The sequence below is a fragment of the Mycoplana dimorpha genome, assembly GCF_003046475.1.
Lineage (GTDB): Bacteria > Pseudomonadota > Alphaproteobacteria > Rhizobiales > Rhizobiaceae > Mycoplana > Mycoplana dimorpha.
This window is the reverse complement of the sequence record NZ_PZZZ01000006.1, coordinates 163,540-221,210: the sequence shown is the minus strand read 5'-3', so window position 1 is coordinate 221,210 and position 57,671 is coordinate 163,540. Positions and strand designations below refer to the sequence as shown.

The following is a 57,671-nucleotide window of genomic DNA, read 5'->3' as shown; positions in this document are numbered from 1 at the left end:
CGCGCTACCGGCGTGCCACGCTGTGGAACCCGCCGGAGCCGGGCACGCCGGTCGAGACGCTCGCCGCCTTCCTGACGACGCTGCCCAAGGCGCCGCACGCCCATGGCGGCCCGTTCTTCTACGCCTCGCCGAACTCCGACCTGCTCGGCGTCATCATCGAGCGCGTCACCGGCCAACGCTTCCCGGATCTGATGAGCGAACTGCTGTGGCAGCCGATGGGGACGCGGAACGACGCCTATGTGACCGTCGATGCGATCGGCACGCCGCGCTGCGCCGGCGGCATATGCATGACGGCGCGTGACCTTGCGCGCGTCGGCGAACTCCTGCGCACCGGCGGGGCGGCGAGCGGCCGGCAGATCGTGCCGGAGGCCTGGATCGCCGACATGACGACGGCGGGCGACCACGGCGCCTGGATCGCCGGCATGAACACCATGCTGCCGAACGGCCGCTATCGCAGCCAGTGGTACCAGTCGGGCGAGGCGGACGGCGCCTATTGCGGCATCGGCATCCACGGCCAGTGGCTCTACGTCGACCCGAGCACGGCGACGGTGATCGTCAAGGTCTCCTCGCAGCCGAACCCGCTGGACGACGAGCTGAAGCAGGACAATTTCGCCTTCTTCCGCAGGATCTGCGCGATGGCGTTCTGATAGTGGCCGGGCCGCGAACGCCTTGCGGCGCCGCGGCCGGAAATATGCGGAATATAAGCGCGGCTCCGCAGATGACCCAGTGCGGAGGCTGGTGCAGATGGATCGAGGGAACACCATGCAGAAAGAAGCAAGCTACATCATCCGCAACGCGCGGATCCTTACCATGGACGAGGCCAATCCGGCGGCCGAGGCGATCGCCATTTCCGGCAATCGCATCCTGGCGGTCGGTTCCGAGGCCCAGGTCGACGCCTTCTCCGGCCCCGACACGCATGTCATCGACGCCAAGGGCGGCACGGTGCTGCCCGGCTTCAACGAGGCGCACATGCACATCTTCGGCGGCTCGGTCGGGCTGACGCAGCTGTCGCTGTTCGGCCTGAAGGGCTTCGATGCGCTGCAGGAGAAGGTGCGGGCCTATGCGGCGGCCAATCCCGACCTGCCGCTGCTCGAGGCACAGTATGCCGACTACACGATCCTCTCCGATCACGAGCGCGTCACCCGCCACCATCTCGACCGGATCATCGCCGATCGCCCCTTCATGATGGTGGCGCCGGACCACCACACCGCCTGGGCGAACACGATCGCGCTGGAAAGGGCCGGCATCCTCAAGGGCGGCGAGGTCGGCGTCGGCAACGAGATCGTCATGGGTGAGGACGGTCTCGCCAATGGCGAGCTGCGCGAATCGGACGCGATGCGCCCGGTCGCCGCACTGAGCGAGACAGGCGGGCGAGAAATGCTGGGCGTCGGCACCGGCGGCGATCCGGAGCACGTCACGGCCGAGGATCGGGCCAAGGACATCGCCGTGATCAAGCGCGGCCTTGCCTATTGCGCGTCGCTCGGCATCACCTCGCTGCAGAACATGGACGGCAGCCTCTACCAACTGGAGATGCTTGACGAGATCGAGAAGACCGACGGGCTGCCGGTGCGGGTGCGCATGCCCTTCCACATGAAGAACTTCATGCCGCTCAGCGATCTTTCGGACAAGGCGGCCGCCTGGCGCGACCGCTTCAACACCGACAAGCTGCGCTGCGACTTCGTGAAGCTATTCATGGACGGCGTCACCGAGTCCGGAACCGCAGTGTTCATCGACGACTACAAGCACCAGCCAGGCTGGAAGGGCGAGCCGCTCTTCAGCCAGGAACAGTTCGACAACATCGCGACTGCGGCCGACAAGCTCGGGCTCCAGGTCGCCGTGCACGCGATCGGCGACGGAGCCGTGCGGATGGTGCTGAACGGTTACGAGGCGGCGATCAAGGCGAACGGCAAGCGCGACGGCCGCAACCGCATTGAGCACATCGAGGTCGTCCATCCCGCCGACATCAGACGTTTCGCCGAGACCGGCACGGTCGCCTCGATGCAGCCGACCCATCCGCCCGGCAATGCCGGCCTGCCGATGGAGCCGTACCTGTCCTATATCGGCGAGGAGCGCTGGCCCTATGCATTTGCCTGGCGCACGCTGGTCGACGCCGGGGCGAAGATCGTCTTTGCAACCGACTGGCCGGTGTCGCCGCTCGATCCGATGAGCTGCATCCACGACGCGATGACGCGCAAGACCTGGAAGGAGGGCCTGCCCGACCAGCGCCTGACGCTGACGGAAACGCTCGCCGCCTATACGCGGACCGGTGCCTGGGTGGAGTTCATGGAGGACCGCAAGGGCATGCTGAAGGAAGGCTACCTCGCTGACCTCGTCGTGCTTTCGGGCGACGTCGAGCGCACGGCCTACGAAGACCTCGCCTCGGTGCGTCCGCTGGTGACGATCTGCGACGGACGGATCACCCATCAGGCTTGAATGATCGGGAGCTTCGGGCACCGGACGGCACCTTCTCCCCGCAAATGGGGAGAAGGACGACGCCGCCGATCGGCGGGTGATAGTTTCAGCATCGTTCCCTCGCCCTCATGAAGAGCACCCCCTTACAGTTGAAAGGACAAGAAGCATGCGGGAAGTGACCGTGGCGGCCACCCAGATGGCCTGCAGTTGGGACACTGATGAAAACATCGCCACGGCCGACCGGCTCGTGCGAGAAGCGGCGGCCAGCGGCGCGAACATCATCCTGATCCAGGAACTGTTCGAGACCCCGTACTTCTGCCAGGACCAGGATTCCGGCTTCCATGCGCTTGCAAGGCCGCTGGAAGGCCACCCGCTGGTGGCGCATTTTGCCAGGCTCGCCAAGGACCTCGGCGTCGTGCTGCCGGTCAGCTATTTCGAGAAGGCCGGCCGGGCGCACTTCAACTCCGTGGCGATCGTCGACGCCGACGGCACGGTGCTCGGCAACTACCGCAAGAGCCATATTCCGGACGGCCCCGGCTACACGGAAAAATTCTATTTCTCGCCGGGAGACACGGGCTTCAAGGTGTGGAAGACCCGTTTCGGCACGATCGGCTGCGGCATCTGCTGGGACCAGTGGTTTCCGGAGGCGGCACGCAGCATGGTGATGATGGGGGCGGAGATCCTGCTCTATCCGACCGCGATCGGCACCGAACCGCAGGATCCGACGCTCGACACCGCCGCCCATTGGCAGCGCGTCATGCAGGGCCATGCCGGCGCCAACATGGTGCCCGTCGTTGCCTCCAACCGCATCGGCACCGAGGAGGGTCGCAACAACACCTCGCTGACCTTCTACGGCTCCTCCTTCATCGCCGACCAGACCGGCGCCAAGATCGTCGAGGCCGACCGGGAGAGCGAGACGGTGCTGATCGCGACCTTCGACCTCGATGCGATCGAGCGCCAGCGCTCGGCGTGGGGGCTGTTTCGCGATCGTCGGCCGGAGCTTTATGGCCGGATCGGCACGCTCGACGGCCAGCTTTGAGCGAAGCCCTAAAAGCGCCAAGTCGGAAGGCAAAGCGCTGGGCCGCCCCTAGGGCCTTTGCGAGCGGCAACCGTCGTGAAAAATTTGGCCGCACTATTTCACGTCGCCGGCATCCGGTCGAATTTCGGCAATGCCGGATCGAGGTGATCCCAGGCATGTCCGGCGGCGGTCCAGGACACCAGTTGCGGCTTGTAGCGGCTTGGATCGTCGAGGCTTGCCGGCGTGACGATGAACACATCCGGCATGTCGGGAAATGTCAGGTAGACGGACGAACCGCATGTCGGGCAGAAGGCGCGCCGTTTTACGGTTCCACCATCGCCCAAGGTCTGCCAATGCGATGCGTCTCCCTCGACCTTCACCTCAGCCGCGACGAAAGTCAGGTGCGATTGGTGTCCGGTGCCGCTGTCGCGCTGACACTGCCGGCACTGACAGTCAAGCATGACGGCCGGTTCGCCTGATATCTCGTAGCGGATCGCGCCACAGGCGCAGCCACCGGTATAGGACTTGTTCATGTCGCTCTCCCATCGCTCAATGCAGCGTTTGCGAAGACGCCTCTTCGGCGACCACAGAGTCGAGCCTCTTGACCACCTTTTTCCAGCCTTCGCTCATGTTGCGGTAGGCGGTATCGTTCTTCGGAAGCACGAAGCCGAAATGGACCAGGCGCAGGCGCGTGCCCGTCTCGGCCTTGGAAAGGGTGAAGGTGACCACCGTCTCCAGTTTTGAGCCATAGCCCTCATTGCCCTCATGCCCGCCCTTCCACCCATAGGACAGCCGCTCGTTCGGAACGACCTCGAGCACCTCGCAATGAATGGTGCCGTCCCATTCGCCTGCCGGCGTCGTCTGAAAGGTGAAACGGCTGCCAGCCACAGGCTCGAACCCCTTCGGCGCCATCAGCCAGCGGCCGATCAGTTCGCCGCTGGTCAAGGCTTTCCAGATGACTGCCGGCGCGTGCGGGAAGACTTCGTCGACCACAATGGCCTGCGTGTCCGGATTGACGGCTTGGTTCATGGGTCGATTTCCTTCAGCAGGGTTCTCAACTCGGCGAAGCGTTCGCGCCAGAAGGTGCCATAGTGGCTCATCCAGTCGGCCAGCGGCTTCAGGCCGCCTGGCTGGGCGCGATAATAGACGTTGCGACCTTCGGGGCGCTCGCAAACGAGGCCGGCCTGTTTCAAGGACTTGAGATGTTGGGAGATGGCGCCCTGCGTGACGGTGCTGCCGCGGGTCAACTCAACGACAGTGATCTCGTCGGAATTGACGATGCGCTCGAAGACGGCCCGCCGCGTGGGATCGGCAAGCGCGCGCATGACGGCAGTTATGGTTGCAGCCTCGGTCATGGACAAACAAATAGCAGGCACTAATCAATTAGTCAATGCTATTCAATCTGTGCGCCAATGCATGAAAGCGACCTCGCCGCTCTGGGTCGTGCCTGTGGAACGGCGATCAGCTCGCCGCTCGGAAGCTCGAGGCGAGTGGCGCGCTCTTGCATGACACCTGCACGACCCCATCAAAACTCGTGACTTTTCCATCAATTCCTTCCGTGGCATAGGCGGGCAACCCTACGCTTGCAGTGCCCCTGATGTTCCTCGCCGAATTCTTCGCCATTTCCGCCGCCGCCTGCACGGCCCTGAGCGCCATTCTGATCGGTGAACTGAAGGGGCGCGTGCCGCTGCTCGTGCTGACCCGCTGGCAGATGTTCGCCGGCTTTGCCATTACCGCCGCCGCATCGGCTGTGACCGGCGGCTGGCGCGCGGTCGAGCCGTGGCAGGCGGGGGCACTGGCGCTTTCCGGCCTGTTCGGCATCATCATCGCCAGCAGCGCCTATTTCGCGGCGATCTACATCGCCGGCGCGCGGACGACCTCGCTCCTCTATTCGCTGACCGCCCCCTTCGCCGTGCTGTTCGGCTATCTGGGGCTGGGCGAAACGATAACGGCGCAGCAGGGTATCGGCATCGGGCTCGTCGTCGCAGGCGTGATCCTGGCGATCGGCGGACCGAGGGAGGTCGGCGCTCCGTCCGGCTCCGCGAGGATCGGACGCGTCGCCGCCCTTGGCATCGTGCTTGGCCTGATCACGGCAATCGGCCAGGCGATCGGCACGCTGGCGGCGCGGCCGGCGATGGCTGCGGGTGCGGAGCCCTTCACGGCCATGGCGATCCGCTCGGGCGTTGCCGCCCTTTTCTATCTTGCGCTGTCGCTGCTGCCGATCGCCGCCGCGAAGGGCACGGCCCGCTTCTCTCCGCGCATCCGCCTGACCGCCTTCGGCGCGGCGTTTGTCGGAACCGGCGTGGGCATGTCGCTGTTCATGGCGGCACTGGCACACGGCAATGTCGGCATCGTCGCCACGCTGTCGTCGCTGACGCCGGTGCTCATCCTGCCGATGGTCTGGATGCGGACCCGGAAGCGGCCCGACGCCTCGGCCTGGGCCGGGGCGGCCCTCGCGGTCGCCGGCATCGGGCTGATCAGCCTTTAGCATCCTCGAGGCTGCACCTTACGGCACAGGAAGGGATTGAAGCGGCGCCCGCCCGCAAACAGTGCCTGCCGGGCCATTGATCACAACCGCTTCGGCATGACGGCACAGCGGTTGGGTTCTGAACCAAGATCGGGCCGGGCCCGACAGAAATCTGGGGAAGGACTGCATTTCGGTCGCAGTAGGGCGCGGCTTTCCTGCCTTTCGCGTCTTTCCACGCCGGCCTCTCTGCTCTATGGGCTGTCGCAATTCTGTCATGAATGGGAAAAAACGATCGTGCTGAGTTGGTTTCGTGCACTGATGCCCCGGGAAGACCGGTTCTTCGACCTGTTCGACGCGCATGCGCTCACCGTGGTTGAAGCGGCGGACGCGCTGGAGAAGGTTCTGGCCGGTGGGCCGGACATCGAGCGGTACTGCGACCGGATCGTCCAACTCGAGGACAAGGCCGACCACATCACCGCCGAGGTGCTTCATGCGGTCCGCAAGAGCTTCATCACGCCGTTCGACCGTGGCGACATCAAGGACCTGATCCAGTCGCTCGACGACGCCATCGACATGATGCACAAGACCGTCAAGACGATCCGGCTGTTCGAGCAGACGAGCTTCGACCCGGGCATGCAGGAGATGGGGACGATCATCGTCAAGGCCGCCCACCTCGTCGCCGAAGCCGTTCCGCTGCTGCGCAAGATCGGCGCCAACATCACCCGCCTCAACGCGATCGCCGAGGAGGTGATGCGCATCGAGGGCCGGGCGGACGAACTGCATGAGGCGGGGCTGAAGGACCTGTTCCGCCGTCACGGCGCCTCCAATCCGATGGCCTACATGATCGGCAGCGAACTCTACGGCCAGCTCGAGAAGGTCGTCGACCGCTTCGAGGACGTGGCGAACGAGATCAGCGGCATCGTGATCGAGAACGTCTGATGGAGGCCACCCTCGCCTTTCCGTTGCTGGTGGCGCTCATCGGCATCGCTCTGCTGTTCGATTTCCTGAACGGCCTCCACGACGCGGCCAACTCGATCGCGACCATCGTCTCGACGCGGGTGCTGCGGCCGCAATACGCGGTGATGTGGGCGGCCTTCTTCAACTTCATCGCCTTCCTCTTCTTCGGCCTGCACGTGGCCGAGACGATCGGACGGGGCATCATCGATCCGGCGATCGTCACGCCGGCGGTGATCTTCTCCGCCCTGGTCGGTGCGATCGTCTGGAACGTTGTCACCTGGCTGTTCGGCATCCCCTCCAGCTCGTCGCATGCGCTGATCGGCGGGCTGGTGGGCGCGGGTCTCGCCCGCAGCGGTGGCGATGCGATCGTGCTCTGGGGCGTGGCGAAGACGGTCGGCGCCATCTTCCTGTCGCCGGCGATCGGCTTCTTCCTCGCGCTCATGCTGGTGCTGATCGTCGCCTGGCTCTGCGTCAGGCGGACGCCGTTCGCGGTCGACAAGTCCTTCCGCGGCCTGCAGTTCATCTCCGCCTCGCTCTACTCGCTCGGCCACGGCGGCAACGACGCCCAGAAGACCATGGGCATCATCGCCGTGCTGCTGTTCTCGCAGGGGTATCTCGGCTCCGAGTTCCATGTGCCGTTCTGGGTGGTCATCACCTGCCAGGCGGCGATCGCGCTCGGCACGCTGTTCGGCGGCTGGCGCATCGTGCACACGATGGGCTCGAAGATCACCCGGCTCAATCCCATGCAGGGCTTCTGCGCAGAGACAGGCGGAGCGATCACGCTGTTCGGCGCCACCTGGCTCGGCATTCCGGTCTCCACCACCCACACGATCACCGGCGCCATCATCGGCGTCGGGGCGGCTCGCCGCGTCTCGGCGGTCCGTTGGGGGATCGCCAGCAACATCGTCGTCGCCTGGTTCGTGACGCTGCCGGCCGCAGCACTGGTCTCGGCCTTGACCTTCTGGGTGGTCGGAGTGATCGGCGGTCATTGACGGCCAAGCCTGTGCGCCGCGTCCGTTGCCCCAGCATGGTTACTGGCGCCGGGTCGACGTCGGCATCGTCGACCGGGCCGTTGCACCTCAGAGCCTGAGCCTTTCGCCTGACGCTGTGGCCGGTGTCGACGAACGACGATCAAATGCAGAGGGCTCTTCCTCCCGCCACCCGTGCATACGGGTGTAGCTACATGTATCTACGGCAACACCGCTATCCTTCCCGGCCGCATTGGAGGATACTGGTGGCAGGTTCAACCATGCCGTGATGCCGGGGCGTTTTTTCGTTCCACGCGGCTTGCGCATGCCTTGACGGCTAGCCGGCAAATCAACGCGCGTTGAAACGTTGAGCATTCTCCGGACGGAAGCTGATTGACCGGTATGCGCCGGATGGAGGTTTCGAGGTCATGGATCTTGCGAGGTTTTCAAGCTGGCTGCACTCGGGCGTAGCCATTGGGTTCCTGCTGGCGACCGCGAGCATTCCCTGGTCCGGATCAGCTTCGGCACAGCAGCAGCAGCAACAGAAGCAGCAACCGCAGCAACAGCAACAACAGCAGCAAAACCAACAGCAGGAGGCTGCGGCCCCCAGTTCAGGAACGGCCACGGCCGAACAGCCCGACCGACTGAGCGAGGACGAACTCGAGGTGCTCGTCGCGCGGATCGCGCTTTATCCCGACGAACTCGTTGCGCTGGTCTCGTCAGCCTCGCTGTTTCCGCTGCAGATCGTGCAGGCCGAGCGCTTCCTGGAAAAGAAGAAGACCAACAAGGATCTGACGCCGGACAAGGACTGGGACGACAGCGTTATCTCGCTGCTCAACTATCCGGAGATCGTCAAGATGATGAGCGATGACCTCGACTGGACCGAGGCGCTCGGCAGCGCGCTGGCCTATCAGCAAAAGGACGTGCTGATGGCGATCCAGACCCTGCGCGACAAGGCGGTGGCCGAGGGCATGATCAAGTCGGATGACAAGATCAAGGTGGAGGCCGAGGGAGACAACGTCATCATCCAGTCCGCCAATCCGGAGGTGATCTACGTTCCGCAATACGAGCCGCAAATGCTCTACGAGCCCGGCTACGCACCGGCGCCCATAAGCTATTACGACCAGGGCTACCCGAATTACTACTATCCCACGGCGCCCTATTTCGCGGCCGCGATAACCGGTGCCGCCATCTGGGCGGCCACGGTCGATTGGGACGACTGGGGCGTCTGGGGAGGCAATTGGGGCGGCGACGTCGACATCGATTGCGACAAGTGCTTCAACAACGTCAACATCGATCGCGGCAAGTTCAAGATGAACGAGGTCGACTGGAGGAACGTCGACCGGTCGAAGATCAATTTCGACCGCAACCAGTTCGCCAATCTCGACCGGACCGAGTTCAAGCGAGACTTCACCGGCAGCCGTGACAACAACCTTGCCAACCGCGCCAAGGAGGTGCGCCGCAACGGCGGCGACACGGTCGCAAACCGGGCGGGGAAGGTGTCGGTTGAAGATGTCCGCAAGAGCAAGGTCGAGGCCGACCGGGTACGGCAGCAGGCCGGGAATTCCGCTGCCCGCGCCGGCCAGGGGGCGGCGGCGCGCAGGGAGGGCGGCGCGGCCGTCAATCGTCCGGGGGGTGCCAGCGGCGCCGGCAAGGTCGCAAACAATCGGCCGGCGAATGTCGATCGCAAGGTCAGCAAGCCGAAGCCCGGCAGCCAGGTGCAGCGCTCCGGCAATCGCCCCTCGGCGATAGGCAATGTCAGCAGCAAGCGCCAAACGCAGGTTGCCTCCAACCGCGGGCGCCAGTCGATGAGCGGCGCCTCTCGTAGCCGGCCGAGCGTCAGCAGCGGCGGCCGCCGCGGTGGCGGTGGCGGCGCTCGGCCGCGCGGCGGCGGCGGTGGGCGCGGTGGTGGCGGCCGTCGTTGAGCAGCAGGCGATCAGGAGGCAGTGATGTTGGGAATTGCTCGTGACAGGATCGCCGTTTTGCTTGCAGGCGCGATCGCTCTGGGTGTCATCCAGTTTGCACCGGCCCCAGCCGCGGCGCAGGCGGCCAGCCCTTTGGAGGACTACGTCGCAGGGAAAGCGCCGCCGGAGTTCGATACGCCCGAACAGGCGGTGGATGCCTTCAAGGCGGCGGTGAACAACAGCGACTTCGACAAGACGGCGGAACTTCTCGGGCTCGACGTTGAGAAGGCCAGGGCCAGTCCCGGGACGATGGACACCTTCGCCGACATCCAGGCCGGCGTGAAGGAGAAGGTGGACGTCGTGGACCAGGACGGCCACAAGGTGCTGGAGATCGGCAAGATCCAGTGGCCGCTGCCCTTTCCCCTGGTGAAGGACGACAACAACAAATGGGCCTTCGACACCCATGCCGGGCTCGCGGAGATCGCCGACCGCAATGTCGGGCAGAACGAACTTTCAACGATCGATACGCTGAAAGCTTATGTCGACGCGCAGGAGGAGTACGCCTCGAAGGACCGGGACGGCGATGGTGTGCTCGAATATGCGCAGAAGATTGTCAGCAGCCCCGGCAAGCAGGACGGCCTCTACTGGCCGGCCGAGGAGTTCGGCGGCGAGGAGAGCCCGGCCGGGGCCGCGCTCGCCGACGGCGACGCCATGGAAAAAGCCAAGGCGGGTCAAGGCTACAACGGCTATCGCTACCGCATTCTCACCGGCCAGGGCGACAACATCGCCGGTGGCAAATACAGCTACATCATCAACGGCAACATGATCGCCGGCCATGCCGCGATCGCCTGGCCGGTCACTTACGGTCTTACCGGCGTCAAGACGTTTCTCGTCAGCAAGAACGGCATCATCTACCAGGCCGATCTCGGCGAGAACACGGCGGAGATCGCAGCGAAGATGCGCGTGTTCAACCCAAGCGACGAGTGGGAGATCGTGCAGGACTGAGCGGTCGGAAGCGCTTCGGCTCCTGACCCGGCTGCCGCACCCCTCTCGCCGTCGGTGTGAGAGGGCAAGAGCTTCGGCGCCGTGCTCGCTTTCGATGTGGCCAGAAGCTGCCACTCCCCGAAAATCCCCATCCCCAAACGGTTGAGAGGCGCGGGAAAGAGCGCTCGCCGCCGCTTCCTGCCAGGGGAGAACGCGCGACCCCCATCGTCCTGTGACCGCTGAGGCGGGATCGTCAGGTCCGCGGTGCGAGATCGGCGAGATAGGTGTTCTCGGCCCGCGAGGTCGCATAGGCGGCCGGGTCGATGTCGGCGAAGACGAGCGCCTCGCCTTCCGCCGGAGCTGACGCCAGCAGGCTGCCGTCCGGCGCGGCGATGCGGGACAGGCCGGCATAGGCGAAGCGTCCGTCCGTGCCGCAGTGGTTGACATAAGCGACGAAGAGCTGGTTCTCGAAGGCGCGGACCTGGATCATCCGGTCGGCGATGAAGGCGCCGGAGGCGCCCTGCGGCAGCGCCGTCGGCACGACGACGAGATCGGCACCCGCCAGCGCCAGCCGCCGCACGTTCTCCGGGAACTCGACGTCGTAGCAGATCAGCATGCCGAGGGTCAGCCCGCCGAGCTTGACGATCACCGACGAGGGCGTCTCCGGCCGGAACCACTGCCGCTCGTATCCGCCATAGAGGTGCGACTTGCGGTAGACGGCGTTGGTGCCGATGCCGTCGGTGAAGAGCGCGCTGTTGTAGGTGACCTCTCCGCTCGCCTCGGCAAAACCGGCAACGATGGCGATGCCGTTGTCGCGGGCGATCGTTGCCAGGCGCTCGACCAGTTCGCCTTCCGCCGGCGCCGCGAGATCCCGAAACGCCTCCCCTGCCCCATAGCCGGTGATGGCGAGTTCCGGCGCGATGAGCAGCTTCGCGCCCTCGCCGGCGGCTTGCTTGGCGGCCGTAGCGATGCGGGCGAGGTTGGCGTCGGTGTCGCCGTTGACGGCCTGCATCTGCAGGGCTGCGATTTTCATCTTGTTTCCTCCGGGATCATATCAGGCGCCGAACCGGCCGCATCACTTCTCGCTGTTCGCCATCGCGCCGAGCAGCTTCGGCAGGTCGCCGAAGCGGGCGACGAGGCTGAAGATCACCGCGGCCAGCGCCACGAACAGGATCGTCACCGAGGCCATGGTCGGCGTGTAGCCGTAGCGCAGCGCGTTGAAGATCTTGATCGGCAGCGTCTCCATGGTGAAGCCGACGGTCATGTAGGCGACGATGTACTCGTTCAGCGACAGCACGAAGGCAAACGCATAGCCGGAGACGAGATAGGGCAGGATCAGCGGCAGCACGATGGTGCGGAAGACCGTGCGGTCGTCGGCGCCCATGGTCGCGGCCGCTTCCACCAGCGACCGGTCGATCGAGGAGAAGCCCAGCGACAGCGTCACCAGCGGCAGGGTGACGAAGAAGATCGCGTGGCTGATCGCCGCCGTCCACGGCTGACCGTAGAAGCCGGTCGTTGCCCAGAAGGTCAGCATGCCGAGGGCGGTGATGACCGGCGGCAGCGTGAAGGGGGCGATGCCGAGCAACTGGAAGATGTTGGCCCAGGGCGCATGGCGCCGCCACAGGAACCAAGTGAGCGGTAGGGCGATCAGAAGCGCCAGCGCCGCCGAGACGGTGGCGAGCGTCACCGAGGCCAAAAGCGCGTTGCGCCATTCGCTGTTGGTGAAGATCTGGCCGTACCAGGCGAGCGAAAAACCCTGCGGCGGAAAGGCGAGCGTCTGCTTCTCGTTGACCGAGACGCCGGCGACGACGATCAGCGGCAGCGACAGGAACAGCCCGACGAGGCCGAGATAGAGGCGGGGGAGAAACGTACTCATGCGGCTTCTCCCTTGCGGCCGGCATAGACGGTGAGGCCGACGAGGCCGAGCGTGACGAGCACCAGGAACACGGCCATGGCGGCGGCAAACGGCATGTTCGACTGGTAGATCGCCTGGTCGGTGATCAGCACCGACAGTGTCCAGTGCTGCGGCCGGCCGAGGATCTGCGGCAGCAGGTAGGAGCCGAGAGCGAAGATGAAGACCATGATCAGCGTGGCGACGATGGTGTTGCGCAAGGCCGGTATCACCACGGTGAAGAAGGATTTCAGCGGCGAGGCGCCCAGCGTGCGGGCTGCTTCCGTCAGCGTCGGATCGAGGCGCACCAGCGCCGGATAGAGCACGAGCACGGTGTAGGGCAGCGCCTGATAGACCATTGCCGTCAGCACCGCGCCGAAGCTTGGGTTCAGCGCGACCGCCTCGCTCATCAGCCCGATCGAGACGAAGAGGTTGGTGATGCCGGCGGTGCGCGAGAACAGCGTCGACCAGGCAAAGCCGATGATGACCTCCGACAGCGACAGCACCGACAGCAATGCCACCAGCCAGACCACCTGCGTGCGGCGCGGGGCGCGCGACAGCAGGTAGGTGAACGGCACGGCGATCAAGACGCAGCAAATGGCGACGGCAATTGCAAGGAACAGCGAGAAGCCGAGCACCTTGCCGAAGAACAGGCTGAGGAAGCGGGCGTAGTTGTCGAAGACGAAGGCGGTCGAATAGAAGCCGGCCGGATCGCGCTTGAAGAAGGAGACGGCGATCATCGTGGCGAACGGGATCACGAAGAACACCGTCAGCATCGCCGCCGGGAAGAACAGCGGGCCGTAGTCGGCGAATTTCTGCGGCGCTTCGCGTCTCATGACTTCAGCACCACGCAGGCGTCCGGCGAAAGCCGGATACCGACCTCCTGGCCGACCGAGACGTCGGGGCGGGCGTTCGGCATCGAGACGGCGACGACCTGCTTGCCGCCGGCCTCCAGGAAGGTTTCGATCGTGCCGCCGAGATCGCGCACGAAGGTGACCTTGCCTGTGATGGCGCCGTGGCCTGGCGCGGTCAGGTGGACGTCCTCGGGGCGCACCGACAGGACGCCCTGGCCCAGCCCCTCCGGGATGGCCAGACCCTCGACGCTCGTGCCGAGCACGCTGGCGCGGCCCGCGCCCTCGGCGGCGAAGTCGATCAGGTTGGTCATGCCGATGAAGTCGGCGACGAAGGTGTCGGCCGGGCGGCGGTAGATCTCGACCGGCGGCGCCGCCTGGCGGATCTCGCCGCTGTTCATCACCACGACCGTATCGGCCATGGTCATGGCTTCGCGCTGGTCGTGGGTGACGACGATCGTGGTGATGCCGAGGCGCTGCTGCAGCTGGCGCAGCTCGACCTGCATCGCTTCGCGCAGCTTGGCGTCGAGGGCCGACAGCGGCTCGTCGAGCAGGAACAGTTTCGGCGAGATGGCGAGTGCCCGGGCAATCGCGACGCGCTGGCGCTGGCCGCCGGAGAGTTTCGATACTGGCCGGTCGGCGTAGCCGGACAGATGGATCATCGCCAGCAGTTCGTTGACGCGCTTGACCTGGTCCTCCTTGGCCACGCCGCGGATGCGCAGCGAATAGGCGATGTTCTCGCCGACCGTCAGGTGCGGGAACAGCGCCAGCGACTGGAACACCATGCCGAGATCGCGCTTGTGTGTCGGTACGCGGGTGATGTCGGCTCCGTCGAGGCGGATCGCCCCGCCGGTCGGAAGGTCGAGGCCGGCGATCATGCGCATCAGGGTGGTCTTGCCGCAGCCCGACGGGCCGAGCAGGCAGACGAAGGTACCGTGCGGGACGGCAAGATCGACATTCTTCACGGCGGTGAAGCTGCCGAATTCCTTGGTGACGTTTTGAAGTGCCAGTCCCGACATTGGGTCTCCGAGCTCATGCAGTTTTCCGGGGGGAAACCCGTCTGCCCTGCTAAGGCAGAAATTTCATGCGAATGCTAGTCAGGCTCTGGGCTTGCCAGTGCCTTTGATGGCAATGATGACGCCTTGCGCCTTGTGCTTCCTCTTCTCCCCGCCGGAAGGAAGAACCTGGCCCGGCCAGGCGATAAGGGGAGCCAAGCAGGCAAGTCGCTGCAAAAGCCTCTTTGGGCCACCTTCTCCCCGAGGGGAAGAAGAGGCCGCGCCGGGGCGCGGCCGTTGTAGCCCCTTAGCCGACGATCAGCTCCGTCCACTTCTGGTTCAGCCAGTCGGACTTGGTCTGGTAGAGATCGTACCGCGGGATGATCGGCTCGATGTCGGACGAGACGGCGGCGAATTCCTTCTCGTTCAGGTCGAGCAGTTCGCGCTTGACGGTCGGCGCCGTTCCGACCTTGCGCGACAGCGTCGCCTGGATGGCCGGCTGGCACATGTAGTCGATGAAGACGTGGGCCTCTTCGACCTTCTTGGAGGCGCGCGACAGGGCCCAGCAACCGGAATCCTGGATGCCGCCTTCCTTCGGGAAGGTCGAGCGGACATGATGGCCATCGGCGGCGGCAAGGCCGGTGACGTCGTGGTAGTACTGGCCCATCGGAATCTCGCCCGACTTCAGCGCCTGTTCGAACTGTGCCTCGTCGCGATACCAGAGCGCCACGTTCGGCTTGACCTCGGCGAGCTTGTCGAAGGCCTTGAGGATGCCCTCCTCGGTGTCGAGCGCATTGGTGCCGCCCATGAAGGTCTTGGCCGTCACTTCCAACAGGAAGGAGTTGGAGACGAGCGCCAGCAGGCCGAGCTTGTTGGCGTTGGCCGGATCCCAGAACGCCTGCCACGAGGTCGGCGGCTCCTTGTAGACGTCGGTGTTGGTGACGAGCGTGATGTACCACGCCACCGCCCCGATGCCGGCAATCCGGCCGTCCGGATACTTGTTGACGAAGCGGTCGAGCAGGTTGCCGGCGTTCTTGATCTTGGCCGTGTCGAGCGGTGCCCAGAGCTCGGTCGCCTGGCCCTTCAGCATCGCCACCTGCGACATCATCGAGACGTCGGCCGGGGCCTGGCCGGCCTTGGCGGCCTGCTCGAGTTGTACGAGCCAGGCCTCGCCGGTCGGCTCGGCAACGGATTCGACCGCGATGCCGGTGGCCTTGGTGAATTCCGGGAAGATGTTCTTGTCGAAGGAATCCTTGAAGTAGCCGCCGTAGACGCCGACCTTCAGGGACTTTTCCTGGGCGCGCAGGATCGAGGGCATCGCCAAGAGCGATGCACCGGCCACGCCGGCGCCGAGCACACCGCGGCGGCTCACATTTGCGTTGAGGATGTCACGCATCGTCTTTCTCCAGTTTGCGCCGGCCGGTTGCATGCCGGCCCGGCTTGTTCCCACTTTATATTGTATGTCAGGCCGTTGCCGTGACGGAAGGGCTGAATACCATCAGGCTGAGTATTTCGAACAGCACCTGCGCGCCGGCATGCGCAGTGTTCGTGGTGGCGTCGTATTGCGGGGCGACCTCGACGACGTCGCCGCCGACCAGGTTGACGCCCTTCAGGCCGCGCAGCAGTTCCAGCACCTCGCGGGTGGTCAGGCCGCCGATCTCCGGCGTGCCGGTGCCGGGCGCGAAGCTCGGATCGAGGCTGTCGATGTCGAAGGAGAGATAGGTCGGGCCGTCGCCGACGACCTGCTTCGCCTTCTCGATGATCGCCGCAATGCCCATGCCGGTGACCTCCTCGGCGTGGATGACGGTCATGCCGGATTCGTAGGAGAACTCCCACAGATATTCGGAGGAGCCGCGGATGCCGATCTGGATCGTGCGGGTCGGGTCGAGCACGCCGTCGAGCACGGCGTTGCGGAACGGTCCGCCGTGGTGGAACTTGGTGCCGTCGAAGGCGCCGCCGGTGTCGCAATGGGCGTCGATGTGGATCATGCCGACCGGCTGCTTCTTGCCGACCGCCTTCATGATCGGGTGGGTGATCGAGTGGTCGCCGCCGACGGCGAGCGGGATGACGCCGGCGTCGACGATCTGGTTGAAGCGCTTCTCGATGTCCTCGTGGCTCATCTCCAGCCGGTAGCGGCTGCGGAACGGCACGTCGCCGATGTCGGCGACTCGCAGGTCGTGAACCGGCGCGCAGTCGAGCACGTGGTTATAGGGGCCGATGCGCTCGATCGTGCGCATCGCCCGCGGCCCGAAGCGCGAGCCGTTGCGGTTGGTGACGCCGAGGTCCATCGGCACGCCGGTGATGGCGACCTGGAGGTTGCCGAAGTCCGGATTCTCGGCGTCGACCGGCATGTGCGGTGCCGCCAGGAAGGTCGGCACGCCGGCATAGGGGGCGAGACGGGTGCCGCTCTTGGAGAAGATCTTGTCGGCGACGCGCCGGAAGGCCGGGTCGAAGATGTCGCCGCCGTGCCCCTCACCGAACTTGTCCCGCAGTGCCTGGAGCTTGCTATCGTCGAATGCCATTTTCCGCCTCGCTTTCCGAAATGCCGGGCGCACGGGGGGCTTCAAGTCAATCAGCGCTGCTCCCCCGGGCTTTTGCCCTTGTTGTCATCATTACGTAACAAAACGCCTGGAAAATCAATTGACATTGTTATAGCGTTTTCTGTGAGAAAAACTCACATGGAAAAGCGCTCCGCTCATGCCCAGCCGCCTGCCGCCCCTGAACCCGCTGCGCGCCTTCGAGGCGGCTGCGCGGCGCGGGTCGGTCTCGGCGGCGGCGCGCGAGCTCAACGTCACCCATGGCGCCATCAGCCACCAGATCCGCGCACTGGAAGAGGCCCTGGGCGTGACGCTGTTCGAGCGCAGCGGCAAGCGGCTGAAGCTGAGCTCGCAAGGCGCGCTGCTGCTGCCGGCCGTCAGCGAGGCGTTCGGCGGCATTGCCGCGGCGACGGCGCTGATGAGGCAGCCGGCGACCAGCGGTTCGCTGGCGGTCGGATGCGTGCCGGCGCTGCTTTCCTTCTGGCTCATTCCGCGGGTGAACCGCTTTACCGAGCAATATCCGGGCATCCGGCTGAGCCTGGTGGCCTCGAACGACCCGGCGCAGGTGCTGTCGCGCGAGGTCGATGTCGCCATTCTCTATGGGGACGGCAATTGGCCGGACTGCTGGACGCGGCTGTGGAGCCATCTGCGGCTGTTTCCGGTGGCGAGCCCGACGCTGCTCAACAGCAGGCCGCTGCGCTCGGTGCGCGACCTTGCCGACCATATGCTGCTGCACGGCGACCGGGACGGGCGGGAGTGGAACACCTGGTTTGCCGCCGCCGACGCCATCGACCTGCCGCGCGGGCCCCAGTTGTTCACCAGCGACGCACGACTGTCGACGGAAGCCGCCCTGCATGGCCAGGGTGTCGCGCTAGGTGACACCATCACCGCGGCGCAGCTGATCGCCCGCGGCGAACTTGTCGTTCCCTTCGATCTGACGGTTCCGGCCAACGACGCCTTCTATGTTGCCTGCCGGCACGAGGTGCGCGCCGCCCCGATCGCCCGGGTGTTCATCGACTGGCTGTTCACCTCGCTGGAGGAAGACAGCCGGCCCGAGCCGCAGACCTCGGCGCGGATGCTGTTGCGCGGTCGAAGCGCGCGTGCAATGGACGATGTCCAGCCGGTGTCCGCCTCCAGCGGGAAGGGCACGGCCATCTCACAGAAACGAAAAGCCCGCGGTTGACGCGGCCGCCCTCCAGAAGAGAACACCATGCCGAAATTCAATCCGTCCGTCGCAGATCTTGCCGCCCCACCGGTCCCGACCGTCTTTGCCTGGGGCCGAGCCTATGACGGCCGCCGCGGTCCGATGATCGACCTTTCGCAGGCGGTGCCCGGCTATCCGGCCCACCCCGATATGCTGCGACTGCTGAGCGAATATGCCGGCGCGAAAGCCTATACCGGCTACGGGCCGATCGAAGGCGAGGACGCGCTGCGCCGGGCCTATGGGGCGCACCTGGCGGCGGTCTACGGTGCGACGCTCGGGGCCGCGAACGTCCACATCACGTCCGGTTGCAACCAGGCCTTCGTCTGCGCGGCAATGGCCGTTGCCGGCGCCGGCGACACCGTGCTGATGACGGATCCGTACTATTTCAACCAGGAAACCACCCTGGCCATGCTGGGCGTGAAGGTGCGGCTGGCCGCCTGCGATCCCGAAAACGGCTTCCTGCCGGACCTCGCCGGGCTTGCGGCCGCGATCACGCCGGAGGTGCGGGCGCTGGCGCTCGTCTCGCCCAACAACCCGACCGGCGCCGTCTACCCGCCCGAGCTGCTTGCCAAGGTGTTCGACCTCTGCCGGGCGCGCGGCATCTGGCTGGTCCTCGACGAGACCTACCGCGATTTCCTGCCCGACGGCGGCGTGCGCCCGCACGGACTGTTCGACAAGCCGGACTGGCAGGAGGTGCTGATCAGTCTCTACAGCTTCTCCAAGTCGTTCTGCATTCCCGGCCACCGGCTCGGCGCCATCGCCGCCGGACCGGCGGTTGTAGAGCAGGTGGCGAAGATCATGGACAACATCCAGATCTGCCCGCCGCGCTCCGCCCAGGCTGCCGTCGCAGAGGCGCTGCCGCTGCTGGCTGGATGGCGGGAGGAGAACCGGCTGGAGATCGCGGCGCGCGCCACGACACTCAAGGAGACGATGGCGGGCCTGAACGGCTGGTCGATCGGCGCGGTCGGCGCTTATTTCGCCTTTGTCCGCCATCCCTTCGCCGGCACGCCCTCGGCGGCGGTCGCCGAACGGCTGGCCAAGGAAGCGGGGGTGCTGTGCCTGCCCGGCAGCTACTTCGGCCCGGGCCAGGAATCCTACCTGCGCTTTGCCTTCGCCAATGCCGACCGGGCGACGATCAGTCGTCTGCGTGAGCGGCTGCAAGGCTTTGGCACGATTGGCTGAGGTGTTCTGCCGTGAGCCGGACTCGCGGTATGGTTGCTGACGAAAAGGCGGAGGCACGTCCTCCATCGGGCATATAAAAATAATACTATTTGCCCCCTCTGCTGCCCCCGGTTGCCCGGCTTTTGCATATTGCCAAACTGTGCAATTCGGGGGAGCCTCGCTGGGATAACGGCGAACTGGGGCGCCATGATGAATTTTGCGGGGACGCTGGAGCCGGTACATCGGCAATCACTCGACGCTTCGTCGATCGACGGCAGTGTCATCTTCCAGATCCGGCGGACGCAGTCGCTGCTGGCGCGTCGCTTCAACTCCCGCTTTTCGAGCTTCGAGCTGCGGCCCGGCGAGTACGGCATCCTGCTTCTGATCGCAACCAATCCGGGCCGCAAGCAGACCGAAATCGCCGAGGCGCTCGGCGTGCAGCGGGCCAACTTCGTGCCGCTGATCAACGCGCTCGAGCGCCGGCAGTTGACCGAGCGGCGGCCCTCCTCGCAGGATAGGCGTTCCAACGCCCTTTACCTGACGCCTTTCGGGGAAGATTTCGTCGAGGAGATCTATCGCGCCGCGTCGAGTTTCGAGGCGGAATGCACCGCCCGGCTGGGTGGGAAAAAGGCGCGCGAGGCGTTTCTGGCGCTTCTGGCTCGGCTGGCGATATGAGCCTGCCGGCCCTCCGCCGCCGGCTGCGGCCGCGGTAAGTTGCGGAAATGATTCTGTTTCCAACCATCCTGTTAAGCTTCCGTGAACCACAAACGCCTTGACGCCGATCGGGAATCGTCCCACCGTCCCTAACGGAAAATGACGACCGATCCGGTTTTTGCCGTTACCCGGTAAATTTCCTGTTAGATCGGACGGACGACGTAGGCGCGTAAAAAATTTGCCGCGCGTCGTCCCCGCCTCCTGCCGGCGCGGTAAACTGGCTGTTCGAGCGTGGCCCGATCGGGCGAGGAAGGATACGGATGGCGATGGCGCCGGAGAGAACAGAACGGGCTGAACCGGCCGCCGACGAGGCGATCGCGGCGGACGCCCGCGTTCTGTCGGCGCAGCTAAAGGCGATGCGCGAGCGCTTCTTCCCGCCGGCGGCGAAGAAGGCGTTGCGCAGCTTCACCTCAGGCGAAGCGGCACGGCTGATCGGGGTTTCCGACGGCTACCTGCGGCAGCTTTCGCTGGCCGGAGAGGGTCCGCAGCCGCAAACCGGACCGGGCGGCCGGCGTTTTTATTCGCTGACCGACATCAATGCGCTCCGGGCCCATCTCGCCGACCAGGCGCTTGCCAAGGGCAATCTCGCCAAGGCGCGCGGCTACCGCAAATGGCGCGACCGCGCCCGCGGCGAGCACCTGCAGGTCATCGCCGTCACCAACTTCAAGGGCGGCTCCGGCAAGACGACATCGGCGGCCCACCTGGCGCAGTACCTGGCGCTCGCCGGCTATCGGGTGCTGGCCGTCGACCTCGACCCGCAGGCCTCGCTGTCGGCGCTGTTCGGCTACCAGCCCGAGCTCGACCTCGACGGCAACGATACGCTCTACGGCGCGATCCGCTACGACGCGGAGGCGCGGCCGCTTCGGGAGATCATCCGCAAGACCTATTTCGACGGGCTCGATCTCGTCCCCGGCAACCTCGAGCTCCAGGAATTCGAGCATGTCACGCCACGGGCGCTGGCCAACCGCCAGGCCGGTGCGCCGGGGCAGCCGCTGTTTTTCGCCCGCGTGCACGCGGCACTGCGCACAGTCGAGGACGACTATGACGTCGTCGTGCTCGATTGCCCGCCGCAGCTCGGCTATCTCACCCTCTCGGCGCTCTGCGCCTCGACCTCGGTGATCGTCACCGTCCATCCGCAGATGCTCGACGTCGCGTCGATGAACCAGTTCCTGTTCATGACCTCGGACCTGCTGTCGGTGGTGCGCGAGGCAGGCGGGCGGCTGAATTTCGATTTCCTGCGCTACCTCGTGACCCGCTTCGAGCCGAATGACGGGCCGCAGGCGCAGATCGTCGGGCTGATGCGATCGCTGTTCGCCGACCGGGTGCTGACCGCCCCGATGGTGAAGTCGACCGCTGTCGCGGACGCAGGCCTCACGAAGGAGACGCTCTACGAGGTCGGCCGCGAGAATTTTACCCGCGCCACCTACGACCGGGCGATGGAGAGCATGAACGCCGTCAACGCCGAGATCGAGGCCCTGGTGCTCCAGGCCTGGGGGCGCAGCGGCTGACACAGAATTCCGGCCGGGCCGAACGCCTTGCCGGGGACGATGGAAACGAAACGGGAAAGGATCGAAGCAAGAAAAAAGGCCTCCAAAACGTCGCCATTCCGGAAGCCCTCTTCAATGTAGCAGTTCGAGAGAATCACTTCCGACATTCAAAGTCAAGAGTCCGCGTCGGTTTTGCCGTTCGCGGAACGGGAACCTTTTGTCTGCCGTTTTGAGCGGCGCGACGAAGAACGCTCCAATTTCAAGGAGTTGGAGCCTACCCGTGCGTTCGGTGTGAACGCGCGACGACTTTGTCATGACGTCGAGGTCCGGCCTCTTGCCTCCTTGAGGGGACGACCATGATGGAGAGACTGGCAACGACGCCTTTCGGCGGCGGCAGGATGACTGCGCGCGTCTTCGCGATGCAGAAGCAGGTTGCGCAGGCCCAGGCGAAGCTTGCGGCCGATGCGGGCGGCAACGACACCGGCACGGCGGACAAATGGCAGCTCATCCGGGCGCTGACCGAGGCGCGTGCGGCCTATGGGCTGTCTGACCGCACCATTGCGGTGCTCGAGGCGCTGCTGACCTTCCACCCGGACAAGGTCCTCGACGGTCGCGCGCCGATCATCGTCTTTCCGTCGAACGCTGAGCTGTCGGTGCGCTCGCGCGGCATGGCACCGGCCACGCTGCGGCGGCATCTGGCGCAGCTGATGGACGCCGGCCTGCTGTTTCGCCGCGACAGCCCCAACGGCAAGCGCTACTGCCGGCGCGACGAGCGTGGCGTCGTCGAGGAGGCGTTCGGCTTCGACCTGGCACCACTGGCGCTGATGGCGAGCGCGATCCACGAGAAGGCGGAGGCGGCCCGGGCCGAGGCCAGGCGTCAGCAGGCCCTGCGGGCCGAGGTGACGCTGCACCTTCGCGACGTCGCCAAGATCGTCGAGGCGGCGATCTCGGAAGGGCGCTCCGGCCCGTGGGCGGATCACCAGCTCTCGCTGGCAGGCCTGTCCGGACGGCTGGGCCGGTCGGCCTCTGCCGAGGTGTTGGAAACGCGCAGGGTCGGGCTGCTGGCACTGCGCCGAAAGGTGGAGGACGACTACCTGAAGTCGCTCTCAGACGAAGAAATGAGCGCCAATGACGTCCAAAACGAGCGCCATATTCAGAATTCAAATGCAGAGCCCACTTTTGAATTAAACGGCCATGACACCAACCAGGCGGAGCCGCCGGCGGAAGGAGCCGCACCGGAGCGGAAGGCGTTGGCGATCAGCCTGAAGCGGGTGCTGGCCGCCTGCCCTGAAATCCGCAGCTACGCCAAGGACGGGATTGGCACCTGGGCGGAGCTGGTCAAGACCGCCGCGCTGGTCCGCTCGATGCTCGGCATTTCGCCGGATGCCTACCAGAAGGCCCGCGCGGCGATGGGCGACGGCACGGCAGCTGTGGTGATCGCCGCCATTCTCGAACGATCCGACCAGATCCGCTCGCCGGGAGGCTACCTGCGGGAGCTGACCCGCAAGGCCGAGGCCGGCAAATTCTCGGTTCTGCCGATGATCAAGGCGCTGGAGTAGGAGTGGCCGGCGCGTTTCTGCCGTCGGTCGCCGGCCACAGGCGCGCCTTGGCGGGCGCCGAGGTTGCGAACGACCCAATGCGGGAGCCGGGCGGGAATAATTCCTTAAGCTGGAACTGATTTGGTGAGAGAATGGTTGGCAGATCGGGGAGTACAGCGGCGGGTCTTTGCGCCGCGGTTTTCCTGTGGGCGTCCGGCGGGACGCACCGTGCTCGCGGATCGCAACCTGAGACCAGGAAGGACGAGCGGCATGTCGGCGACGGACGTCGATGATCTGGAGCAGCGCTTGCGGCGCAGGCCCAAGCAGGAACGCAGTCGCGAGCGGGTCGAGGAGATCCTGCGGGTCGCAAAGACCCTGATCGGCGAGAAGGGCATCGACGGCATGACGATGCGCGAGGTGGCGCTGCTGACCGGCGGCCCGATCGCCTCAGTCTACCAGTATTTCCCGAACAAGTCGGCAATCATCGCCATGCTCTACGAGCAGCATGCCGCCAACACTCGCGGCGGCATCGAGGCGAGCCTCGCCGGCGTCCGTGACCTGGCCGGGGTGCGCGATGCGGCCGATGCGATCCTCGACGGCTATTACCTGCAGGTCGCCGGCGATCCGGCCATCCAGGACCTCCTGAACGCCATCCAGGCCGACAAGGAACTGCAGAACATGGACATTGCCGAGACGCGGCGGCAGGCGGAGATGTTCGGCGCGATGGCGTCACATCTCGTGGCCGAAGCCGACCGCGAACGCTTCGGCCGGCTGGTCTTCCTGCTCTTCCACCTCGCCAGCGGCATGGTGCGGCTGGCAATCACCCTGCCCGCCGCGGAAGCCGAGATGATGCTGGTCGATTTCAAGCAGATCATCCATGGGCAGCTGGCGAGCTTCCGGGCCGCCGACACATCGGCCGGCAACGGCAAGAGCCCGTGAGCTTTTCCCCCCGGCTGTCGCTCTGCCGGCGGCCGATCGCATCCCGATGCGCGCAGCCTTCGCCGTGGACAAGCAACGGTTACACCATTGACGCTCCCGAAGCGAACGGGGCAATCCTAGGCGCCAAGGGAACGGACCATCAGGCGACTGCCGGGAGTACATGACATGCTGCAAGAGAGCGCGATCGGGCGCGCAGAGCTGCCGAGGCCGAACGTGTCCGTCGCGGACGCACAGGCGATTTTCCGCGATCACTACGGCCTTGTCGGCGATATTGTCGAGCTGGGCAGCCAGCAGGACCGAAATTTTCGCATCCGTGCGGGCGGCAAGCGTCATGTCCTGAAGATCTGTCACGCCGAATACCGGCGCATCGAACTCGAGGCGCAGAATGCCGCGATGAAGCACCTGGCCGGATTGGCCTCCATGCCCCTGGTGCCGAGGGCGATCGCGGCAGGCTCCGGCGAGACCATCCTGTCGATCGACATCAACGGCCAACCCTGTCATGCGCGCCTGCTCGATTATCTCGATGGCGAACCGCTGACCCGTCGCAAGTTCCTGCCGGAAATCACCGTGGCGGCACTCGGCCAGGTTTGCGGCCGGGTGGCGAAGGGACTGGACAGCTTCGATCACGGAGGACTCGACCGACAGATCCAGTGGGACCTCCGGCAGGCACGGCCGGTCGCCACGGCGCTGCTCTCCGCCTTGCCGGACGAACGGGCGGCGGCGCGCATTGCCGCTGCGCTGGATGAGGCGGAACGCCATATCGCTCCGCTCCGTGCCGGGCTGCGCGTCCAGGCGATCCATCACGACATCACAGACGACAATGTCGTTGCCACGCCGGATGCCGACGGCAATCCGATCCCGCGCGGCGTCATCGATTTCGGCGACCTGACGCGCGGCTGGCTGGTGGCGGACCTTGCCGTTTGCTGTTCGGCCTTGCTGCACCACGCCGCAGATCCGTTCGTTGCCCTGCCGGCGATACGGGCCTTCCATGCCGAGCATCCGCTCAACGAGGCTGAACTCAAGGCGCTCTGGTCGCTCGTCGTGCAGCGGGCCTGCGTGCTCGTCGCCAGCGGTGAAAATCAGCTGGCGCTCGAGCCGGACAACGCATATGCGGCCGGCAATATCGCGCATGAACGGGCGATTTTCGAGGTGGCGACCAGCCTGCCGATTTCCGTCATGCAGGCGGCGGTCCTGGAAGCGGTCGGCAAGGCCGACGACCGGCCACTGCCGGCGATGGAGCCTCTTCTGCCGGATGTCGCGCCTAAGTCGTTCCGTCCGGTGCGACTGGACGCGCTGAGCCCGCTGTTCGAAGGCGGCAACTGGTCCGACGAGGGCATCGAGGTGAGATTGCTGCGGGAGGCGGCGGCCGAAACCGGCGCCGCAATCAGCCGCTATGGCGAATACCGCCTGTCGCGCACCCGGCACCATTCGGCGACGGCACCCGAGACCTTTGCCCTTTGCATCGAGGCGCAGGTTCCGGCCGGTTCCCGCGTGGTCGCACCGTTCGCCGGAATCGTCTCGATGGAAGACGGCGGGATGCGCATCGACGGCGAACACGTCTGCCTGCTGATCGACGGCATGGAGCGGACGCATGGCGAAGAGCGCACCGGCGCCGGCGAGACGATCGGCCGGGTTGCCGCTTCCGGCCGGTTGCGGGTGCAGTTCTGCCGCGAAAAGGGCCTGACGCCGCCGCCGTTCGTCATGCCGCATCAGGCCGGCGCCTGGTCGGTCGTCTGCCCGTCGCCGTCGGGGCTGTTCGGCGGCGATTTCGACGCGCCTGAACCGGCGGGCGAAGCGCTTCTGGAAATCCGGCAGGCGCATTTCGCCAGACCGCAGAAGAATTATTACCAGCGGCCGCCGCAGATCGAGCGCGGCTATCGCGAGCAGATGTATGGGATGGACGGCCGAAGCTATCTCGACATGGTCAACAATGTCGCGATCCTCGGCCATGGCCACGAAAAACTTGCCGCCGCGGTCGGTCGGCAGTGGTCGCTGCTGAACACCAATTCGCGTTTCCATTACGCCGGCGTTGCGGAGTTCTCCAGGCGCCTCGCCGATCTCGCGCCCGACGGGCTAGACACGGTGTTTCTGGTCAATTCCGGCTCCGAGGCGAACGACCTGGCGCTGCGGCTCGCCTGGGCCCATTCCGGCGCCCGCAACATCATCAGCCTCCTCGAGGCCTATCATGGCTGGACCGTGGCGAGCGATGCCGTCTCCACCTCGATCGCCGACAATCCGCAGGCGCTGACGACGCGGCCGGCCTGGGTGCATGCCGTCACCGCGCCCAACACCTATCGGGGGCCGCATCGCGGCCCGGATTCGGCGGCCGGCTACATTGCCGATGTCGAGGCGGCGCTGGCCAGGATCGAGGCCAGCGGCGAACGGCTCGGCGGCTTCATCGCCGAAAGCGTCTACGGCAATGCCGGCGGCATCCCGCTGCCAAGAGGGTATCTTCAGGAAGTGTACCGGCTTGTGCGGGAACGCGGCGGCGTGACGATCGCCGACGAGGTTCAGGTCGGCTATGGCCGGCTCGGCCACTATTTCTGGGGTTTTGAGGAACAGGGCGTGGTGCCGGACATCATCACCATCGCCAAGGGCATGGGCAACGGCCATCCGCTCGGCGCCGTGATCACCTCGCGGGCGATCGCCGATTCACTGGAGAAGGAGGGTTATTTCTTCTCCTCCGCCGGCGGCAGCCCGGTGTCCTGCACGGTCGGCATGGCTGTGCTCGATGCGATGCGTGACGAGAAGCTGCAGGAAAACGCCCGCATCGTCGGCGATCACCTCAGGCGCCGGCTCGAGGCGCTCGGCGAGCGCTTCCCAATCGTCGGCGCGGTGCATGGCATGGGCCTCTATCTCGGCCTCGAGTTCGTTCGTGACCGCGACACGCTGGAACCGGCCACGCAGGAGACGGCGGCCATTTGCAACCGGCTTCTCGACCTCGGCGTCATCATGCAGCCGACCGGCGATCACCTCAACGTGCTGAAGATCAAGCCGCCGCTTTGCCTCTCGCCGCAGAGTGCGGATTTCTTTGCGGACATGCTGGAACGGGTCCTGGAAGAAGGCTGGTAGGGGCGTCGGGGCCGGAAGACTTCGGCCCGGCGCGGCCCGCCGAGTGACCGGGGTCGGGTTGGCAAAGCCGCCGTGCAGGACATTTCCTGCTGGCGGCAGCCAATCCCTTTTACCTGTCCTTCTGACGGCTTGCGGGAGGATTGTCGCCCCCCAGCCTGACGGGCTCGATGGCGCCGCAAAGCTCAGTTCAGTGGTTTCGGCTGACGAAGGGCGCCGCGCCGCTTCATCAGGCTCAAGGCCGCCGTCGCGACGCCGACGGTGGCGAGCAGTACGCCCAGCACCGACAGGTGCGGGAGGCTCTGGGGGAGGTTGCCATCGCGGAGCAAACGGTAGACCTCGATGCCCAGCAGCGTGATCAGCGCGGCCGAGACGGTGGAATAGTCCTTGCGGACGACGCGGCGCACATTGAAGACGAGGCCTTCCGTCGAATGGCGGAAATTGGAGAACCGCAGCACCCAGCGCGGTACGTCGCGGCAATAGGCGCGATAGGCGTCCGCGAACTTCTTCTCGAGGAAATTCTCCTCGGCCAGCACGATGCACTGGTAGATGAAGGCGAAGAGGCCGATACCGAGCACCACCACCAGCGGGTTGCCATGGAACAGGAAGAAACCGGAATAGAGCAGCATGTTGCCGACATAGAGCGGGTTGCGGCAGACGCCGAACATGCCTTCCGTGACGAGGTCCTTGGCATAGACGCGCTTGTTCAGCCCGCCGCGCTGGATGTAGGCATAGCCGATGACGGTGGCCCGGAGCGCCAGGCCGGCGAGCACCAGCAGCACGGCGGCAATGTCCTTGGCGTGTTCGAACCCGGCGCTGCGCGACAGGGGCGCGGAGGGCGGCGCCAAAAGCATCATCGCCACGACGATGACGGGAAAGGCCTTGTTCCGGTACTTGAAGAAGAAATTGCCGATGCCGACCATGGCTGCGGTCATGATTTACCTGCTTATTTGACGGCGATGATGCCGCAGAAGTTATACCAGCGGAAGAAGATCTCGACGGTGCGGAAACCGGCTTCCTTCAGAAGCTGGATGTTTTCTTCCAGCCGGTAGGGGATCAGCACGTTTTCCAGCGCCTCGCGCTTCTTGGAGATCTCGATCTCGGAATAACCGTTGCGCCGCTTGAAGTCGTAATAGTGCTCGATGAACAGGCGGTTGAACGTGGTGTCCTCGCTCGTCAGCTTCTCGATCAGCAGAAGGCAGCCCTGGTCGGTCAGGCCGCCATAAATCGCCTTCATCACCCGCTCGCGATAGAGGGGGCGAACGAACTGCAGCGTCAGAAGCATGGTCGCGACGCTGGCGTTCTCCATCTGGAAGCCGCGGTTGAGGTCGGCCACCTTGAGTTCGATCGGCCGGTTCGTGTTGGCGGCCCGGATCTTCTGCGCGGCCTTTTCCAGCATATCCGGAGCGTTGTCGATGCCGATGAAATGGACGTCCGGGTGGATAGCTCCGTCGAGCGCCAGAAGCGTCGTTGCGGTCGAGCAGCCGATGTCAACGAGATTGGTCTGGGGCTGGGCGAAATCGGCGGCCAGCTCGCAGACCATCCGCTGCATCTCTTCGTAATAGGGAACGGAGCGGCTGACCATGTCGTCAAAGACGCTGGCCACGTTGGCGTTGAAGGCGAAGTCGCCGACCGGAAGATCCTCGCGGGCGAAGACCTGGTCCTTGCGCTCGATGCGCAGCGGCAGTGGTGTTGCTATGTCGGCCATTTGCTTTTCTCCCGGGTCGGCAGGCAAGGCAAGAGGCATCCGATTCGCCCCCTCGCAACTCGGCCGGAAACCAACACGGGATGCTGACAGCCACCTGAACGCCGGCGCACCGGGGGGAACCTGACTCTAACGCAACTTATTGGTTTGCGCAGCAAATATTAGCGAGGCGGCTATTAGCGAGGCGGCCGATGGTGACGTTCGCAGGCGCCGCACTGGGCCAGGGTCTCGATCACCTTGCAATCGGCGATGGTGCCGTGGCTGCAGCTCGAAAGGGTGCGCTCGAGCTCGGCCTCGAGCAGCTTCAGCCGGGCGATCCGCTGGCGCACATCGTCGAGCTGGCGCCTGGCGATGGCGTCGGCTTCCACGCAGGGTTGTTCTGGATGGGCGGAAAGCTCGATCAGCTGGCGCACCGCCTCGATCGACAGGCCGAGATCGCGGGCGTGCAGGATGAACACCAGCCTGTCATAGTGACGGGCGGTGTAGCGGCGCTGGTTGCCCGCGTTGCGCTCCGGTTCCGGCAGCAGCCCAATCGATTCGTAGTAGCGGATCGTCTCGACCTTCGAACCGCTAGCCTCGGCGAGCTTGCCGATCGAAAAGACGCGTTCCATGGACATTCCTGCTTGAAGCTATAGTTACTAGAGGAATTATAGGTGGTGCAAATCGGGAGATTTGCAATGGACGAACACCTTCACGCACACGCGCCGGACGGCGCGACGGGCAAGCAGGCCGGACGCTGCGAGGCCGATCCGGATGGCCGCGCCCACGCCCACGCCCACGGCCATGACCATGCGCGCGGGGCCGCCTGTGCAACGGCGGACGGTGCGGCCGGAGAGCATGCGGCCCCGGAACCCGGCGACGGCTATCGCCACTTCCGCGTCTCTGGGATGGACTGCGCCAGCTGCGCCAACACCATCCGCACCGCCGTCGGCGGCATGGCCGGCGTCTCGGACGTCCGGGTGTCGATCGGGCGCGAGAGGATGTTCGTGGCGTTCGCCGATGGCAGGACCTCGCCGGAGGCGGTGCGCGAGCGGGTGCAAGGCCTCGGTTACGGTGTCGAACTGCTCAAGGACGACGCCCCTGCCTCACGCCCGGCCCGCCTTGCCTGGTGGCGGACACGCAAGGGCCTGCATGCGATCATCGGCGGGCTTGCCACGGCCGGCGCCTTTGCCGCGGGCCGGCTGTCGCCGGAGCTCGGCCATTACCTGTTCGTCGCCGCAGCGATCCTGCTCGCCCTGCCGATTGCGCGCCGCGCCCTTGCTGCTGCGGCAGCCGGCGCGCCCTTCACCATCGAGATGCTGATGACCGTCGCCGTCATCGGTGCGGTGATCATCGGCGAGCCGGCCGAAGCGACGGTAGTCGTCTTCCTGTTTGCAACCGGCGAGGTGCTGGAGGGCTACGCGGCCGGCCGGGCCCGTGCCGGCATCGAGGCGCTTGCTTCGCTCGTCCCCAACCGCGCCTTGGTCGAGGAGAACGGCACGTTGCGCGAAATTCCCGCTTCCGCGATCCGGCCACGCCAGATCGTCGTGGCGCGGCCCGGCGACCATGTCGCAGCCGACGGGACCGTGGTCGAGGGCCGTGCCCATCTCGACCAGTCGGCGATCACCGGCGAGAGCGTTCCGGTCTCGCGTGGTCCGGGCGAAACCGTCTTTGCCGGTTCCGTCGCCATCGACGCGGCGCTGAAGATCCGCGCCGAGCGGACCGCCGCCGACAACACGATCGCCCGCATCGTGGCGCTGGTGGAAGAGGCGCAGGACGCCAAGGCGCCGGCCGAACGCTTCATCGACGCCTTTTCGCGCGTCTACACGCCGCTTGTCGCCGCGCTTGCGGTTCTCGTCGCCACAATCCCGCCGCTCGTCTTCGACGGCGCCTGGGAAACCTGGATCTATCGCGGGCTGGCGCTGCTTCTGATCGGCTGCCCCTGCGCGCTGGTCATCTCCGTGCCGGCGGCGATCGCCTCGGCGCTCTCGTCCGCGGCGCGCGCCGGCATCCTCGTCAAGGGCGGCATCGTGCTGGAGACGCTGGCGAAAGCCGATCTCGTCGCCTTCGACAAGACCGGCACGCTCACCAGGGGCCGCCCGGCGGTGACGGCCATCCATGCGGTCGAAGGCAGCGAGGACCGGCTGCTGGCGCTTGCCGCGGCGGTCGAGACCGGCTCGAGCCATCCGCTTGCCGAGGCCGTGCTGGCCGAGGCGCGCCGGCGCGATCTCGCTCCGGTGCTGGCGACCGGGGTCAAGGCGATTGCCGGCCGCGGCGTGACCGGTCGGGCGGAGGGTCGAAAGATCTTCATCGGCGCGCCGCGCTTTGCCGCCGAGGAAGGCACGATCGGGCCGGAGCTGGCCGCGCGGATCGATGACTTCGAGCAAGCCGGCAACACGGTCGCCGTCGTGGTCGCCGATGGCGCGGGCATCGGCGCGATCGCGCTGCGCGACGAGCCGCGCGAGGATGCCCGGCAGGGCATCGCGGCGCTGAAGGCGCTCGGCGTCGAGACGATGATGCTCTCCGGCGACAATCCGGTGACCGCCGCGGCGATCGGCCGGACGCTTGCGATCGACGACGCCCGTGGCGGGCTGCTGCCGGCGGAGAAGGTCGAGGCGCTGCGGGGGCTGTCGCAGGAGCGGCGCACGGTGATGGTCGGTGACGGCATCAACGACGCCGCGGCGCTGGCTGCGGCCAGCGTCGGCATGGCGATGGGCTCGGGCACCGGGCTGGCGCGCGAGACCGCCGGCGTGGCGCTGATGGGCAACCGCGTGCTGGACGTCGCCCGCGCCATCGCGCTCGGCCGGGCGACGATGGCGAACATCCGCCAGAACGTCACGATCGCCATCGGCCTGAAGGCGGTCTTCCTCGTCACCACCGTTCTCGGCGCGACCGGCCTGTGGATCGCCGTCTTCGCCGATACTGGCGCCACCGTGCTGGTGACGCTGAACGCCATGCGGCTGCTGCTGCCGTCGGCGGGAGCGGCCGGCGGGCGCGCCTAGCCTCGATCGCCGATAGTGGCCAACCGGGTAACGGTCGGATCAGGCCCGCCGGCGCGCGCTGCGGTCGAAGAACGCAGGGTTGCGCGCCATCGACTCTCCTGCAGCTCGCAGGAGCCCGCCCTCGCCGGCTGCGTCGGCATCAAGCCGGGCGGCGGCGCGGGCAAGCGCCGGCGGAACTCGCTCCGGCCGGTCGGCAAGGTGTCGTATCCGCCTGAGCGCCAGTTGCAGGGCCCGGTGCGTGCCGGCCGATAGCGCCGGGTCGCTTGCCCGCTCATGCAGGAGGAGCGTCGCTCGGCCGAGCACGTAGACCGCCAGGCCACCCTCAGTTGGCGAAAACCGGCGCTCGCCCGCGGCCTGCGCAAGTCGGACCAGCCGCAGCAGCCGGTGTTGCAGCCGGGCGCGCAAGACTCCCCGGTGCCTCGTGCTGTCCGGGCTTGCCGCCGCGTCCTGCAGGTCGCGCACCATCATGGTGATCAGCGTTTCGAGGCGGCGGCGGGCATCGGTCGGAAACACCAGCCCGTAGGCGAGCAACGCGATCGCCGGGCCGGCGACCACGGCCGCCGCGATCGCAAGGGAGCCGAGGAAGCTGCCGGAAAGCGGATAGGCGGGTTGCGACAGCAGCAGCAGCACCATCACGTAATCCGTGCCGCCGAGCATGGTGCGCCGGTGGGACATCGGCACCACGCCGCTGATGATGAAGGGCATCACCGACAGCACCAGCCCGAGTTCGGAGGTGGCGAACGGCCAGACCAGCCACCGGCAGGCCAGCGCCGCGCAGGCGCCGAAGAACTGGCCGGCCAGCACCTGGCGCATCACGGCCGCCGGGTTCTCGAAGGTGGAGAACAGGGAGATCATCACCGAGGTACCAAGCAGTACATAGGGGCCGGCGGCCCACCCGGTCACGACCCAGGCAAGGCCGACCAGCAGCATGACGCCGCCGGCGCGAAGGGCGGCATGGCGGGCGCCGATCCAGTCCCGGTGCAGGACGACCGCCGGCAGCACCGGCTCGCCGCGCGCAGCGGCGGCCGAGCCGGCCACGGCGGCTTCGTCGGTCTCGGCCCACTCCCGTAGCGCCGCCGCCTGCCCCTGCAGCACCTCGAGCAGCGCCGGGTGGCGGCCGGCCAGGCGGGCCGCCTCCTCGAGAGCTGCGACGGTCTGCGAAACGGCGCCCGGGTGCTCGAGACTGCGCGCCGCACGTTCAAGGGCATCGGCGAGCGCCGGCTCGTGCGGGGCGGATCGCTCGGTCTTCAGCCACAGCAGCGCGGTGACCTGCGCGGCAAGGACGACGCGCAGCCGTCGAGCCGAGCGTCGCGAGGCCAGCGAGCCGGCGCCGTGCGGATCCAGACCTTCGTCAAGCAGCGCCATCTCGGCCAGGCGGTCATGCCAGTCGTCGGTGGACGGCGGCGGTGCGCCCCGGAGAAAGGCGGCCATGTCGGCAAGGATGCGCGCCGCAAGCCGCCGCGTATTGGCGGCGATCTCGCTCTCGGACGCCTTCTGGGTAAAGAGCAGGCCGACGACCAGACCGGTGGCGACGCCGGTCAAAACCGTGAGCGCACGGTCCGTGCCGAGCGCCAGCAGGTGGCCGGGATGGGCGGTCTCCAGCAGCGCCACCATCGACGCCGAATAGCCCGCGAGGATCGTTCCATAGGCGACGAAGCCGCGCAGCACGTTGCCGAGACCGGCGCAGGCGCCGATCCACACCGCGAGGCCCGCAACGAGCAGCGCTGGCCGATCTTCCGCGGCCGCCACCAGCAGCATGCCGACGAGCGTGCCGGCGATGGTGCCGACGAGGCGGAAGAAGCTCTTCTCCACCAGCAGGTTGCGGACCGGCTGGGCGGCCGAGAACACCGTCATCGCGGCCCATTGCGGATGCTCCAGCCCGAGCAGCCAGGCAACCAGCAGCGCCAGACAGCCGGCAAGCGCGGTGCGCAAGGTGAAGGTGAGGCGCTCCGGCACGAACCCCCATGCGGCGATCCGGTCACGCGGGCTCATGCCCGTGGCTCCTGTTCCTGCTCGAGGCGCTCGCCGATCCTCGCCAGCACGCCGAGGACGACCGCGATCTCGTCGTCGCCGATCCCCTGCAGGAGCTCGGCCTCGGCGGCGTTCAGCTGCGCCCGGATACGTCCAACCGCGTCGCGCCCGGCCCGGGTCAGGTAAAGCCGCTTGGCGCGGCGATCCGCCTCGTCGGCACGCCGTTCGATCAGGCCCTTGTCGGAGAGAATGTCGAGCAGCCGGACCAGCGTCGAGCCGTCGATGCCGACGAGGGCGGCAAGCTGCTTCTGGGTGATGCCGCCGCCGGTGGCGGACAGATGGACCAGCGGCGCCCAGGTCGCATCGGTCAGACCGGCCTGCTCCAGGCGTGCTTCCACGGCCCGGCGCCATCGACGCGCCAGAAGCGAAAACTGGTGGCCGAAGCGAAAGCGGGGCGGATTGTGATCGATCGTCATGCCGCCGGTTTACGGCAAAACGATTTGTAGTTCAAATTATTTCAAGCTGCATCTAAATTTTCGATGTCGACGCGCAGCACAGCGCGGTGCGTGCCGCCATTTTGCCATCTCTTGGTTGAAATGTGGTGCGGTGATTCCACGGTCCCTGGTTCGCGGCCGCCGACAGCCTGAAAGCCAGCAAAACGAGAATATGCGCGCAGGACGGGAACCAACGGCAGTGCAATGCACTTTCCCGATCAGCAAGACCAAGAAGGAGACCAGCATGAACACGATGGCGATGGCAATTCTCGCAGCCGGACTGGCGACGGCCTCCGGCGCCGTGGCGGCAGATGTCGTGGCAGTGCGGCACGCGCCGGTCCATGTGGAGCCCGACACCCGCGATGGGGTGAAGATCGGCATGCTCAGCTGCGATGTCGGCGGTGGCGCCGGTTATCTGCTGGGATCGGCCAAGACGGTTGACTGCGTGTTCAACTCCACGCGCGGCACGCAGGAGCGCTACACCGGTGTGATCCGCAAGATGGGCGTCGATCTCGGCTTCACCACCCGCGGGCGGCTCGCCTGGGCGGTCTTCGCCCCGACGGCGGGCTATCATCGCGGGGCGCTGGCCGGCGTCTACAGCGGCGCCACCGCAGAGGCGACGGTTGGCGCCGGCGTCGGCACCAATATCCTGTTCGGCGGGACCGCCAATGCAATCCAGCTGCAGACGATCAGCGTCACCGGACAGCTCGGATTGAACCTGGCCGCGACCGGAACTTCCGTCACGCTGACCCCGCAGGGCTGATCCTCCGCGATCAGCCAGGCAATTCCGCGATGGTGGCGCACCTCCCCCGCCGCCACGCCCCGACGGCCCGCGAAAGCGGGCCGTCGGCTCCTCTTCACATTTCGTTGAGGATAAGATGCAAATCGGCGCCCGCGCGGTAGCGGGCGGGCGAGCGGCGCACTAGGCTCCTGTGCATCGTCAGCCATGCCCGGAGGGAACGATGCCCGCGAGACTTTTATCGGCCGTGATCGCCCTCGTGGCCTTGGCAGGCTGCACCACCACCGCCGGCGACAACATCAACTACGCCCGCCCGCCCGAACCGAGCGGTTTGCGCATTCCCTACAACTGACGGGTAACCGGAGAGCTCGCCGCCGCGTATCATCGCAATCCGGCGGCTGGGAAGTTCCGCGTCTCGCAGCGCGCGGAGTGCGCCTGCCATGGCGTGATGCCTCGGACGTCGAACCTGGTCTAGACCATTCGCCTCTTTTCAGCGGTCGTCGTCACGCGCGATGATGATGACCGTATGCACGTGCTCCGGCCCGGCGATTTCCTCGGCAATGCGGCGCGCCGTGGCGGCGCCAAGGGCGCTGCGGCAGGTGCCCCGTAGCACGATGTCGTTTCCCTGCGCCTCGACTTCGATGCCGGCAAGCTCGATATCCGGCGACATCGCCAGCGCACAGCGTACGGACTCCACCAGCCCGAGGTGATCGACGCCGCGATCGGGAGACATGTCAGCGTTCATCATCGGCCTTGCCCTTGCGTTCGCGTCGACGGCGCTGGCGGCGCCGCAGTCGAGGGGCAAATGGTGGTTCGCCGCGATTTGTTCCGGAGCGGCCTGAGGGCTCCCGCTGGTGCCTTGCGTCCGAACGGTGCCAGGCGGCGTCTGGGGTTCTCCAGAACCAGCGCGAGCTTCTGATGTCTGCTGGCGTTACTGTATAGCCAAGTAAATGATACCGCTATTTATTGCATGACCTACAGTACGGCGCAGCTTCCAAAGAATTTATGCGAAGTTCTCTTTGGGTCAGAGAAATCGAAAAAGTTGAAGGTGTTGCAAAAAATTCACAATGGCTTATATGTATGACAATGAAATATTTACCCAGGCCTTTTCGAGCCGCGATCTCGACATTGCGAATGCCGCGAATTGAGCCGCGTAAATTTGCCGTTCCCCCCTGACCACGGATGTACTGGCAGGGCGTGGAACGGCCGGAAAAGGTCGGGGTTCAAGCCCGACCTTTTTGCGTCTGGTTCTTCACGTCTGGAATTTCGCACCTCCGGGCCGAGCCCGCGGCCGCCCGCGGATCTGCGGCCCGGGGGCATTGCGCAGCAGCAAGGAGCAGAACAATGAGCAACACAATCTACACCGCTGGCGACACCGTTGTCGTCAGGCCCGGCATCGCAGGCGCCCAGCCCGATGACCGGACGTGCAGGATCATCCAGGCCCTGCCCGCCGAAGGCGGCGAAGTGCAATACCGCGTCCGCTTCGGCAACGAGGTTTTCGACCGGCGGATTACCGCAACCGACATCGAGGCTCTCGGCGAAGCCTCGGACGGCGGCGACACGCCGGCGGCAGTGCCGATCGGCCGCCCCTGGCTGGCGCCCGTCCGCGTTCGCGCCCGCTGAGGGCGCCAATACCACGCCGACCACCGCGGCCTTGCGCCGAAAACAGAAAGGATTGAAATTGCAGGTACTCGTCAGAGACAATAACGTCGACCAGGCGCTCCGGGCGCTGAAACGGAAATTGCAGCGCGAAGGCGTCTTCCGCGAAATGAGGGCGCGAAAGGCTTACGAGAAACCGTCCGAAAGACGCATTCGCGAAAGGGCGGAGGCGGTTCGTAGGCAGCGGAAGCTGGCCCGCAAGAAGATGCAGCGCGAAGGCCTGCTGCCGACGCGCGGCAAGACGGCTCGCAGCCGATAGCGGGTGATGGCGAGGCTCGCCGGATCGCGGCGAGCTTCGAAACGGACCGGAAGACGCTCCGGGCCGGAAGGCGGCAGGTGAACGCCGGCGCGTGGCGCGCCGCGACGAAGCCTCCCGCCGCCCTGCCCGCCACCATCGGCGCCGCAAGGCGTGTGCTAAGGAGCTGAGCCATGACCACGGGTACCGGGAAATCCGTCAGGCCCACACGACGACCGGCCGGCGACCAGGCGGCGGCCACCGATACGTCGGTGTGGGGCATCATCGCCAAGGAAAAGGCCGCCCGCCTGAAGAAGACGGCGGCCCTGCGGGCCCAGCGTCTCGAACGATCCGCCCGCGAGGCGAGCGAGGCCGCCGCGTCCGAACCGGACACGGCGCAGATCCGCCCGCCACGCAAGCCCGGCCGCGGCAAGGGCGGTTAATCCATGCGATCGCAAGCAACGACAGGTTTAGGCGCCGTGACATGCAATGCCAAGAGCTTGAACCGCGACGGCCGGCTCTGAAGATCGCGACGCGTGACACCCGCTTGTGCCGGGCGCATCCAGGCGGCCAGACCCCGTGAGGCCGACAGGCGCTCGGCTGCTTGTCCCTACACCGCCAGCAATCCGATACCCCCTGCCCCGGTCCGAAATGGCAAGACCGCGATCCGGCCGCCGAGCGGTGGATCATCAGAACGTCGGCGGCGTATTGATCCAGACGAGCACGGTCTCGCCGTCGTGGCGGTTGCGCCAGGAATGATGGCGGCGACTGTCGAAGTAGATGGAGTCTCCGGGGCCGAGATCGTGGAACTCGTCGCCGTCCAGCACCATCTCGAAGCGGCCGGAAAGCACGTGGATGAACTCCTCGCCCTCGTGGCGGTAGGCGCCGTCGCTGCAGGCGCCCGGTGACAGCACGAAGCGGTGGCAGTCCATCATGTTGCGGCCGTCGGCCAGCACCTGCACCGTCACGCCCGGCGAGGTCTCCGGCCAGAATTTCCACTCCCCTGCCCGCACGATGCTGCGGCGCTCGGCCTCGTCCTCGCCGGAAAGTTTCGAGACGGTCGTGCCGTAATAGCTGGCAAGATCGTGCATGACCCGGAAGGTGACGCCCTGCGAGGTGCGCTCGAAGGTGGAGAGCACCGAGGTGGCGATGCCGATGTCGCCCGCCACCTGCTCCAGCGTCTTGCCGGCGGCGTGGCGCAGCGCGCGGAACTTGCGGCCGACGCCCTGCGGCGCCTCGCCCTCCCCGCCTGCGGCGTGCCCGTCGGCGGCGCCGTTCTCCGCCTCGAGCGCCTCGCGGATCGCCGCCGGGTTCAGGCCGCGCTCGGCGCGGTACCAGGCGATCTTCTTGAGTCGCGCCACGTCCTCGGCGCTGTACTGGCGGTGGCCGGCCTCCGAGCGCCCGGGAACGACGAGGCCCTGGCTTTCCCACAGGCGCAACGTCGAGGCCGAGACGCCGGCGAGCCGTGCTGCTTCCGCCACCTTGTAGTGCACCGTCTCCGGGCCGCTCGCACCCATGCCAATGAATCCCGTTTCTTGTGTTATGCTGCTTTTACAGCAGTTTGCGGTCCAGCCGACCGGCCGGCCGCTCCGTGGCGCTCTGCGGCATGCGGCCGCCGAAAATAGCCGTTGCATTCTTGCAGAATAAATGTAGGACTTCTACCATATCTTACAGAAAAAATGTAGGATATAATCCGTGTTCCAGAGCCAGGAATTTCGCACCATGACCGCCACATCCCTCACCGACCGCAAGAACGCCGCCATTTCCCGCGGCGTCGGCATGACCACGCAGATCTATGCCGATCGCGCCGAAAACGCTGAAATCTGGGACAAGGAAGGCAATCGCTACATCGATTTTGCCGCCGGCATCGCCGTCGTCAACACCGGCCACCGCCATCCGCGCGTCATCGAGGCGGTGAAGAAGCAGCTCGATCGCTTCACCCACACCTGCCACCAGGTCGTTCCCTACGAGAACTACGTCGAACTCGCCGAGCGCCTGAACCAGCTCGTTCCCGGCAACTTCGAGAAGAAGACGATCTTCGTCACCACCGGCGCCGAGGCCGTCGAGAATGCCGTCAAGATCGCCCGTGCCGCGACCGGCCGCCAGGCCGTCATCGCGTTTGGCGGCGGCTTCCACGGCCGCACCTTCATGGGCATGGCGCTGACCGGCAAGGTCGTGCCCTACAAGGTCGGCTTCGGCGCCATGCCGGGCGACGTGTTCCACATCCCCTTCCCGGTCGAACTGCACGGCCAGACGGCCGAACAGTCGCTCGCGGCGCTGAAGAAGCTGTTTGCCGCCGACGTCGACCCGAACCGCGTCGCCGCGATCATCATCGAGCCGGTGCAGGGCGAAGGCGGCTTCTATCCGGCCACCACCGCGTTCCTGAAGCAACTCCGCGAGATCTGCGACCAGCACGGCATCCTGCTGATCGCCGATGAGGTCCAGACCGGCTTTGCCCGGACCGGCAAGCTGTTCGCCATGGAGCATCACGGCGTCGTCGCCGACCTGACGACGATGGCCAAGGGCCTTGGCGGCGGCTTCCCGATCGCCGCAGTGACCGGCCGCGCCGAGATCATGGACGCGCCCGGCCCTGGCGGCCTCGGCGGCACCTATGCCGGCAACCCGCTCGGCATCGCCGCTGCGCACGCCGTCATCGACGTCATCAAGGACGAGGACCTCTGCAACCGCGCCACCAGCCTCGGCAACCGCCTCAAACAGCGCCTGGAATCGCTGCGCGAGAAGGTTCCGGAAATCGTCGACGTGCGCGGCCCCGGCTTCATGAACGCGGTCGAGTTCAACGACGCGACAACGAAGCAGCCGAGCGCCGACTTCGCCAACAAGGTGCGGCTGAAGGCGCTGGAAAAGGGCCTGATCCTGCTGACCTGCGGCGTGCACGGCAACGTCATCCGCTTCCTCGCTCCGCTGACGGTGCAGGACGAGGTGTTCGCCGAGGCGCTCGACATCCTCGAAGCCGCCATGCTCGAGGCCCGCTCCGCCTGACGCAGCAAACCCGGCTGCTGCGCGATCCCTGAACCGCAAACGGTGCAGGCGCATGCGCGCAGCGGGCTGGACGGTGCTTGCCCTCCCTCCCCCCTGCCCTCTCCGGAGCAGGGGGGAACCGGCAAGCCTTGTTCCACATCCGACTTCTCCCCGTGGCGGGGAGAAGTGAGCGGCAGGTGATGCCGGCGAAAACGACCTCCGCAAGCGGCTCCGTCCGCAGCCGCTTTACAGTTCAAATGCAAGGCAGCGCCCGGACGTCGGCGTCCGGGAGACCCCTTTTCACGCCCGAAGGAATGATGAAATGGCCTTCCACGACGCATTGACCAAGCACCTGAAGTCCACCGACTTCCTGCGCGATTCCGGCTATGTCGACGGCAACTGGATCGGCGGCAAGAGCGCCGCGACCTTCGACGTCTTCAACCCGGCGACCGGTGAGAAGCTGGCGACGCTGCCGGAAATGGGCGCCGCCGAGACGGCCGCGGCGATCGACGCCGCCTACCGCGCGCAAGGCCCCTGGGCGGCGCGACCGGCCAAGGAGCGCAGTGCGCTGTTGCGCAAGTGGCACGACCTGATGATCGCCAATGCCGACGAACTGGCGGCGATCCTGACCGCCGAGATGGGCAAGCCGCTGGCCGACGCCAAGGGCGAGATCCTCTATGCCGCCTCCTATGTCGAATGGTATGCGGAAGAGGCCAAGCGCATCAACGGCGAGACCATCCCCTCCCCGTCCGCCGACAAGCGCATGCTCGTCATCAAGCAGCCGGTCGGGGTCGTCGGCACGATCACGCCGTGGAACTTCCCCTCCGCGATGATCGCCCGCAAGGTCGCCCCGGCGCTCGCCGTCGGCTGCACGGTCGTGTCGAAGCCGGCCGAGCAGACGCCGCTTTCGGCGATCGCGCTGGCCGTGCTTGCCGAAAAGGCCGGCATTCCGGCCGGCGTCTTCAACGTGGTGATCGGAACCGACGGGCCGGCGATTGGCAAGGAGCTCTGCTTCAACCCGAAGGTGCGCAAGATTTCGTTCACCGGCTCGACCGAGGTCGGCCGGATCCTGATGCGGCAGTGCGCCGACCAGATCAAGAAGGTCAGCCTCGAGCTCGGCGGCAATGCGCCGTTCATCGTCTTCGACGACGCCGACATCGACGCCGCCGTCGAGGGCGCGCTCATCTCGAAATACCGCAATGCCGGCCAGACCTGCGTCTGCGCCAACCGCATCTACGTGCAGTCGAACGTCTATGACGCCTTCGCCGAGAAGCTTGCCGCCAAGGTCAAGCAGCTCTCGGTCGGCAACGGCTTCGACAGCGGCGTCAATCTTGGCCCGCTGATCGAGGAAGCGGCGATCGCCAAGGTCGAGACGCACATCGCCGACGCCGTCGCCAAGGGCGCGAAGGTCGTTGCCGGCGGCAAGCGCTTTGCCGGCGAAGGCACCTTCTTCCAGCCGACGATTTTGACCGGCGTTGACCGGACGATGAAGGTGGCGCGCGAGGAGACCTTCGGCCCGCTGGCGCCGCTGTTCCGCTTCGACACCGTCGACGACGTGATCGCCCAGGCGAACGACACCGAATTCGGCCTCGCGGCCTATTTCTTCGCCAGCGACCTGAAGTACGTCTGGAAGGTCGCCGAGGCGCTGGAATACGGCATGGTCGGCATCAACACCGGCCTGATCTCGTCGGAGGCCGCCCCGTTCGGCGGCATCAAGCAGTCCGGCCTCGGCCGCGAGGGCTCGCGTCACGGTGCCGACGACTATCTGGAGATGAAGTATCTCTGCATGGGCAACCTGGCCTAGCGATCCTCCAACCGGCCTCTCCACGGGAGGCCGGTCCCCTCCGCTTCAGGCCGGTTCGATATCGGTCTTGGCGAAATCATCGCCCTTGTAGAGCAGCGGCATGCCGTACTGGCGCGCGCAGGCATAGGCGAAGCAATCACCGAAGTTCAGCGCGGCGGGATGCCGGCCCTTGCCGAAGTGGCTGAAGGCTGCGATGGCGAGCGCGGCCGTTTCGGGGGCGACCGCGCGTACCTCAACGCCGAGAATGCCGAGGAGTCGCTCGACCGCCACCAGTGCATCGCCGGGATCAATCTTGCGCTTGCGGGCAACCGCCACAGCGGTCTCCCATACCGCAAGCGGCGAGGTGATCTTCGCACCTGGCGTCTCCAGCCGCGCGACCAATGCCGGATAGTCGGCTTCCTTGGCAAGAATGGCCACCAAAGCCGATGCATCGACGAACATCAATCGTCCTCGTAGAGGCTGTCGATGAATGCCTTGTCGATCGGTGGCCCCTTCGCGGGATGCCCGGCATCCAGTTCGCGCAATAAATCCTCCACCGCATCGATAAGTCGAGGTGCAGCCCCTGCCCGCTCAAGCTCGTGCTCCAGCGCCTGCCGCACCGCCTCCGTCTTGCTGATGTTGCGGGCGCTGGCGAGCCGGTCGGCTAGCCGGCCGACCTCGGGATCCTTGACGTAAAGGGCCATGGTATATCCCATCCTCGTGAATGGGATATCTATCACCCGCCGGGCTGCTTTTCAAGGATGAAGGGCGATCAATGAGGCTGGTCGCTGCCCTCCGGCGGCTCGGACTTCAGCATCGCCAGATCGTCCAGCAGATCCAGCAGGTGCTCGACCCGCATCTTGCCGTAGCGCGCCTCGATGTGTTCGTAGATCGCAAGGCTGTCGGGCGTCACGGTCCGGAGAATGTCGAGGCCGGCCGGTGCCAGCTTGAGCAACACGCGCCGCCCGTCGCCGACATCCTTGTGCCGGGTGATGTAGCCGCGCTCCTCCAGCGACTTGATCATCCGCGTCAGGCTGGGGGCGAGAATGAAGGCCTTCTCCGCCACCTCCGAGGCATCGAGCGTTCCGGCTTCGGCCAGCACGCGGATCACCCGCCACTGTGGCTCCGTCACGTCGTGACTGGCAAGCATCGGGCGGAAATGGCTCATGATGGCTTCGCGCGCCCGCAAGAGCGCGATCGGCAGGGAGCGACGGGTGTCGGGTGGCATCAGCCGGTCGTGCGGAATGGGGTCGGGCGGACCGGGAGAAACGATCTGGCTCGGTTCCATCATCTTCGTGTATCCGCTGTCTTGCGCCGACGGTCGATCTTGGACTGGGCCTTCGCCGCCCCGGCGTCACTCGTTGCTCAGGTACCTCCACGGGTGGAGGAAGAGATTGCCGCGTCGGCAGGCCGAGTCCCGTTCTGCTCCACTCTCGCAGTGACGGCCCCGGTGACCGGTTTATTCAAGCATGCCGACGGTCATTATCGAGAGCCTGTGGGCAGGCCATAACGGCCTTCTCGCGCATCTGTTCCGAAGCCAGGCCGGTCGGCGCTTTCGCCCTGCTCCGACGGGGACTGGCCTGTTGGCATTAACCTTGCGTTAACGATAAAGGATTTGACCAATTTCGCAAATCAGTTGAAAAACGGTCGCGACGGAATTTTCCCGCCTTTCCCTCAATAACCGTCGGACATCATGGACAATACGCTCAGACGCCCCCAGGACCTCCCCTCCTCCGCCGACCGGATCATGCGCCACTCGCAGCTGCTTTCGGCCCAACTCCAGAACCTGCGCCGCCAGATGTATCCGCCGGAGGCGATGAAATCGCTGAAGACTTTTTCGTCGAAGGACGCCGCCGCGCTGCTCGGCGTCGCCGAATCGACGCTGCGGCAGATGTCGCTCGACGGCGAGGCGGTGATCCCGGACCGGCAGGACAACGGCCGCCGCGTCTACACGCTGCCGCAGCTCAATGAGCTGCGCGCCTATCTCGCCAGGCGTCGCCCCTCCGAGGCGCTCGACTTCCTGCCGCGCCGCCGTCCCGGCGACAAGCTGCAGGTGCTGGCGATTGCCAACTTCAAGGGTGGCTCGGCGAAGACGACGACGACAGTGCACCTGGCGCACTATCTGGCCTTGCAGGGGCTGCGCGTGCTGGCGATCGACCTCGACCCGCAGGCATCGCTGTCGACCATGTTCGGCTACCAGCCGGAGTTCGACGTCGACGCCAACCAGACCCTCTATGCGGCGATCCGCTATGACGAGAACGAGCGGGTCCCCCTCTCCGCGGTGATCCGTCAGACCTATTTCGACGGCGTCGACATCGTGCCGGGCAATCTCGAGCTGATGGAATACGAACACGAGACGCCGCAGGCGATCGCCAGGGGGCAGTCGCGCGGCGACGGCATGTTCTTCCGCCGGTTGAAGACGGTTCTGGCCGAGGTCGAGGACGACTACGACGTGGTGCTGATCGACGCCCCGCCGCAGCTCGGCTACCTGACGCTCGGGGCGCTTTATGCCGCCACCGGCCTGCTGATCACCGTGCATCCGGCTATGCTTGACGTCGCCTCGATGAACCAGTTCCTGGCGATGACCAGCGACCTGCTCGGCGTCATCGAGGATGCCGGCGGCGCCCTCGAGCACGACTTCATCCGCTACGTGCTGACCCGCCATAATCCGCACGACGTGCCGCAGGTCAACGTGGTGGCGCTGCTGCGCTCGCTGTTCGGCGAGGACGTGCTGGCCGCCTCGGTCGTCGACACCACCGCAATCGCCAGCGCGGGGCTGGAGAAGAAGAGCCTCTACGAGATGAGCCGCGGCAGTGTCGGCCGCGACACGCTGAACCGCGCCCTCGAATCCGTCGACGCGGTCAACGCCGAGATCTTCCGTCACATCAAGACTGTCTGGGGACGCAAATGACCAATGCAAGCGACCGCTCCAAGCGAATGAAGGCCATGTTCGGCGGCATCAATCCGGAGGAACTGGCCGCCGCCGTGGCGCCCTCGCCGCTGTCGCAGGCCAACCGCCGCGTCGCCTCAGGCGCCGTGCGCTCGATGCAGGATTCCTTTTCGGCAATCGAGGACGAGAACGCGAAGCTGCGCGAAAAGCTCGCCGGGTCCGAGGCCATCGTCGAAATCGCCCCCGGCGAGCTCGATCCCTCCTTCGTGCGCGACCGCATGGACGGCCAGGCCGACCCCGGACTGGACGAGCTGGTGCGCAGCATGCGTGAGCACGGCCAGCAGGTGCCGATCCTGGTGCGCCCGCATCCGGACGCCGCCGGCCGCTACCAGATCGCCTATGGGCATCGCCGCTGGCAGGCGGCCAAGGCACTGAACCTGCCCCTCAAGGCAATCGTGCGGGCGCTGACCGACGACGCGCTGGTAATCGCCCAGGGCAAGGAAAACAGCGAGCGCAAGGACCTGTCCTTCATCGAGCAGGCGCTGTTTGCCCAGGAGCTGAAGGAGCGCGGCTTCGACCGGCAGACGATCGCCGCCGCCCTCGGCCGCAGCGAGGACAAGGGGCTCGCCTATATCTCGATCCTCACCTCGCTGGCCGCAGCGCTGTCGCCGGAGGTCGTCCGCAAGATCGGTCCGGCGCCGAAGACCGGCCGGCCGAAATGGGAAAAGCTCGCGGGGTATTTTTCCGACCGCAAGCTGCCGGCGGCCCGTTCGTCGGCGGCCAACGGGCTGATGGCCTCCGACAAGTGGTTCGCCGCCGACAGTGACGCACGCTTCGCCATGCTGCTGTCGTTGCTGGAGGCGAAGGAAAAGCCGCGGACGGCGAAGAGCACGATCCGCGGCGGAGGCGGGCAGGACGCCGTGACGATCGAGCGGGCCGGGCCGGTGACGCGCTTCGCCGTCGACGAGCGGCAGGTGCCCGGCCTGGCCGAGTGGCTGGCCCGCGAGCTGCCGGGACTGGTGGCGCGTTTCGAGCAGGAACGCTCGTAGGCGAAACGCGGGTGAGGGGCGATGCTCGCCCCTCACCCGATCGGCTCGCGCGTGCAGGCGAGGGGATCGTGGCTTAGGCCAGCCCCATCCGCCGGAAGCGAGCGGTCCGAAGGCCGGATGCCGCATCGCGGGCGGCCCCCGCATCCGTTGGACCAACGGGTCGGATGCGCGGCGTTCCAGTGCGGGCTGACCGCCCGAAATGCCCCGAGCCCGCTGAATTAACAGTGTATTTTTCTGCCGCGTTTCAACTGTAACACCCGCCGGGCCCCAAGGCGATCAGGTGGCGCCAAGCGCGACGTCATGGCGGCGTCCAATCTGCCGAAAGGGGGCGGCCGGCAGGCCGGATGCGCATCGCGCAACGGGCGTCGGGGCAACCGACCGGATGCGCGGCGTTACACGGGGGCTGACCACCAAATGCGCGCCTAGCCTCCTGAAATAAAAGCAAAATTTTCTGCTGCGTTTCAATTGTAACACCCGACCGAGCCCTCAAGGCGATCAGGCGGTACCAAGCGCGGGGTGGTGGCGGCGTCCGGCGTCCGCGCCGCGGTGGCCAAAGGTCCCCGCCTGCAGCCTGTGAATAGCAAAGCGTTGAAATCTCTTGCTAATCGATTTGAACTTGTTTCAATCGATTTGGGGTGCTCCCACCGGCGGCGGGGCTGTTGCCAGGCTCGCCGCTTGTATGGTTAGTGCCGGGCACAGGTGTTTGCTCGAAAAGGAGAAACGGAATGGCGTTGATTACCATGCGGCAGTTGCTCGATCACGCGGCGGAGAACGACTACGCGCTGCCGGCGTTCAACGTGAACAATCTCGAATACATCCAGGCGGTGATGCGCGCCGCCGATGCCACCGATTCGCCGGTGATCCTGCAGGCAAGCCGCGGCGCCCGGGCCTATGCCGGCGACGCCTTCCTGCGCCACCTGATCCTCGGAGCTGCCGAGGAATACCCGCACATTCCGATCTGCCTGCATCTCGACCATGGCGATCAGCCCTCCACCTGCATCTCGGCGATCACCAACGGCTTCACCTCGGTGATGATGGACGGCTCGCTGCTCGCCGACGGCAAGACCGTCGCCAGCTATGACTACAACGTCGACGTCACCGCCGAAGTGGTGAAGATCGCGCACGCGGCCGGCGTTTCGGTCGAGGGCGAGCTCGGCTGTCTCGGCAATCTCGAGACCGGCGCCGGCGACAAGGAGGACGGCCACGGCTTCGAGGGCAAGCTGTCGCGCGAGGAACTGCTGACCGATCCGGACCAGGCGCTCGACTTCGTTTCGCGGACCGGCGTCGACGCGCTGGCCGTCGCCATCGGCACCAGCCACGGCGCCTACAAGTTCACCCGCGAGCCGGATGGCGAGATCCTGTCGATCGAGACGATCGCCAAGATCAACAAGAAGCTGCCGAACACCCACCTCGTCATGCACGGCTCCTCGTCGGTGCCGAAGGACCTGCAGGACCTGTTCAACGCCTATGGTGGCAAGATGAAGCCGACCTGGGGCGTGCCGGTGTCCGAGATCCAGAAGGCGATCCCGCTCGGCGTGCGCAAGGTCAACATCGACACCGACCTGCGACTGGCGATGACCGGCACGATCCGCAAGAACTTTACCGAGAACCCGGAAAACTTCGACCCGCGCAACTACCTGAAGCCGGCAACCGCGCTGATGACGGAGGTCTGCAAGGAGCGCTTCGAAGCCTTCCGCACCGCCGGCAAGGCCTCGAAGATCCGCACCAAGCGGCTGCCGGAGATGGCGAAGTTCTACGCCTCGGCGAATTGATTTTCGGCCACGCGATGGTTGGCCGGAAAACGTTGACCGAGTGACAGTTCGACAGGGGCGGGGAGGGACTTCCCGCCCCTGATCGTTTTTTAGGCCGCGGTACGTCCGGAGCGCCGTGATTGCTTTCAGGATCGATAAGTGGCGGACGGGCGGGCAACATTGACCGTCGTCGCCGGTCCGGCGCGCCGGACGCTTGGCTGAACCGGTGCCTGCCCGTTCGCCTCGATCGCATTCGGCGACCCGCTCTGCCCGCGCGCGCGCCGAGGACGCCGGCCTGCTGACTATGGTGGATCGTGGGGGATTGCAAAGGCGGGGCGGGCGCCGGCTGGTTAATTAACATGGTTAACAACCAGTGACGAAAGCAAAGCCCTTGTTTGCTTTCGTTATGGAGAAATGACCTCGTCCAATCAAGGTGTTGCGGCTGCCCGGCTTTGGGTCCCCACAGGCTCCAACCCCGGCCGCGTTGCCCGTGGCAGGTCCTGCCCGACAGAGACGGGCACTGCTAAGGGCGAGCTTGGAGTCCAGGCCGCGTAACGGCATCAGTGCCGTCGCCTGCAAAAGTATGAGGAGTGTTTTCGGGGTTCGCGGGCCGAAGCCGCGTAACGCAGCGAGCATATTTCAAGAGACGGCCTGCTCGGTCTCGGGGCGGCATTGGCGCTCCCCGGCAAGGGACGGTTCTGGAGCTCAGGCTGCGTATCGGCAAAAGTGCGGTCGCCGGCAGAAGTATTGGGAGCGTTTCCGGCGTTCGCAGGCCAAGGCTGCGGAGTGCGCCGAGCATATGCAACATACGGACGGCTCGGTTACTTGCGGCATTGGCCTCCCGGCAAGGGACAATTCTGGGGCGAGGCCCCCGTATCGGCAACAGTGCCATCGCCAGCGGGAGTGGGACGGAGAGGGGTGCACGGGAAGACGGGGTCGGTCCCGGCCGGCTCTTGCGCTACGCGTCAAGGGGGCGAGCACGGGCGACTTTGCTGCGGCGCGGCGATAGACCGCAGCTATCAAACTTTCAGGAACTATCTATTTCCTTTATGGATGCTGCCTGTCTATGTTGCGGCGCGAAAGCGATCTTCGCTTCGCAGCAATTTTCTACAGGAGTACCCATGTCCCTTATCAATACCCCCATCAAGCCGTTCAAGGCGCAGGCCTTCAAGCAGGGCAAGTTCATCGAAGTGACCGAAGCCGACATCAAGGGCAAGTGGGCGATCTTCTTCTTCTATCCGGCCGACTTCACCTTCGTCTGCCCGACCGAGCTCGGCGACCTGGCCGATCACTATGCCGAGCTGCAGCGCCTCGGCGTCGAGGTGTTTTCGGTCTCCACCGACACGCACTTCAGCCACAAGGGCTGGCATGACGCTTCGGAGACGATCGGCAAGATTGAGTACGCGATGATCGGCGACCCGACCGGCACGATCACCCGCAACTTCGAGGTCATGCGCGAAGGCGAGGGTCTTGCCGACCGCGGCACCTTCATCGTCGATCCGGACGGCATCATCCAGGCGATGGAAATCACCGCCGAGGGCATCGGCCGCAATGCCGCCGACCTGCTGCGCAAGGTCAAGGCCGCCCAGTATGTCCGCGCCCATCCGAACGAAGTCTGCCCGGCCAAGTGGGAAGAGGGCGCCAAGACGCTCGCCCCCTCGCTGCAGCTCGTCGGCAAGATCTGACGCCTGAACCGAGGCGCAGCGCGGACTGTCGGGTCCGTTGCCGCGCTTCCTTGTTCTCGCGTGTCCCGGTCCGTAAGACCGGTCCCATTTCCGAAAGGCATGCAAGACGCCGTCCCGTTCCAACGGGGCGGCACCCCTGCCACGCATCCTCCCAAAACCGTGGCCCGCGAAATTTCAAGTGTAATCCGGAGTGCCCCATGCTCGACGAAAACCTGAAGTCCCAGCTGAAAGCCTATCTCGAAAAGGTCGTCCGCCCGGTGGAAATCACCGCTTCGGTCGACGACAGCCCGAAGTCGCAGGAGATGATGGCGCTGCTGAACGAGCTGGTGGGGCTCTGCGATTTCGTTTCGGTCACCGAGCGCCGCGACGATGGCGAGCGGGCGCCGTCCTTTGCGCTCAACAGCCCCGGCCAGGACACTCACCTGCGCTTTGCCGGCATTCCGATGGGCCACGAGTTCACCTCGCTGGTGCTGGCGCTGCTGCAGGTCGGCGGCCATCCGCCGCGCACCGAGCAGGCGATCATCGACCAGGTGCGGGCGCTCGAGGGCGAGCTGAGCTTCGAGACCTATTTCTCGCTGTCCTGCCAGAACTGCCCCGACGTGGTGCAGGCGCTGAACCTGATGGCCGTGCTCAACCCGCGCATCAAGCATGTGGCGATCGACGGCGGCGTCTTCCCGGCCGAGGTGGAAAGCCGCCAGGTGATGTCGGTACCGTCGGTCTACCTGAACGGCGAACTGTTCGCGCAGGGGCGCATGGAGATCGAGGAGATCGTCGCCAGGCTCGACACCGGCTCGGCGGCACGTGTTGCCGAAAAGCTGAACGAGCGCGAGCCCTATGACGTCCTCGTCGTTGGCGGCGGACCGGCAGGTGCTGCCGCCGCGGTCTATGCGGCGCGCAAGGGCATCCGCACCGGCATTGCCGCCGAGCGCTTCGGCGGCCAGGTGCTCGACACCATGGCGATCGAGAACTTCATCTCCGTCCGCCACACCGAGGGCCCGCAGTTCGCTGCCGCGCTCGAGGCGCATGTCAAGGACTACGACGTCGACGTGATGAACCTGCAGCGGGCCGAGAAGCTGGTGCCGGGCAAGGACCTGATTGCAATCGAGCTGGCAAACGGCGCGACGCTGCGCTCCAGGACCGTGATCCTCTCCACCGGCGCGCGCTGGCGGCAGATGGGCGTTCCCGGCGAGGACCAGTACCGCAACAAGGGCGTCGCCTATTGCCCGCACTGTGACGGGCCGCTGTTCAAGGGTAAGCGCGTCGCCGTCATCGGAGGCGGCAATTCCGGCGTCGAGGCGGCGATCGATCTGGCCAACATCGTCGCCCACGTCACGCTGATCGAGTTCGACAGCAAGCTGCGCGCCGACGACGTGCTGCAGCGCAAGCTGCGCAGCCTGCCGAACGTCGACGTGCTGCTCAATGCCAAGACCACCGAAGTGCTCGGCGATGGCCAGAAGGTCACCGGCCTGACCTATGAGAACCGCATCGCCGGCCAGCGTCACACGCTGTCGCTGGAGGGCATCTTCGTGCAAATCGGGCTGCTGCCGAACACGGAATGGCTGAAGGGCACGCTCGAGCTGTCGCCGCGTGGCGAGATCGTCGTCGACGCGCACGGCCAGACCTCGGTTCCGGGCGTCTTTGCCGCCGGCGACTGCACGACCGTGCCCTACAAGCAGATCGTGATCGCGGCAGGGGAGGGGGCCAAGGCCTCGCTCGCCGCCTTCGACCACCTGATGCGCACCTCCGCGCCCGACAGCGACAACGCCAAGGCCGCCTGAAACAATTCAGTCCACCCGCTGCGCCGCAGGTCCACCTGCGGCGCCTTCGAATTTCGACAGCAGTCCCGGAAACCGCAGCGGTTGCCGGGACCTGCGTCCGGACCGACCGATGAACCTGCGCGAACTGGAATATCTGATCGCTTTGGCGGACCTCCGCCACTTCGGCCGCGCCGCCGAGGTCTGCAACGTCAGCCAGCCGACGCTCTCCATGCAGATCAGGAAGCTCGAGGACGAACTGGGCGCGCCGCTCCTCGAACGCACGCCGCGTTCGCTGATGCTGACGCCGTTCGGGCGCGACACGGTGGCGCGAGCGCGCCGCATTATGGGCGAGGTGGAGGAGATGCGCCGCGCCGCGCTGCGCAGCCGCGATCCCGAGACCGGTTCGCTGCGGCTCGGCATCTTCCCGACGCTCGGACCCTACCTGCTGCCGCACGTCGTGCCGCACATCCGCCAGCGCTATCCGCGGCTGGAGATGCTGCTGGCCGAGGAGAAGAGCGAGACGCTGCTTTCGCGCCTCCGCGACGGCAGGCTCGACGCCGCCCTGCTGGCGCTGCCCGTTGACGACAGTCGCTTGCAGGCGGAGTTCCTGTTCGAGGAGCGCTTCCTGCTCGCGGTGCCGGCCGGCCACGCGCTGGCGGCGCGCCCGGCGGTCCGGCTCGACGATCTTGCCGGCCACGAGCTGATGCTGCTCGAGGAAGGCCACTGCCTGCGCGAGCAGGCGCTCGACGTCTGCCGGCTGTCCGGGGCGGCCGAGCGCGCGTCGTTCCGGGCGACGAGCCTGGAGACGCTGCGCCAGATGGTCGGTGCCGAAGTCGGCATCACGCTGCTGCCGGAACTCGCCACCCTGTCTTCGGCCCCGGCGCCGCTCCGGCTGCTGCGCTTCGAAGGTGCCGCGCCGACCCGCCGGATCGCGCTTTGCTGGCGCCGGAGCGCGGCTATGGGCGAGTTCCTGAAGGAGGTCGCGCAGGTGCTGCGCACCGTTTCCCAGGCGCTGCTGGCGGAACAGCAGACCGCAACACAGCGGCACGCCTGAGCCGGCCAGATCTCGCCGGCCGCGCCGCTACACGCACGCCTCGCCGTTCGTCGATGCATGCTAGGTGCGCTTTACAGTCCTTAGCCGCCCCTTAGCGACAAATGACACCCCTCGATCATCTCTTGTTCCAGCCCGCCCCCCGTGCCGCAAGTGGCCGATAGTGCCTGCGTTCCATGGAATTGCCACCCGCCCGCATGCGCCGAATAGAGGCCGTGGACTGGCCTAAATCGAAATAGCTAGAGTATATTTTCGGGCATTTCGACTATGCTATTCTTCATCACAACCCGGATATTCGTGTCCTTTGAACCCCCCAGTTCTCGCGGGAGGGCGATCCCATGTTTCGCTATGCTCATCGTTGGGCTCCCCGAACAATACTGCTGGACGCTCTCCCCGGATGGTTGGCCGTCGGCCGGAAGGCAACGCCGCGCAAGTTCGCCGCCAGGCATGAGGAGCAGGGGCCGTCCGCCGTATCCGCGCACGTCACCGACCGGGACAGGCCCGATACCCCTGCCGTAACCCTGAGCGGCAATGCCGCAGCCGATGTGCGCGGCGGGCAGGGCGACGATCCGCATTGCGAGGCGGCGGGACTGCCGGATGACGCAGAGCGCGCCTCGGCCTGGCTGGCCGACCTTGTCGCAGCCGCCTCAAGGATGATCGCGCAGGGGGATCGTCCCGCCATGGCCTCACTGGCCGGCGATCTGAAGCAGTTCGCACCCTTCAAATGGAATGCGGCCGCGGCAGGATTGAATTCCGCACCAACGACCGCACCATCCACCGCGCCGCCGACCCCGGCCGCGACGGACGCGGGCACCGGCCTGGCCGGCGGCGATCCGCTGGGGCCGGCCCTTCTGCAAGGCTCCGCCCCGGCCGTCCCCGAGCAGGACAGGTCCAGGGTGTCCGTCCAGACCGCGCCGTCCGGAAATGTCGTCATCCTCGAGTCGACGCCGTCGGCGACGGAGACCGCGCCGGTTGCCGGGTCGGCCTCGCACCTGGCGTTCGGCATGCCCTTCGGGGTTTGCGGATGCGGCTACTTCAACTCTCCGAGCCGCATCCTGGAGTGGGCCGATGCCAACGGCGTGCTCCAGCCGGATGGCCAGCTGCCGGGAACCCGGCTGACCGAAGGACCGGATTATGTGCCGACGAGCCGGGGAACGACCGGCGCCTCGACCAGCGACCCGATGCTGAACCGGGACGTGTCGCCCCTGACCGGCTGGACCGGCACGGCGGACTGGAGCCAGTCGCCGGTGTGGCATGGGGCCCTGCCGGGCGGCGGCGAGAGCGGCACGGGAAGCCCGACCTCAAAGGGCGTCGGCATCCTGTCCGGCTCGGTTACGACGCAGCCGGTGGGCACGCAACGAGCCCTGACGCAGGGACTGGCAGCTGCGGCCGCGGCCACCAATCTGATCGTGCTTGAAAACCAGAAGCAGGGCAATCCGGAGAGCGAGTGGGGGATCAGCGGCGCCGGCAGCTCGAACATCGAAGGCTTCGCCACCGACATCAGCGTCGACAACGGCAAGACGATCAGCTTCAAGATCAATACGAACTCAGCCAACTACCGGATCGACATCTACCGGCTTGGTTATTACGGCGGCTCGGGTGCGCGAAAGGTCGCGACGCTGCAACACACCGGCCTGCAGAACCAGCCGGCGCCCTTGCGCGATGCTGCGACCGGCATGGTCGACGCCGGCAACTGGGCCGTCTCGGCCTCCTGGAACGTGCCCGCCGATGCCGTATCCGGCGTCTACATCGCCAAGCTCGTGCGGCAGGACGGCACTTTCGGCGAGAACCACATCCCGTTCATCGTCCGCGACGACGACAGCCGCAGCGACATCGTCTTCCAGACCTCCGACCAGACCTGGCAGGCCTACAACGGCTGGGGCGGGGCGAACTTCTATGGCGGCAACGGCCCGGCCACCGGCCAGGGCGCCGGGCGCGCCTATGCCCTCAGCTACAACCGGCCGATCGCCACGCGCGGCGGCGTCGGTACCTTTGCCGGGCCGCAGGACTATCTGTTCGGCGCCGAGTATGCCGGCCTCTACTGGCTGGAACAGAACGGCTACGACGTCTCGTACATGGCCGGCGTCGATGCCGACCGCTATGGCAACCTGCTGCTCAACCACAAAATGTATCTGGATGTCGGCCATGATGAATACTGGTCCGGCCAGCAGCGCGCCAATGTCGAGGCGGCCCGCGACGCCGGCGTCAACCTGCAGTTCTGGAGCGGCAACGAGGTCTACTGGCGCACCCGCTGGGGCAACAGCATCAGCAGCGATGCCACGGCCTACCGTTCGATGATCTCCTACAAAGAGACCTGGTCGCCGGGTGCGAGCATCGATCCCTCCAACGAATGGACCGGGACGTTCCGCGATCCGCGTCTCAGTCCGCCGGCCATCGGCGGCGGCAACCCGGAAAACTCGCTGACCGGGCAATTGTTCATGGTCGACGACGTCGGCAACAATCTGCAGTCGATCACGGTTCCCTATGAAGACGCCGACCTGCGCTTCTGGCGGAACACAAGCGTTGCCAACCTTAAGCCCGGCCAGACCGCGACGCTGACCAAGAACTATCTCGGCTATGAATGGGACGAGGCGCCCGACAATGGCTTCGATCCCGCCGGCCTCGTCAAGCTGTCGTCGACGACCGTTCCGGTCAGCAGCTACCTGCTCGACTACGGGAACACGACCGGAAACGGAGTGGCGACCCACAACCTGACGCTCTACCGGGCCCCCAGCGGCGCGCTGGTGTTCGGGGCCGGCACGGTCTACTGGTCCTGGGGACTGAGCAACAATCACGACCTGCAGGCCACGCCGTCCGACCCGCGCGTGCAGCAGGCGATGGTCAATCTGCTCGCCGACATGGGAATCCAGCCGGGAACGCTGCAATCCGGACTCGTCCCTGCGACCGCGTCGACCGACCGCACCGCGCCGACCTCCACCATCTCGGTGCCTTCGACGGTCAACTCCGGCGACACGATAACCATCACCGGCACCGCCGCCGATTTGGGCGGCGGCGTGATCGCCGGCGTCGAGGTCTCGACCGACAACGGTGCGAGCTGGCATCCAGCAACCGGCGACGCGACCTGGGCCTACACCTGGTCGCCGCAGGTCGCCGGCACCTATACGATCCGCTCCCGGGCCGTCGACGACAGCATCAACCTGGAAACGCCATCGGCAGGGCGCACGGTCACCGTCAGCGGGCCGACCTACGTCTCGCTGTTTCCGGGAACGGCGACGCCCGCGACCGTCAACACCAACGATTCGGCGGCGGTCGAGCTCGGGGTCAAGTTCCAGACCTCGGCGGCCGGCACTGTCAGCGGCATCCGCTTCTACAAGGGAAGCCAGGACACCGGCACGCACACCGGTTCGTTGTGGTCGAGCACCGGCACCCGGCTGGCGACGCTGACGTTCACGAACGAGACGGCCAGCGGCTGGCAGACGGCGTATTTCTCCGGTCCGGTGACCCTGACGCCGGGCGAAACCTATACGGCCTCCTACCACACCAATGTCGGCCGCTATTCCTCGACCACCAACTACTTCACCTCGAATGTGACGAGCGGCCCATTGACGGCGCCCGCCAGCGGCAACGGCGTCTATGCCTATGGTAGTTCCAGCCAGTTTCCGACCAACACCTATCAGGCATCCAACTACTGGGTCGACGTGGTCTTCAACCCGACAACGTCGACGCCGGGCAACACGGCGCCGACGGCGGTGGCCGACGCGGGCGACGCCACCGAGAAGGGCGGCATCGCCAACGGCTCGGGCGGGTCGCCCGCCACCGGGAACGTGCTGACCAACGACACCGACCCCGACCCCGGCGACACCAAGACGGTCACCGCGGTGCGCTTCGGCACCACCAACGGCACGCTCGGCACGGCGCTGGCCGGCACCTATGGCAGCCTCGTACTGAATGCGGCGGGCGCCTACACCTACACGATCAACGAGACCAACGCCGCCGTGCAGGCGCTGCGGCTGTCGACCAACACGCTGAGCGACGTCTTCAGCTACACCATGCGCGACAGCGCCGGCGCCACCGCGACGGCCAATCTGACGATCACCCTCCACGGCGCCAACGACGCGCCGGTGCTGACGACCCAGACCACCAACCAGAACGCCGTCGTCGGCTCCGCCTTCTCGCTGGTGCTGCCGGCCAACACCTTCACCGATGTCGACAGCGGCGACGCGCTGACCTACAGCGCAACACTTGCCAGCGGCGCGGCGCTGCCGGGCTGGCTGAGCTTCAACGCCGCCACGCGGACCTTCAGCGGCACGCCGGCGGCGGGCGACACCGGCACGCCAAGCATCCGGGTGACGGCGACCGACCTCGGGGGGCTGGCGACCAGCGAGACCTTCGACATCGCGGTGACGACGACGCCGACGACGCCGACGACCTACAGCCTGTTCAGCGCCTCCAGCACGCCGGCCCAGACCGGGCTGAACGACCGCCAGCAGCTCGAGCTCGGCGTCAAGTTCCAGTCGAACGTGGCCGGCCAGATCACGGCCATCAAGTTCTACCGCAGCCCCGGCGACAGCGGCCAGAACGTCGTCGACCTGTGGACGGCCACCGGCACGAAGCTGTCCACCGCCACCTTCACCAACACCTCGGCCACCGGCTGGCAGACCGTGGCCCTGCCGAACCCGGTCAACATCGCCGCTAACACCACCTACATCGCCTCCTATCACAGCACCGGCAATTACGTGGCGACCGATGGCTACTTCAGCAGCCCCGTCACCAATGGCCCGCTGACGGCGCCGTCCAATGCCGGCGCGGGCGGCAATGGTGTCTATCGCTACGGTGGATCGGCCACGACCGGCATATTCCCGAATGCTTCCTACCAGGCCGCCAATTACTGGGCCGACGTGGTGTTCAACCCGACAACGTCGACGCCGGGCAACACGGCGCCGACGGCGGTGGCCGACGCGGGCGACGCCACCGAGAAGGGCGGCATCGCCAACGGCTCGGGCGGGTCGCCCGCCACCGGGAACGTGCTGACCAACGACACCGACCCCGACCCCGGCGACACCAAGACGGTCACCGCGGTGCGCTTCGGCACCACCAACGGCACGCTCGGCACGGCGCTGGCCGGCACCTATGGCAGCCTCGTACTGAATGCGGCGGGCGCCTACACCTACACGATCAACGAGACCAACGCCGCCGTGCAGGCGCTGCGGCTGTCGACCAACACGCTGAGCGACGTCTTCAGCTACACCATGCGCGACAGCGCCGGCGCCACCGCGACGGCCAATCTGACGATCACCCTCCACGGCGCCAACGACGCGCCGGTGCTGACGACCCAGACCACCAACCAGAACGCCGTCGTCGGCTCCGCCTTCTCGCTGGTGCTGCCGGCCAACACCTTCACCGATGTCGACAGCGGCGACGCGCTGACCTACAGCGCAACACTTGCCAGCGGCGCGGCGCTGCCGGGCTGGCTGAGCTTCAACGCCGCCACGCGGACCTTCAGCGGCACGCCGGCGGCGGGCGACGCCGGCACGCCAAGCATCCGGGTGACGGCGACCGACCTCGGGGGGCTGGCGACCAGCGAGACCTTCGACATCGCGGTGACGACGACGCCGACGACGCCGACGACCTACAGCCTGTTCAGCGCCTCCAGCACGCCGGCCCAGACCGGGCTGAACGACCGCCAGCAGCTCGAGCTCGGCGTCAAGTTCCAGTCGAACGTGGCCGGCCAGATCACGGCCATCAAGTTCTACCGCAGCCCCGGCGACAGCGGCCAGAACGTCGTCGACCTGTGGACGGCCACCGGCACGAAGCTGTCCACCGCCACCTTCACCAACACCTCGGCCACCGGCTGGCAGACCGTGGCCCTGCCGAACCCGGTCACC

49 protein-coding genes (1 of these 49 running past the window's edge) are annotated in these 57,671 nt (G+C 66.3%); 30 read left to right on the top strand and 19 right to left on the bottom strand.

Features of this window, described 5'->3' with window-relative positions; genetic code table 11:
- The 3 genes from C7449_RS15710 to aguB all read left to right on the top strand — a co-directional run.
- Positions 1-647, top strand: the 3' portion of a protein-coding gene (locus tag C7449_RS15710; RefSeq protein ID WP_108003837.1) for a serine hydrolase domain-containing protein. 535 nt of this gene lie to the left of the window's left edge; the window shows 647 of its 1,182 coding nt (coding positions 536-1,182); its start codon lies off the left edge, out of view; the stop codon is at positions 645-647.
- 115 nt (positions 648-762) lie between these two features.
- Positions 763-2,433: an amidohydrolase gene (locus C7449_RS15705; protein WP_108003836.1), complete on the top strand. Its 1,671-nt coding sequence runs from the start codon at positions 763-765 to the stop codon at positions 2,431-2,433.
- 145 nt (positions 2,434-2,578) lie between these two features.
- Positions 2,579-3,451 (top strand): N-carbamoylputrescine amidase, encoded by an 873-nt coding sequence (gene aguB / locus C7449_RS15700; protein ID WP_108003835.1) that lies wholly within the window; start codon positions 2,579-2,581, stop codon positions 3,449-3,451.
- Positions 3,452-3,549: 98 nt separating this feature from the next.
- Here the strand turns inward: aguB and C7449_RS15695 are convergent, their stop codons facing one another.
- The 3 genes from C7449_RS15695 to C7449_RS15685 are packed head-to-tail and all read right to left on the bottom strand — an operon-like array spanning position 3,550 to position 4,785.
- Positions 3,550-3,963 carry a GFA family protein gene (locus C7449_RS15695; protein ID WP_108003834.1) on the bottom strand — a complete coding sequence of 138 codons (414 nt, stop codon included), beginning with the start codon at positions 3,961-3,963 and terminating at the stop codon, positions 3,550-3,552.
- Positions 3,964-3,979: 16 nt separating this feature from the next.
- Complete coding sequence (locus C7449_RS15690; protein ID WP_108003833.1) at positions 3,980-4,459, bottom strand: SRPBCC family protein; 480 nt, start codon at positions 4,457-4,459, stop codon at positions 3,980-3,982.
- On the bottom strand, positions 4,456-4,785 hold the full coding sequence (locus tag C7449_RS15685) for an ArsR/SmtB family transcription factor (RefSeq protein WP_108003959.1): 330 nt from the start codon (positions 4,783-4,785) through the stop codon (positions 4,456-4,458). The genes C7449_RS15690 and C7449_RS15685 overlap by 4 nt, the downstream gene beginning before the upstream one ends.
- Before the next feature lie 242 nt (positions 4,786-5,027).
- On the opposite strand from C7449_RS15685, the gene C7449_RS15680 reads away from it, so the two are divergent.
- The 5 genes from C7449_RS15680 (at position 5,028) to C7449_RS15660 (ending at position 10,731) form a co-directional block, all read left to right on the top strand.
- The gene (locus C7449_RS15680) at positions 5,028-5,918 is read left to right on the top strand and encodes a DMT family transporter (RefSeq protein WP_108003832.1); all 891 of its coding nucleotides are present in this window, start codon (positions 5,028-5,030) and stop codon (positions 5,916-5,918) included.
- Between the two features lie 273 nt (positions 5,919-6,191).
- The gene (locus tag C7449_RS15675) at positions 6,192-6,836 is read left to right on the top strand and encodes a DUF47 domain-containing protein (RefSeq protein WP_108003831.1); all 645 of its coding nucleotides are present in this window, start codon (positions 6,192-6,194) and stop codon (positions 6,834-6,836) included.
- Complete coding sequence (locus tag C7449_RS15670; protein ID WP_108003830.1) at positions 6,836-7,846, top strand: inorganic phosphate transporter; 1,011 nt, start codon at positions 6,836-6,838, stop codon at positions 7,844-7,846. The genes C7449_RS15675 and C7449_RS15670 overlap by 1 nt, the downstream gene beginning before the upstream one ends.
- 404 nt (positions 7,847-8,250) lie before the next feature.
- Positions 8,251-9,747: a DUF3300 domain-containing protein gene (locus tag C7449_RS15665; RefSeq protein WP_108003829.1), complete on the top strand. Its 1,497-nt coding sequence runs from the start codon at positions 8,251-8,253 to the stop codon at positions 9,745-9,747.
- 24 nt (positions 9,748-9,771) lie between these two features.
- Positions 9,772-10,731, top strand: a complete 960-nt coding sequence (locus C7449_RS15660; protein ID WP_108003828.1) for a DUF2950 family protein — start codon at positions 9,772-9,774, stop codon at positions 10,729-10,731.
- Positions 10,732-10,963: 232 nt separating this feature from the next.
- On the opposite strand, the gene C7449_RS15655 is transcribed toward C7449_RS15660, so the two are convergent.
- From C7449_RS15655 to speB, 6 genes are all read right to left on the bottom strand, one after another.
- Positions 10,964-11,743, bottom strand: coding sequence for a carbon-nitrogen hydrolase family protein (locus tag C7449_RS15655; RefSeq protein ID WP_108003827.1), 780 nt, complete (start codon positions 11,741-11,743; stop codon positions 10,964-10,966).
- A 42-nt stretch (positions 11,744-11,785) separates the two neighbouring features.
- Positions 11,786-12,586, bottom strand: a complete 801-nt coding sequence (locus C7449_RS15650) for an ABC transporter permease (RefSeq protein WP_108003826.1) — start codon at positions 12,584-12,586, stop codon at positions 11,786-11,788.
- Complete coding sequence (locus C7449_RS15645; protein ID WP_108003825.1) at positions 12,583-13,437, bottom strand: ABC transporter permease; 855 nt, start codon at positions 13,435-13,437, stop codon at positions 12,583-12,585. Before C7449_RS15645 ends, C7449_RS15650 begins: the two co-directional genes overlap by 4 nt.
- On the bottom strand, positions 13,434-14,471 hold the full coding sequence (locus C7449_RS15640; protein ID WP_108003824.1) for an ABC transporter ATP-binding protein: 1,038 nt from the start codon (positions 14,469-14,471) through the stop codon (positions 13,434-13,436). The genes C7449_RS15645 and C7449_RS15640 overlap by 4 nt, the downstream gene beginning before the upstream one ends.
- 283 nt (positions 14,472-14,754) lie before the next feature.
- The gene (locus tag C7449_RS15635; RefSeq protein ID WP_170115907.1) at positions 14,755-15,843 is read right to left on the bottom strand and encodes an ABC transporter substrate-binding protein; all 1,089 of its coding nucleotides are present in this window, start codon (positions 15,841-15,843) and stop codon (positions 14,755-14,757) included.
- A gap of 67 nt (positions 15,844-15,910) precedes the next feature.
- Entirely contained in the window at positions 15,911-16,969 is a 1,059-nt protein-coding gene (gene speB, locus C7449_RS15630; protein WP_108003823.1) for an agmatinase, read from the bottom strand.
- Between the two features lie 175 nt (positions 16,970-17,144).
- Between speB and C7449_RS15625 the strand changes: the two genes are divergently transcribed.
- From C7449_RS15625 to C7449_RS15595, 7 genes are all read left to right on the top strand, one after another.
- Complete coding sequence (locus C7449_RS15625) at positions 17,145-18,167, top strand: LysR substrate-binding domain-containing protein (RefSeq protein ID WP_108003822.1); 1,023 nt, start codon at positions 17,145-17,147, stop codon at positions 18,165-18,167.
- Positions 18,168-18,194: 27 nt separating this feature from the next.
- Positions 18,195-19,370: an aminotransferase gene (locus tag C7449_RS15620; protein WP_108003821.1), complete on the top strand. Its 1,176-nt coding sequence runs from the start codon at positions 18,195-18,197 to the stop codon at positions 19,368-19,370.
- A 186-nt stretch (positions 19,371-19,556) separates the two neighbouring features.
- Entirely contained in the window at positions 19,557-20,024 is a 468-nt protein-coding gene (locus tag C7449_RS15615; protein WP_108003820.1) for a MarR family winged helix-turn-helix transcriptional regulator, read from the top strand.
- A 299-nt stretch (positions 20,025-20,323) separates the two neighbouring features.
- Positions 20,324-21,571 carry a plasmid partitioning protein RepA gene (repA, locus tag C7449_RS15610; protein ID WP_108003819.1) on the top strand — a complete coding sequence of 416 codons (1,248 nt, stop codon included), beginning with the start codon at positions 20,324-20,326 and terminating at the stop codon, positions 21,569-21,571.
- Between the two features lie 335 nt (positions 21,572-21,906).
- Complete coding sequence (gene repC, locus C7449_RS15605; protein ID WP_108003818.1) at positions 21,907-23,109, top strand: plasmid replication protein RepC; 1,203 nt, start codon at positions 21,907-21,909, stop codon at positions 23,107-23,109.
- Positions 23,110-23,358: 249 nt separating this feature from the next.
- The gene (locus C7449_RS15600) at positions 23,359-24,027 is read left to right on the top strand and encodes a TetR/AcrR family transcriptional regulator (protein ID WP_108003817.1); all 669 of its coding nucleotides are present in this window, start codon (positions 23,359-23,361) and stop codon (positions 24,025-24,027) included.
- A gap of 165 nt (positions 24,028-24,192) precedes the next feature.
- Positions 24,193-27,099 carry an aminotransferase gene (locus C7449_RS15595; RefSeq protein WP_108003816.1) on the top strand — a complete coding sequence of 969 codons (2,907 nt, stop codon included), beginning with the start codon at positions 24,193-24,195 and terminating at the stop codon, positions 27,097-27,099.
- A gap of 182 nt (positions 27,100-27,281) precedes the next feature.
- Here C7449_RS15595 and C7449_RS15590 read toward each other — a convergent pair whose 3' ends face one another.
- The 3 genes from C7449_RS15590 to C7449_RS15580 form a co-directional block, all read right to left on the bottom strand.
- The gene (locus C7449_RS15590) at positions 27,282-28,031 is read right to left on the bottom strand and encodes a methyltransferase family protein (RefSeq protein ID WP_108003815.1); all 750 of its coding nucleotides are present in this window, start codon (positions 28,029-28,031) and stop codon (positions 27,282-27,284) included.
- A gap of 11 nt (positions 28,032-28,042) precedes the next feature.
- Positions 28,043-28,804 (bottom strand): carboxy-S-adenosyl-L-methionine synthase CmoA, encoded by a 762-nt coding sequence (gene cmoA, locus C7449_RS15585; protein WP_108003814.1) that lies wholly within the window; start codon positions 28,802-28,804, stop codon positions 28,043-28,045.
- Positions 28,805-28,977: 173 nt separating this feature from the next.
- Complete coding sequence (locus C7449_RS15580; RefSeq protein WP_108003813.1) at positions 28,978-29,412, bottom strand: MerR family transcriptional regulator; 435 nt, start codon at positions 29,410-29,412, stop codon at positions 28,978-28,980.
- A gap of 66 nt (positions 29,413-29,478) precedes the next feature.
- On the opposite strand from C7449_RS15580, the gene C7449_RS15575 reads away from it, so the two are divergent.
- The gene (locus C7449_RS15575; RefSeq protein ID WP_108003812.1) at positions 29,479-31,782 is read left to right on the top strand and encodes a heavy metal translocating P-type ATPase; all 2,304 of its coding nucleotides are present in this window, start codon (positions 29,479-29,481) and stop codon (positions 31,780-31,782) included.
- Positions 31,783-31,821: 39 nt separating this feature from the next.
- Here C7449_RS15575 and C7449_RS15570 read toward each other — a convergent pair whose 3' ends face one another.
- Positions 31,822-33,774, bottom strand: a complete 1,953-nt coding sequence (locus tag C7449_RS15570) for an FUSC family protein (protein ID WP_108003811.1) — start codon at positions 33,772-33,774, stop codon at positions 31,822-31,824.
- Positions 33,771-34,151 (bottom strand): MarR family winged helix-turn-helix transcriptional regulator, encoded by a 381-nt coding sequence (locus C7449_RS15565; protein ID WP_245414413.1) that lies wholly within the window; start codon positions 34,149-34,151, stop codon positions 33,771-33,773. Before C7449_RS15565 ends, C7449_RS15570 begins: the two co-directional genes overlap by 4 nt.
- A gap of 340 nt (positions 34,152-34,491) precedes the next feature.
- On the opposite strand from C7449_RS15565, the gene C7449_RS15560 reads away from it, so the two are divergent.
- Positions 34,492-35,010 (top strand): DUF992 domain-containing protein, encoded by a 519-nt coding sequence (locus tag C7449_RS15560; protein ID WP_108003957.1) that lies wholly within the window; start codon positions 34,492-34,494, stop codon positions 35,008-35,010.
- Between the two features lie 199 nt (positions 35,011-35,209).
- Positions 35,210-35,338, top strand: coding sequence for a hypothetical protein (locus C7449_RS22360; RefSeq protein WP_280952483.1), 129 nt, complete (start codon positions 35,210-35,212; stop codon positions 35,336-35,338).
- A gap of 138 nt (positions 35,339-35,476) precedes the next feature.
- On the opposite strand, the gene C7449_RS15555 is transcribed toward C7449_RS22360, so the two are convergent.
- Positions 35,477-35,734: a BON domain-containing protein gene (locus C7449_RS15555; RefSeq protein WP_146165094.1), complete on the bottom strand. Its 258-nt coding sequence runs from the start codon at positions 35,732-35,734 to the stop codon at positions 35,477-35,479.
- 596 nt (positions 35,735-36,330) lie between these two features.
- Between C7449_RS15555 and C7449_RS15550 the strand changes: the two genes are divergently transcribed.
- From C7449_RS15550 to C7449_RS15540, 3 genes are all read left to right on the top strand, one after another.
- Positions 36,331-36,609: a cold-shock protein gene (locus C7449_RS15550; RefSeq protein WP_108003808.1), complete on the top strand. Its 279-nt coding sequence runs from the start codon at positions 36,331-36,333 to the stop codon at positions 36,607-36,609.
- Positions 36,610-36,667: 58 nt separating this feature from the next.
- Positions 36,668-36,904: a 30S ribosomal protein S21 gene (gene rpsU / locus C7449_RS15545; protein ID WP_108003956.1), complete on the top strand. Its 237-nt coding sequence runs from the start codon at positions 36,668-36,670 to the stop codon at positions 36,902-36,904.
- Between the two features lie 170 nt (positions 36,905-37,074).
- On the top strand, positions 37,075-37,323 hold the full coding sequence (locus C7449_RS15540; protein WP_108003807.1) for a hypothetical protein: 249 nt from the start codon (positions 37,075-37,077) through the stop codon (positions 37,321-37,323).
- Positions 37,324-37,569: 246 nt separating this feature from the next.
- On the opposite strand, the gene C7449_RS15535 is transcribed toward C7449_RS15540, so the two are convergent.
- Positions 37,570-38,397, bottom strand: a complete 828-nt coding sequence (locus C7449_RS15535; protein ID WP_108003806.1) for a MerR family transcriptional regulator — start codon at positions 38,395-38,397, stop codon at positions 37,570-37,572.
- 205 nt (positions 38,398-38,602) lie between these two features.
- On the opposite strand from C7449_RS15535, the gene C7449_RS15530 reads away from it, so the two are divergent.
- Together C7449_RS15530 and C7449_RS15525 are read left to right on the top strand one after the other, a co-directional pair.
- A complete protein-coding gene (locus tag C7449_RS15530; protein ID WP_108003805.1) occupies positions 38,603-39,880 on the top strand; it encodes a 4-aminobutyrate--2-oxoglutarate transaminase in 1,278 nt (425 codons plus the stop codon).
- A gap of 301 nt (positions 39,881-40,181) precedes the next feature.
- The gene (locus C7449_RS15525; protein ID WP_108003804.1) at positions 40,182-41,663 is read left to right on the top strand and encodes an NAD-dependent succinate-semialdehyde dehydrogenase; all 1,482 of its coding nucleotides are present in this window, start codon (positions 40,182-40,184) and stop codon (positions 41,661-41,663) included.
- Positions 41,664-41,708: 45 nt separating this feature from the next.
- On the opposite strand, the gene C7449_RS15520 is transcribed toward C7449_RS15525, so the two are convergent.
- The 3 genes from C7449_RS15520 to hpaR all read right to left on the bottom strand — a co-directional run bounded on the left by C7449_RS15520 (position 41,709) and on the right by hpaR (position 42,933).
- Positions 41,709-42,104: a type II toxin-antitoxin system VapC family toxin gene (locus C7449_RS15520; protein ID WP_108003803.1), complete on the bottom strand. Its 396-nt coding sequence runs from the start codon at positions 42,102-42,104 to the stop codon at positions 41,709-41,711.
- On the bottom strand, positions 42,104-42,346 hold the full coding sequence (locus C7449_RS15515) for a type II toxin-antitoxin system VapB family antitoxin (RefSeq protein WP_108003955.1): 243 nt from the start codon (positions 42,344-42,346) through the stop codon (positions 42,104-42,106). Before C7449_RS15515 ends, C7449_RS15520 begins: the two co-directional genes overlap by 1 nt.
- Before the next feature lie 68 nt (positions 42,347-42,414).
- The gene (gene hpaR, locus C7449_RS15510; RefSeq protein WP_245414412.1) at positions 42,415-42,933 is read right to left on the bottom strand and encodes a homoprotocatechuate degradation operon regulator HpaR; all 519 of its coding nucleotides are present in this window, start codon (positions 42,931-42,933) and stop codon (positions 42,415-42,417) included.
- A gap of 402 nt (positions 42,934-43,335) precedes the next feature.
- On the opposite strand from hpaR, the gene repA (C7449_RS15505) reads away from it, so the two are divergent.
- From repA (C7449_RS15505) to C7449_RS15475, 7 genes are all read left to right on the top strand, one after another.
- Positions 43,336-44,553 carry a plasmid partitioning protein RepA gene (gene repA / locus C7449_RS15505; RefSeq protein WP_108003802.1) on the top strand — a complete coding sequence of 406 codons (1,218 nt, stop codon included), beginning with the start codon at positions 43,336-43,338 and terminating at the stop codon, positions 44,551-44,553.
- Positions 44,550-45,581, top strand: a complete 1,032-nt coding sequence (repB, locus tag C7449_RS15500; protein ID WP_210204743.1) for a plasmid partitioning protein RepB — start codon at positions 44,550-44,552, stop codon at positions 45,579-45,581. The genes repA (C7449_RS15505) and repB overlap by 4 nt, the downstream gene beginning before the upstream one ends.
- A gap of 725 nt (positions 45,582-46,306) precedes the next feature.
- Positions 46,307-47,353, top strand: a complete 1,047-nt coding sequence (fba, locus tag C7449_RS15495) for a class II fructose-bisphosphate aldolase (protein ID WP_108003800.1) — start codon at positions 46,307-46,309, stop codon at positions 47,351-47,353.
- A gap of 1,100 nt (positions 47,354-48,453) precedes the next feature.
- The gene (gene ahpC / locus C7449_RS15490) at positions 48,454-49,017 is read left to right on the top strand and encodes an alkyl hydroperoxide reductase subunit C (protein ID WP_108003799.1); all 564 of its coding nucleotides are present in this window, start codon (positions 48,454-48,456) and stop codon (positions 49,015-49,017) included.
- A 197-nt stretch (positions 49,018-49,214) separates the two neighbouring features.
- The gene (gene ahpF, locus C7449_RS15485; protein WP_108003798.1) at positions 49,215-50,795 is read left to right on the top strand and encodes an alkyl hydroperoxide reductase subunit F; all 1,581 of its coding nucleotides are present in this window, start codon (positions 49,215-49,217) and stop codon (positions 50,793-50,795) included.
- Between the two features lie 109 nt (positions 50,796-50,904).
- Positions 50,905-51,828, top strand: a complete 924-nt coding sequence (locus C7449_RS15480) for a LysR substrate-binding domain-containing protein (protein ID WP_108003797.1) — start codon at positions 50,905-50,907, stop codon at positions 51,826-51,828.
- Between the two features lie 335 nt (positions 51,829-52,163).
- Positions 52,164-57,671, top strand: a 5,508-nt coding sequence (locus C7449_RS15475; RefSeq protein ID WP_245414411.1) for a DUF4082 domain-containing protein, incomplete at its 3' end; no start/stop codon positions are given.

Coding starts and splice junctions, on each gene's coding strand:
- C7449_RS15650 (WP_108003826.1), bottom strand. CDS start 12,586: ATGAGTACGTTTCTCCCCCGCCTCTATCTCGGCCTCGTCGGGCTGTTC.
- C7449_RS15515 (WP_108003955.1), bottom strand. CDS start 42,346: ATGGCCCTTTACGTCAAGGATCCCGAGGTCGGCCGGCTAGCCGACCGG.
- fba (WP_108003800.1), top strand. CDS start 46,307: ATGGCGTTGATTACCATGCGGCAGTTGCTCGATCACGCGGCGGAGAAC.
- repA (WP_108003819.1), top strand. CDS start 20,324: ATGGCGATGGCGCCGGAGAGAACAGAACGGGCTGAACCGGCCGCCGAC.
- repA (WP_108003802.1), top strand. CDS start 43,336: ATGGACAATACGCTCAGACGCCCCCAGGACCTCCCCTCCTCCGCCGAC.
- C7449_RS15580 (WP_108003813.1), bottom strand. CDS start 29,412: ATGGAACGCGTCTTTTCGATCGGCAAGCTCGCCGAGGCTAGCGGTTCG.
- C7449_RS15640 (WP_108003824.1), bottom strand. CDS start 14,471: ATGTCGGGACTGGCACTTCAAAACGTCACCAAGGAATTCGGCAGCTTC.
- C7449_RS15480 (WP_108003797.1), top strand. CDS start 50,905: ATGAACCTGCGCGAACTGGAATATCTGATCGCTTTGGCGGACCTCCGC.
- C7449_RS15590 (WP_108003815.1), bottom strand. CDS start 28,031: ATGACCGCAGCCATGGTCGGCATCGGCAATTTCTTCTTCAAGTACCGG.
- repB (WP_210204743.1), top strand. CDS start 44,550: ATGACCAATGCAAGCGACCGCTCCAAGCGAATGAAGGCCATGTTCGGC.
- C7449_RS15555 (WP_146165094.1), bottom strand. CDS start 35,734: ATGATGAACGCTGACATGTCTCCCGATCGCGGCGTCGATCACCTCGGG.
- C7449_RS15540 (WP_108003807.1), top strand. CDS start 37,075: ATGACCACGGGTACCGGGAAATCCGTCAGGCCCACACGACGACCGGCC.
- C7449_RS22360 (WP_280952483.1), top strand. CDS start 35,210: ATGCCCGCGAGACTTTTATCGGCCGTGATCGCCCTCGTGGCCTTGGCA.
- C7449_RS15615 (WP_108003820.1), top strand. CDS start 19,557: ATGATGAATTTTGCGGGGACGCTGGAGCCGGTACATCGGCAATCACTC.
- aguB (WP_108003835.1), top strand. CDS start 2,579: ATGCGGGAAGTGACCGTGGCGGCCACCCAGATGGCCTGCAGTTGGGAC.
- C7449_RS15550 (WP_108003808.1), top strand. CDS start 36,331: ATGAGCAACACAATCTACACCGCTGGCGACACCGTTGTCGTCAGGCCC.
- C7449_RS15655 (WP_108003827.1), bottom strand. CDS start 11,743: ATGAAAATCGCAGCCCTGCAGATGCAGGCCGTCAACGGCGACACCGAC.
- C7449_RS15600 (WP_108003817.1), top strand. CDS start 23,359: ATGTCGGCGACGGACGTCGATGATCTGGAGCAGCGCTTGCGGCGCAGG.
- C7449_RS15595 (WP_108003816.1), top strand. CDS start 24,193: ATGCTGCAAGAGAGCGCGATCGGGCGCGCAGAGCTGCCGAGGCCGAAC.
- repC (WP_108003818.1), top strand. CDS start 21,907: ATGATGGAGAGACTGGCAACGACGCCTTTCGGCGGCGGCAGGATGACT.
- ahpF (WP_108003798.1), top strand. CDS start 49,215: ATGCTCGACGAAAACCTGAAGTCCCAGCTGAAAGCCTATCTCGAAAAG.
- C7449_RS15670 (WP_108003830.1), top strand. CDS start 6,836: ATGGAGGCCACCCTCGCCTTTCCGTTGCTGGTGGCGCTCATCGGCATC.
- C7449_RS15575 (WP_108003812.1), top strand. CDS start 29,479: ATGGACGAACACCTTCACGCACACGCGCCGGACGGCGCGACGGGCAAG.
- hpaR (WP_245414412.1), bottom strand. CDS start 42,933: ATGATGGAACCGAGCCAGATCGTTTCTCCCGGTCCGCCCGACCCCATT.
- C7449_RS15635 (WP_170115907.1), bottom strand. CDS start 15,843: ATGCGTGACATCCTCAACGCAAATGTGAGCCGCCGCGGTGTGCTCGGC.
- C7449_RS15665 (WP_108003829.1), top strand. CDS start 8,251: ATGGATCTTGCGAGGTTTTCAAGCTGGCTGCACTCGGGCGTAGCCATT.
- C7449_RS15705 (WP_108003836.1), top strand. CDS start 763: ATGCAGAAAGAAGCAAGCTACATCATCCGCAACGCGCGGATCCTTACC.
- C7449_RS15685 (WP_108003959.1), bottom strand. CDS start 4,785: ATGACCGAGGCTGCAACCATAACTGCCGTCATGCGCGCGCTTGCCGAT.
- ahpC (WP_108003799.1), top strand. CDS start 48,454: ATGTCCCTTATCAATACCCCCATCAAGCCGTTCAAGGCGCAGGCCTTC.
- C7449_RS15645 (WP_108003825.1), bottom strand. CDS start 13,437: ATGAGACGCGAAGCGCCGCAGAAATTCGCCGACTACGGCCCGCTGTTC.
- C7449_RS15530 (WP_108003805.1), top strand. CDS start 38,603: ATGACCGCCACATCCCTCACCGACCGCAAGAACGCCGCCATTTCCCGC.
- cmoA (WP_108003814.1), bottom strand. CDS start 28,804: ATGGCCGACATAGCAACACCACTGCCGCTGCGCATCGAGCGCAAGGAC.
- C7449_RS15625 (WP_108003822.1), top strand. CDS start 17,145: ATGCCCAGCCGCCTGCCGCCCCTGAACCCGCTGCGCGCCTTCGAGGCG.
- C7449_RS15520 (WP_108003803.1), bottom strand. CDS start 42,104: ATGTTCGTCGATGCATCGGCTTTGGTGGCCATTCTTGCCAAGGAAGCC.
- C7449_RS15690 (WP_108003833.1), bottom strand. CDS start 4,459: ATGAACCAAGCCGTCAATCCGGACACGCAGGCCATTGTGGTCGACGAA.
- C7449_RS15525 (WP_108003804.1), top strand. CDS start 40,182: ATGGCCTTCCACGACGCATTGACCAAGCACCTGAAGTCCACCGACTTC.
- speB (WP_108003823.1), bottom strand. CDS start 16,969: ATGGCATTCGACGATAGCAAGCTCCAGGCACTGCGGGACAAGTTCGGT.
- C7449_RS15660 (WP_108003828.1), top strand. CDS start 9,772: ATGTTGGGAATTGCTCGTGACAGGATCGCCGTTTTGCTTGCAGGCGCG.
- C7449_RS15535 (WP_108003806.1), bottom strand. CDS start 38,397: ATGGGTGCGAGCGGCCCGGAGACGGTGCACTACAAGGTGGCGGAAGCA.
- C7449_RS15570 (WP_108003811.1), bottom strand. CDS start 33,774: ATGAGCCCGCGTGACCGGATCGCCGCATGGGGGTTCGTGCCGGAGCGC.
- C7449_RS15695 (WP_108003834.1), bottom strand. CDS start 3,963: ATGAACAAGTCCTATACCGGTGGCTGCGCCTGTGGCGCGATCCGCTAC.
- C7449_RS15620 (WP_108003821.1), top strand. CDS start 18,195: ATGCCGAAATTCAATCCGTCCGTCGCAGATCTTGCCGCCCCACCGGTC.
- C7449_RS15560 (WP_108003957.1), top strand. CDS start 34,492: ATGAACACGATGGCGATGGCAATTCTCGCAGCCGGACTGGCGACGGCC.
- C7449_RS15680 (WP_108003832.1), top strand. CDS start 5,028: ATGTTCCTCGCCGAATTCTTCGCCATTTCCGCCGCCGCCTGCACGGCC.